Genomic DNA, 57,671 nt, shown 5'->3' with positions numbered 1-57,671 from the left:
CTCGTCGAGTGGCTAGCGCACCTGCCGTGGTGCGATGGCAAGGTGGGCATGATGGGCCTGTCCTACATGGGGTGGGCGCAGTGGTGGACAGCCACGCAGGCTCCGCCGTCGCTGAAAGCCATCGTGCCGGAGGTCGCGCCGCCGGATGCTATGTTCAATGCGCCGTATCAGAATGGCGTGCTCGTTTCCTGGATGGTGGACTGGGGCGGAGCGAATGCGGGACGTGTCGGCCAGACGATGGGGCCGGGGCCTTACGGCGGGTTTGCCTCGGAAGAGCGACGCCTCGCGGATTACATGAAGCTGCCGTACTTGAAGCTGAATGAGCTGCGTGGAGCGATGGATGCGCCGTGGTTCGAGAAGTGGATTCGCGGCAACACTTCCTCCGATCCGTATTGGCAGGGCATCGCTTATCAGAAGCCGGAAGAGTATGCGAAGATCGTCGTGCCATCGCTCGCGGCCACGGGCTGGTTTGATGCCGACTTCCCCGGCGCACCGATGAACTACCTCGCGATGAAGCAGCATGGCGCGAACGCCGATGCGCGTCGTCCGCGCATGGTGATCGGCCCTTGGCAACACATCATCAACACGAGCCGCAAGCTCGGTGCTTTCGACTACGGCGAGAAAGCGATCATCGACTGGGATGGCTACGTCTGCCGCTGGTTCGACCACTGGCTCAAAGGCATCGACAACGGCGTGATGAACGACGCGCCTGTGCACGTATTCGTCATGGGGCGCAATGAATGGCGCGCTGAGCAGGACTGGCCGCTGCCGCAGACGCGTTGGACGAAGTATTATCTGCACAGCGGCGGTCACGCGAACTCGATCAGCGGCGACGGCGTGCTGAGCACCTCACCGCCCACCGGATCGGATCACGACTCGTATGTCTATGATCCCGCCAAACCCACACGCTCGCCCTTCACCGGCGGTCACTTGGAAGACGGAGCCGCCGACACTCGGAAGTCATCCGGCGGCCCCGATGTGCTCGTCTATACGACACCACCGCTCGATGAAGAGGTCGAAGTCACCGGCCCGATCACCGCCAAGCTCTATGCCGCCACCTCCGCACGCGACACCGACTGGATGGTGCGACTCATCGACGTGCAGCCCGACGGCTTCTCCGCCATGCTATGCGAAGGCATCATGCGCGCCCGTCATCGTGATCCCGATCACGCCGGCACCTTCAATCCCTCCAAGCTCAGCCTCGTCGAGCCGAATCAAGTCTATGAATACACCATCGACTTCTGGCGGGCGACCTCGAACGCCTTTCTGAAAGGCCATCGCATCCGCGTCGAGATCTCTAGCAGCTACTTCCCCTACTACCTGCGCAACCTCAACACCGGCGCGGACAACATCGGCCTCGAAACCACGAGCGTCATCGCCATGCAAAAAGTGATCCATCATGCCGGGCAGGCATCGCACATCGTGCTGCCAGTGATTCCGCGCGCTAAACCCTGAACCAACGATGAAAACTCACTCATTCCTTGGTTCCAGCGACGGCATGCGTCGTCGCGACTTCCTCCGCGCCTCATCCCTTGCCGCGATTGCCTGCTCATCGGGTCTGAATGCGCTCGCGGCAGACGCGCCCAGCCACGTCACACTCCAAGCAGGTGATCTCATCGCCGTCATCGGCGAAAACTCCGCGCAGGGCGAGCATCGAGCGGGCTACAACGGCGTGTGGAGCCTCCGACATGCAAAGGGCACGCGCAGCATCTTCGTGCCTGCCGTCGCGGGATTGAATCTCGAGCACATCGTCACAGGCGAGCATCTGGAGGACTCAAAGACTTTCTTCGAGCCGCGCAACGCGCCAATGACGCTCACGCGACTCAGCGACACCGAGGCGGAGTTGCATCAGCCGCCGACACCGACGTTCCACGTCGAAAGCTGGACACGCTTCCAGCTCGTCGCGCCGCACTACCTCGACATGCACTTCCGCTGCCGGGCCCATCGCGACGTGTTCCTGCGAGGCTACCTCTCGTTGTTCTGGGCCAGTTACATGAACGCGCCCGCGGACAAGAGCATGTATTTCCTCGGCGGACTCGACGCGCAGAAGGACATGTGGACGCAATTCTGCACGCAGTGGCACAACGACCAGAGCACCGTGCGTCATCGCGATGACACGTTCGAGATGACCTTCCCCGAGGGCGGTCGCGACACACTTTTCAAGAGCCTCTCGCGCTTCCGCTTTGACGAACCGTTCTTCTACGGCCACTTCGACGATCTTACCTGGATCGTCATGTTCGACCGCACGGAAGGCATCCGCCTCACGCACTCACCGAGCGGCGGAGGAACCAATGCAGCGCTGAAATCCACCAATCCAGCCTGGGACTTCCAGTTCCTCATCCAGAGGCCTGAGCTGATGAAGGACTACGGCTTCAAGGTGCGAACCGCCTTGCGCCCGAAGTGCTCGCGTGATGAAATCCTCGCTGAGTTCACGAAATGGAGGGAGGCGAAATGATCTACCAATGTGCCATCGCCTTTTTATGGTTCGCAGTCGAGGCCACTGCCGCCACGCTCAAGGTTCCGGATGACTTCAAAACCATCCAGAGCGCTATCGACACCGCCAAGACAAGGGACATTGTTCTGGTGGTTGACGGAACGTATCGCGAGCCAATGAAACTCAAGCCGGGCGTGATCGTGAGAAGCGCCGGCAATGAAGACAAGGGCAAGCTCGGCCTCAAGCGAGCCGAAATGACGATTCTCGAAGGTGGCGTCGAGATGGCGGATAGGGCTGTCTTGGACGGCTTCACTGTCACCGGTGTCGGCAAATACGACGAGAAGCTCTGGCAGCATCACTTTGACACGCAGGGCAACGAGCAGTCGCACGAGCACATTGGTGCGGCAGGCGTTCCGGGCATCGCGGTGGCGGTGACGTGCGAAGTGAAGAACAACATCGTCCATCACATCGGCTGCACAGGCATCGCCATCACCGCTGGATCGCCGCGCATCATCGGCAACGTCTGCTATCACAACATGGGCGGTGGCATCGGCTCCATGAGCGACTCCACGGCCGTCATCGAGAAGAATCTCTGCTTTGAAAACTTTTACGCCGGCATCGGCTGTGATGGCGCGAGCCCGCTCATCCAGGACAACGAATGCCACACGAACATCCGTGCCGGCATCGGCATCAGCGAAGGATCGTCGCCGAAGGTCGCCGGCAATCGTTGTTTCAAAAACCGCCGCGCAGGCATCGGCATCCGCACAGGCGCGGAAACGCGCCCCGTCGTCGAGGCCAACGAATGCCGCGACAACGACATGGCGGGCATCGGCGTCGAGGAAGGTGCTCGCCCGACGCTGACGAAGAACAAGCTCACGAACAACAAACTCGTCGCCATCGGCATCAGCGGCGGCTCGGAGGCCATCATCACAGAAAACGACATCTCCCGTGAAGGCGGCGCTCCACCGATGATCGCCGTGCTGGAGAAATCGAGCGCCCGGATCGCAGGCAACAAGATTCGCGGTGGCGGTGTTGCAGGTGTTTTGGTCAAAGGCAAGGCGGCTATTTGCGACAATCATTTCATCGGCAGCGGCCCGAAGGCGAACAACGCGATCTGGGCACACGCGGGCGCGGAAGTGACGCTCAGCGGCAACAGGATCGAAGGTTGGAAACACGAGATCTCCGCCGCGAAGGACGCCAAAGTTTTCGCAGGCGAAGAGAAGCCTGCCGCACGTCCGAACATCCTCTGGCTCACCACCGAGGACATGAGCCAAAACCTCGGCTGCTACGGCGACGCGCAGGCCATCACACCACGGCTCGATGCGCTGGCGCGGGAGGCCGTGCGATTCACGAATGCGTTTGCCACCGCGCCGGTCTGCTCGCCGTCGCGTTCGTGTCTCATCACCGGGATGTTTGCCACGTCGCTCGGCACGCAGCGGCTGCGCTCGGCGTTTCCGGTGCCGGCGGAGTTCGGCCCCTTCACTGCTGAGCTGCGCGCGGCGGGCTACTACTGCTCGAATAACGTGAAGACCGACTACAATCTGCGCGACGAACCGGCTTTCATCCGCGCAGCATGGGATGACAGCTCCGTGAAAGCGCACTGGCGCAATCGCCGCGCCGGGCAGCCGTTCTTTTCCGTGGTCAATTTCATGACCACGCACCAGTCGCGCACGAGCGCGTGGCCGCACGAGCAGTTTGAAAAGGAAATCGGCTCGAAGCTGTCGCCCGTCGAGCGGCACGACCCCGCACGCATGATGCCGCCACCGTTTTATCCCGACACTGACGAATCGCACCGAGCGTGGGCGCGCTATCATGATTGCATTTCGCTCATGGACCAGCAGGCCGGCGAAATCCTAGACCAACTCGCCGCGGACGGTCTCGCAGACGACACGATCGTCTTCTTCTACTCCGATCACGGCATGGGCATGCCGCGTGGCAAGCGCTGCCTGCAAGACTCCGGCCTGCGCGTGCCTTTGCTTGTGCGTTTTCCGAAAAAATGGGCGCACCTAGATCCATCGCCACCCGGCAGCGTGAACGGCCGGCTCGTGAGCTTCGTGGATTTCGCGCCGACGGTGCTGAGCCTGTGCGGGGTGAAAGCGCCCGCGTATTTTCAAGGCAGCGCCTTCCTCGGCCCGGACGCGGCAACACCGAACGAGTTCGTCCACGGTGCTCGCGACCGCGTGGACGAGGCGTTCGATGTCTCGCGCAGTGTGCGTGATACGCGCTGGCTCTACATCCGCAATTACATGCCGCACCTATCGTGGATGCAGCCCGAGGGCTACTCGGACACCTCGACTTTTCGACAGGAATTCAAGCGCCTCGCGGCCGAGGTAAAGCTCTCGTCCGGCCCGCTCACCTACGCCGCCCCGCATCGCGCGTTGGAAGAACTCTACGACACGCAGACCGATCCCGACAATCTCCACAACCTCGCCGCCGATCCGCAGCATCGCGCCGTGCTCGAGAAGATGCGCACCGAACTGCGCCGCTGGCAGCTCTCCACGCGCTACACAGGTTTCCTCACCGAGCCGCAGATGTGGACTCACATCAAAAGCAAGGAAACAGCATGGTCCATCGCGCACGATGACGCACGCTATCCGCTCACACGCATCCTTGATGCCGCCGATGCCGTGGGCCGCGCGGATGCCGCACCGCGTCAGCGCGAATGGCTGCGCGATTCCGACGACGGAGTGCGCTACTGGGCGGCCGTCGGCTTGCACGCCCGTGACACGCTCGCCGATGTCGATCGCAAATCTCTGCGCACGGCATTGAGCGATGCTTCGCCCGTCGTCCGAATCGAAGCCGCTGCCGCGCTCGCACGGCACGGTGACGCTGCGACTGCGCTTCCAGTGCTAACCGCCGTGCTTTCCAAGGAACACCGCGAGATCGTTCTCCACGCCGCGCGCTCGCTTGAACTGCTCGGCCCCGCCGCGCAACCTGCCCACGACGCGATGCGCGCCGCTCTCGTCACGGCGCGCGTGGCTGAGAAGAGCGGCGACCCTATCGCCATGTTCATCCGTTTCAGTCTCGAAGCCGCGCTGTCACCGTGACTCGTCATCCGCCGCACCACATGAAAACCATCTCCGCCATCTTCCTTGCCGCCAGCGTTTCCGTGGCTGCCGATCCGCAGGACATCGCCTTCAACTCAACGCTGGACAGCACAGAGCAGCGCTACATCGAGCTTGTCCCGAGTGAAACGACTCCGAATCCCATCCGCGATGTCGTCATCGCCCTCCACGGCCACGGCTCTGACCGCTGGCAGTTCATCAATGCAGATCGGGGTGAGTGCAAAGGTGTGCGCGATGTGGCCGCAAAGCATGGCTTGATCGTCGTTTCGCCCGACTATCGATCCAGGACATCGTGGATGGGACCGAAGGCCGAGGCGGATGTCGTGCAGCTCGTCGCGGAGATGAAACGACGGCGCAAGATTGGGCGAGTGTTCATCGCGGGAGGTTCCATGGGCGGTACATCGGCATTGATCTTCGCCGCGCTGCATCCCGAACTGATCGCAGGCGTTTGCAGCCTGAATGGAACGGCAAATATGGTCGAGTATGCGAAGTTCCAAGACGCCATCATCGCCTCGTATGGCGGCACCAAGGTCCAAGTGCCCGACGAATACAAAAAGCGCAGCGCCGAGCTGTGGCCGGATCGTTTCGTGATGCCTGTGGCCGTCACCACGGGTGGCAAGGATGACGTGGTGCCGCCGCAGAGCGTGCTGCGGCTCATGGAGAAGCTCAAACTGGCCAAACGCAAGGTGTTGAGCATTCATCGCGAAGCTGGCGGTCATTCCACCAACTACGAGGACACCTGCGCAGCGATGGAGTTCATGCTGCGCGAGGCAGTGAGCACCAGCGCTTTGCACGAGTCGGCGAAAACGCTCAAAGCACAGATGGCGAAGCTCAAACCAGCTCATGCCGATCTGCTGGCCGATGCCGAGGTGTTTCACAAAGGCAGCGAATGTGCGCTGCGCTACGAATCCGCGTTCACCGCCAGAGATGTCGCCGCGATTGAGAAGGCGCTGTCTCGTGGCACCGAGCGCGTCACGGCTCTGGCGGCGAATCAATCGTCATGGACCACGAAGAAAGGCAAAGTCGTGCGTGGCTTTGTTTCCGCCGTCGATGGATCGACACAGCCCTACGGCGTCATCATCCCGAAGAATTACGACGGCACGAGACCCATGCGGCTCGATGTCGTGCTGCACGGCAGCTCAAAGCCCGTCGGCATGAGTGAGCTGAAGTTCATGTCACGTTTCGATGAAGGCGATGCCAACAAGCCAGGCCCTGAGGCGGATTACATCGAGCTGCATCCGCTTGGTCGCGTGGAGAATTGCTACCGATGGGCGGGCGAGACGGATGTGTTTGAGGCCATTGAGGGTGTGTGCCGAAACTACAAAATCGACCGTGACCGCATCGTGCTGCGCGGCATGTCGATGGGTGCTTCGGGCACCTGGCATCTCGGTTTGAAGCACCCGGACCGCTTTGTCGCCATCGGCCCGTATTGCGGTTATGTGGACACGCATCGCTTCTCCGAGACGCCGATTCCCGGCTTCATCAAGGTCGGCCCGCTGCCGCCACATCAAGAGATCGGCCTGCACATGCTCGACTCCGTGGACTATGCCGCGAACGCCGGAGTCGTGCCCGCCATCGCGGCCATCGGCGACAAGGACATTTTCTTCCATGCACACGTCATCATGGGCGAGTCCTTCGCCAAGGAAGGCATTCCATTTACCAATCTCATCTCGCACGGCACCGGGCACGTCATTGATCCAACGACACACGCTGAGCAGATGCGGCGTATCGGCGAACACGTCGCCAAAGGGCTCAATAACGACCCGAAGCAGCTCCGATTCGTGACCTGGACGCTCAAATACAACCGCTGCCACTGGCTGGAACTCCTCAGCCTCGGCAAACACTACGAACGCGCCGAGTTCCGCGCCAACGTGACCGATGACAGCATCGAAGTCAGCGAGGTGGGCAACATCACCCGCTTCGCTATCCATCGCCCGGTTTCTAAGATGCGCATCGCCGGTATCGAGATCGCGTTACCGCCGCACAAAGCCGATGACGTGCTCGTTTTCAGCAAAAGAGGCGATTCGTGGCAATGCGACGGCCCGCGCAGCCAAATCACCCTCACCGGCAAACGCCCCGGCCTTCAGGGGCCGATTGATGATGCCTTTGCCACGCCCTTCCTCTGCGTGCGCGGCACCGGCAAGCCTTGGAATGCCGAAGTGAACACCTGGGCCACTGCCAGCCTGAAGCGCTTCGAATACGAATGGGCGCGCTACATGCGCGGCGATCTGCCCGTGAAGAACGACACCGAAGTCACCGAGGCCGATGTGCGGGACAAGCACCTCATCCTCTTCGGCGATCCCGGCAGCAACTCATGGATCGCCAAAGCCCTGCCTAAACTGCCGGTGACGTGGACCCGCGGCGAAATCCGTCTCGGCGAACAAACGCAGTCGGCCAAAGACCACTCCCCTACTTTCATCTGTGCCAGCCCTCTCGCCAAGAATCGCTACATCGTCATCAACAGCGGCCACACCTTTCACGAGACGGAGTTTGCCGCCTTCAACTACCTGCTTTTTCCACGCCTCGGCGATTGGGCGGTGATGAACGTCAACGCCGATGAGCCTGTGATAGCGGGTTATTTTGATGAGTCTTGGATGAAGGCTGGCGTTGTCACACCGTAGAAAGAGACACCCATGCCCCGAATCCTCATCGCCGAATGCAAACAAGAAGTCTCCACCTTCAATCCGCACCTCAGTGGCTACACAGATTTTGGCATTCGACGTGGTGAAGAATTGCTGAACTACCACCGCACCGTGCGGAATGAGATTGGCGGAGCGCTCAGCGTTTTTGATTCGACACCTGGGGTCGAGTTGGTGCCGACCTACAGCGCGTTTTTTATCACCTCGGGTGGCACATTGGCAAAGGCGGACTGGAATCGGATCGCGTCGGAGTTTCTCGATTGCATCCACGCAGCACCGCCCGTCGATGGTGTGTATTTCTGCATGCATGGCGCAATGGCGAGCGAGGAGGAACTCGATCCCGAGGGCTGGCTGCTGGCAGAGATGCGGAAGATTCTTGGCGAGAACATCCCCATCGTTGTGTCACTCGATCTGCATGGCATCCTCACGGATCGCATGGCCGAGCACAGCAATGCGGTCGTGGCCTATCACACCTATCCGCACGTCGATTTCTTCGAGACGGGCCAGCGCGCAGCGAAACTGCTGCTGAAGATCGTCGCGGGCAAGGTGAAGCTGGTCATGGCCAAAGTGACCGTGCCTGCATTGGTGCGTGGCGATGAGTTGATCACGGCCAGCGGTTCAATTCGACATGCGGTGAATGCCGCGAAGTCAGTCGAGCAAGGCCCGGGTGGACTCTCGGCAGCGATGATGTGGGGCAATCCATTCACCGATGTGCCGGAACTCGCCTCATGCGCCTTCGTCGTGACCGACAACGACCCCGCGCTGGCCGAACGCGAAGCTTTGCGCATCGCTAACCTGTTCTGGGAACATCACGAGAAGATGCAGGTGCCGCTCGTGAGCTTGGCGGAGATGACGAGCATCGCGAAAGCGCACAACAGCGGAACGCTCGCTCTCGTCGATGCCGCCGACGCGACCAGCTCCGGTGCCTCGGGCGATAGCAATGCGATCCTGCGCGCATTGATAGAGTCTGGCTGCACATTGCGCACGCTGCTGCCCATCGTCGATGGACCAGCGGTCAAAATGGCCTTCGCAGCCGGCATCGGAGCAACGATCACGACGACCGTTGGAGGCACGCTTGATCCGCAGCGTTTCAAACCGCTCCAGATCACCGCGAAAGTGCGGTTGCTGTCTGACGGACGTTTCCGCAGCGAGTCCTTCGGCGAAGAATGGCTCGCTGGCCCCACGGCGGTGCTTCAGACAGACAGCTTCACGCTCGTGGTCAGCAGTCGCGCGGTGAATCTTTACGACCGCTCGTTCTTTTACGCGCACGGCCAGAATCCGGAGCGCTTCGACGCCGTGGTGGTCAAATCACCGCACTGCCAGCACCACATGTATGCTGACTGGTGCGCCCGCATGGTGAATGTGGATGCGCCCGGCTCCTCCAGTGCCAATCTGCCTTATCTCGGTCACACGCGCTGCGCGCGGCCCATGTTCCCGCTGGATGCGGAGGTCAGCTTCATTCCCAGAGCCAGAATCTATGGATAATTCCCTGCCGCAAAGTACTTCACAGAAGCCGATATCAGAAGAGGCGGATCAAGCTGCGTGTACGTTTGCCGTTATAGGAGGCATGTTGTCTGGTGCTGCCATCAAGTTTTGGCCTGACCACACAACAGTGGACGATTCTGTGGGCATATGGCCGATTTTTTGGATCTTCGCCGGTGCGGGCCTTGGCATTCTCGGATTCGTGGGAGTGATGGCACCGGCGCTCGTATTGTTACTTCGAGCACAAACTCGATTACGCCTCGGACTCATCGCTGTCGGCCTGGCTATCACTTCCATTGGCGTCGTTACTCTCACGAAATGGCAGGCTGTTCCAACGCTTGACCATGGACCTTAGCTATTCCCCTTCACAATCATCACCCATGAAAATCCGAGAAATCCGCTGCGCAGGTTTGCGCGGTGCCACACCTGAAGGCGGCTGGAGCAACGAACTCCGGCCTGAAGACTGCGTACACACGCTCATCGCCGTTCACACCGATGAAGGAGTCGTCGGACTCGGCAGTGTGTTCACGAATGACGCGCTGGTTCGTGCATCGCTAGCCGTGTTGGAGCCGCTGTATCGCGGCGAGAACGCCCTCGAACCGGAGCGCGTGAGCGAAAAGCTGCATCAGAACATGTTCTGGCTCGGTCGCGGCGGTTCCATCACGCACGCGATCAGCGGCATCGACATCGCGCTGTGGGATTTGCTCGGCAAAGCCACGGGTCAGCCCGTGGGCCGTCTGCTCGGTGGTCGGTATCGCGAACGCGTGCAGCCGTATGCCTCGCTGCTCATGGATGAGCCGGAGAAGTTGCACGATCATCTTCTCAAAGTGAAAGTGCAGGGTTTCCGCGCCTTCAAAATCGGCTGGGGGCCGTTTGGGCGACGCAATGCGGCGACGGACGAAGCCATTGTGAAAGCCGCCCGTGAAGCCGTGGGGCCGGACAACAAGCTGATGGTCGATGCCGGTGGCAGCGATGCGCATTGGACAAACGGCTACAAGTGGGCGCTCAACACCGCGAAGATGCTCGCCGATTACGATGTGCATTGGTTTGAGGAAGCGCTCACACCCGACTCGCTCGAAGACTTTGCCAAGCTACGCGAGCACTCGCCTGTGCCGATCAGCGGCGGCGAGGTGCTGACGCGACGTCAGGCTTTCCAACCCTTCCTCGAAGCACGCGCCTTTGACATCATCCAACCTGATGTGACCAAAGTCGGCGGCATCAGCGAGGAGCGCCGCATCGCCTGGATGGCGCAGGAGCACGGTGTACAGTTCATCCCGCATGGCTGGAACACCGCCGTCGGTCTCGCGGCCGATTTGCATCTCGCCTCCGCCTTCCCAGGCACCGATCTGGTCGAGTATCTCACCGGATCGCCCTTCATCGACGAAATCACCCTCGGTGGCTGGAAACTCGATGCCGATGGCATGCTGGCGATCCCAACGAAACCAGGCCTCGGCCTCGAACTCGATCCTGAAGTGGTGAAGAAATACACCGGCGGGGAGAAGCTGCTTTAGAGACCGCCGGGCACGTTGCATGGTGTTTGCTGGCTTTTAAGGCGGTAAAACGAACCTGATTCCACGCGTTTAATCTCTGCATGCTCACCCTTTTCTCCAAACAGTCCGCCAACCGCTACTGCGACGGCCTTTCGCGCCGTTCATTCCTGCGCATCGGCGGCTTGGGGCTTGGCGGCATGAGTTTTCCCGAGTTGCTGCGTGCGGAGTCGGAGCAAGGAGTCGGCAAGTCGCAGAAGGCGCTCATCCTGGTTTACCTGCCAGGCGGGCCGCCACATCAGGACATGTATGACATCAAGGTGAACGCGCCTTCAGAGGTGCGTGGACCGTTCAAGGCCATCGGCACGAACGTGGCGGGCATCCAGATCAGCGAGCACCTGCCGCGCATGGCGAAGATGGCGGATAAGTTCAGTTTCATCCGCAGCGTTGTGGGTGCGAAGGACCGGCACGAGAGCTTTCAGTGCGTGACAGGCCGCCTCAGCAACAATGCGCCTCCGGGTGGCTGGCCGGAGATCGGCAGCGTGGTGTCGAAGCTAAAAGGCGGCGCGCCCACCGTGCCCAGCTACGTGAATCTCTCGCAACAGATGAAGCACACGCCTTACAATCAGGGGCGGTCGAGTTTCCTCGGAGTGGCCCACGCGCCCTTCATGCCGCTGGAACGTGGGAAGGAAGACATGTCCCTCAATGGCGTGACGCTGGAGCGTCTGGGCGACCGCCGCGGCCTGCTCTCCGCCTTCGACAACTTCCGACGTGAGACCGATGCCTCGGGCACGATGGCGGGGATTGATGTCTTCCGGCAGCAGGCCTACGGCATTCTCACTTCATCGCGACTTGTCGATGCGCTCGATCTTTCCAAGGAGTCGCCGAAGATCCGCGAGCGCTACGGCAAAGGCACCGACAAAATTCAGGGCGATGCCGCACCTCGACTCAATGAGCAATTTCTGCTCGCCCGCCGGCTCGTCGAGGCCGGTGTGCGTGTGGTGACGCTCAGCTACAGCTTCTGGGACTGGCATGGGCAGAACTTCAAGAACGCGCAGGAGAACTTGCCCGACTTCGATCAGGCGATCACCGCGCTCGTGCAGGACTTGCATGAACGTGGCATGGACAAGGATGTGACCGTGCTCGCCTGGGGCGAATTTGGCCGCACGCCGCGCGTTAATGACAAAGGCGGGCGCGATCACTGGCCGAACGTGTCCTGCGCCTTGCTCGCCGGCGGCGGCATGCGGAATGGGCAAATCATCGGTGCCACCGACCGCCTCGGCGGCGAGGCCTCGGACCGCCCGGTGCACTTCCAGGAGATCTTTGCCACGCTTTACCACAACCTGGGCATCAATCCGCACACCAGCACGGTGTCCGACTTCTCCGGTCGCCCGCATTACCTGGTCGATAACGAATTTCAGTCGATCAAGGAGCTGGCCTAGCTCGCATGTCCCCTTTTGAAAAACACCTCACCCAAACCCGCCGCGATTTTCTCGCGACGAGTTCATGCGGACTGGGTACGCTGGCTTTGGCGTCTTTGCTGAAGCAGGACGGCTTGCTGGCGGAGGAGGCTAGCATCCCAGCGAATCCGCTTTCGACTCGCGTGGCACATTTCGCGCCGAAGGCGGAGCGCTGCATCTTCATCTTCCTCGAAGGCGGGCCTTCGCAGATGGACCTCTTTGATCCGAAGCCTCTGCTGAACAAATACGACGGTCAGCCGCTGCCCGATTCCATCGTGGGCAATGCGAAGTTCGCCTTCCTGCAAAAGGACTCTGCCACCGTGATGGGCACGAAGAGGGTCTTTAAAAAGCACGGTCAATGCGGCATGGAGATCAGCGATCTGCTGCCGCACATCGCGACGTGCGCCGATGACATCGCGTTGATCCGCTCGATGCACACGACGCAGTTCAATCACCTGCCCGGGCAGCTCATGCTGAATTGCGGCGAGTCCCGGCTAGGGCGTCCGAGCGTGGGCGCGTGGGTGACCTATGGCCTCGGCAATGCCTCGCAGGAGCTGCCGTCGTATGTCGTGATGGTCAGCAAAGGTCGTGGCCTGCCAGGGGGCAGTTCCACGTGGTCGAGCGGCTTTTTGCCATCGTCGTATGGCGGCGTGATGTTCCGCAACGGCGCGTCGCCCGTGCTGAATCTCGCCAACCCCGATGGCATCACGCCGGAGATGCAATCCGCGAGCATCCGAGCACTGAACGACCTCAATCGCCTCCAGCACAAGCATATCGGCGATCCCGAAATCGCTGCGCGCATCAACAGCTACGAGCTGGCCTTCCGCATGCAAAGCTCGGCACCGGAACTGGTTGATCTCAGTGGCGAATCGCAGGCCACGCTGGATGCGTATGGCGTGAATCGCATCGAGCCGCCGATCAAGAGCAACCTCGGCGGCATCGGCAACTACCAGACCTTCTCGCGGCACTGTTTGAATGCGCGACGCATGGTCGAGCGCGGCGTGCGCTTTGTGAACATCATTCACGCCTCGTGGGATCATCACAGCGCCCTCGATCCGCAGCTCGCGCATAATTGTCAGATGGTCGATCAGCCCATCGCCGCGCTGCTCAAGGATCTGAAACAGCGCGGCCTGCTCGACACGACGCTCGTCGTGTGGGGCAGCGAGTTCGGCCGCACCGCGCTCGGCGAGAACCGCAAGGGCTTCAAGAAGGTCACCGGACGCGATCATCATCCGTATGCCTTCAGCCTATGGATGGCCGGTGGCGGCATCAAAGGCGGCCAGGTCCATGGCGAGACGGATGACTTCGCCTGGCACGTCGCCCGCGATCCCGTGTCCATGCACGACTTCCACGCCACGATCCTGCATCTCTTCGGCCTAGATCACAACAAGCTCAGCTACCGCTTCCAAGGCCTCGACTTCCGCCTCACCGGCGTGAATCCGGCGAAGGTGGTGAAGGGGCTGATTGCATGATTTGAAGAGGAAAATGCCGTTCACGCCGCGTTTTGGACAGGTGCCAAACGCCACGTTCCAACTCTTCGCCACCTCACTTCTGCTCTGCGTCATTACGCAGGCGGCGGAGCCTGTGGCGATTGATTGGACCAAGGCACGCCAGCACTGGTCCTTCGTGCCGCCTAAGGCCCAGGCCTTGCCGAAGGTGAAGGACACCGCCTGGCCGCGTGGGCGGGTGGATCACTTCATCCTCGCGAGCATGGAGGCGAAAGAACTCACACCTTCACGGGAGGCCGATGTGCGGACTTTGATCCGCCGCGTGGCGTTTGATCTCACGGGTCTGCCGCCGACACCGGAGGAGGTGCGGGCTTTTGTGAGTGACGCGCGCCCGGATGCTTATGCGCGGCTGGTGGATGATTTGCTTGGCCGCCGGGCTTTTGGTGAACGCATGGCGAGTGTGTGGTTGAATCTCGCGCGTTATGCCGAGGATCAGGCGCACCAAGTGGGCGGCAACTCGTCGCTCAACTACCCGAACGCCTGGCGCTATCGCGACTGGGTCATCGCTGCCTTCAATGCCGATCTGCCTTACGATGCGTTCATCGAGAAGCAGCTCGCGGTTGATTTGATCGAGCCGCAAAACAAGGCGGACCACGCCGCGCTCGGCTTTCTCGGCCTCGGGCACAAGCTGTATGCGCGCAGCCGGCTCGATGTGCAGGCGGAGGAGTGGTCGGAGCAGGTGGACACCGTTTCGCAGACCTTCCTCGGCCTCACCGTGGCCTGCGCGCGCTGCCACGATCACAAATCCGACCCGATCACGGCCCGCGATTACTACGCGATGGCCGGTGTCTTCGCCTCCGTGCAGATGGTGAACCTGCGGCCCGATGGCAAGGAGGAGGACGGCAAAACATTGGCCGACAAAATGGACCCAGGCACTCTGCACGTCGTGCGCGACCTCAAGCCGCACGACCTGCCCGTCTATGATCGTGGTGATATGGAGTCTCCAGGCGTCACGGCTCCGCGTGGCTGGTTGCAGGTGCTCAGCAAGGGCGAGCCCGTGAAGTTTCAGCAAGGCAGCGGCCGTGCGGAACTGGCCCGCCAGATCACCGATCCCGCCAATCCGCTCACGGCCCGCGTGATGGTGAATCGCGTGTGGGATCTGCTCTTTGGCAAACCCCTGGCACGCACCACGAGCAACTTCGGCGCGACGGGGGACAAGCCCACGCATCCTGAACTGCTCGATGACCTTGCGATCCGTTTCATGCAAAACGGCTGGTCTTTGAAGCGCCTCATGCGCGAGCTGGTCCTGTCCGCCACCTATCGCCAGACCTCAAGGAGCGGCGCTTTTCAAGCGCCGAGGGCGGTTGCAAACCGCCCCTCCTTGGAGATCGATGAGGCGAACGATCACTTCTGGCGCATGAACCGCCGCCAACTCGGCATCGAATCGTGGCGGGATGCCATCATGGCCGCCGCTGGTACGCTCACGCTGGAAGGTGGCCCGTCACAGAGCCTCGACGCCCCCACGCATCATAAGCGCACGATCTACTCTCAGGTGAGCCGCCGCGATCTGAATAAAACGCTCATGCTCTTCGATTACCCGGATGCAAACGTCCACGCCGCACGCCGAAGCAGCAGCACCACGCCCACGCAGAAGCTCTTCGTGATGAACAGCCCCTTCATCATTGAGCAGTCGAAACGACTCGCCCAGCGCCTCCAGCAAAGCGGCAGTGATGACACATCACGCATCCGCCACGCCTATGAACTCCTCTTTGCCCGCGAACCTGAGGCAGAAGAGATCGCCATCGCCCAGGAGTTTCTGAAACAACCCGCCGAATCCAGCCTCAACGCGTGGGAGCAGCTCGCGCAGGCTCTGCTGGCCACGAACGAAATGCTTTATGTGGACTGAACACACACCAGCCCAGATGACCCGTCGCGATGTCCTCCACCGACTCTCGGCGGGCTTCGGCGCAATTGGCCTCGCGGGCATGATGGGATCGCACGCGAGTGCGGCGGTGAAGCAGCAGGTCACGCCGAAAGCGAAGCGCGTGATCTTCCTGTTCATGAACGGCGCGCCGTCGCACATCGACACGTTCGATCCGAAGCCAGCGCTGAAGAAATACGAGGGCCAGCAGCCATCGGGTAAGCTCTACCGGGCACCGAAGACCAGCGGCTTCATGTCATCGCCGCTGAAGTTCAGCAAGTGTGGTCAAAGCGGCATCGAGGTTAGCGAGAGCCTGCCAGCGCTTGGCAGCATCATTGACGATTGCTGCGTCATCCGCTCCATGCACACGAACGTGCCGAATCACGAGCCCGCGCTGCTCATGATGAACACGGGCAACATCCAGCCGATCCGCCCCTCGCTAGGCTCGTGGGTGCTGTATGGGCTTGGCAGCGAGAATGAAAACCTGCCCGGCTTCGTCGTGCTGCGGCCCACACCGAACATCGTGGTGGGACCGGCGCTGTGGAGCAATTCTTTCCTGCCCGCCGAATACCAGGCCACCGGCGTCATCACGTCCGACATGAGCGTGGACAAGCTCGTCGCCAACGTGCGCAACTCCGTGCTCGCCCCCGCGCAGCAGCGGCGGCAGATCGATTTGATTCAAAAGCTTAATCACCTCCACGCCGCGAAGCGCGAGCAGGACAGCGCGCTCGAAGGTCAGATCAAGGCCATGGAGACCGCCTACCGCATGCAAAGCGCCGCCAGCGATGCCTTCGACATCAGCTGCGAGCCCGCGAAGATGCGCGAGATGTATGGCGACACGCCCTTTGGCCGCTCCTGCCTGCTCGCGCGTCGTCTCGCCGAGTCCGGCGTGCGCTACATCAGCGTCTATTACACCAGCAGCAACAACCAGCCCTGGGACACGCACAGCGACCACTACAAGCGCCACCCCGAACTCTGCGCCGACAGCGACCGCGCCTCCGCTGCGCTCATCAGCGATCTCAAACAACGCGGTCTGCTCGATGACACGCTCGTCGTCTGGACCGGCGAGTTTGGCCGCACGCCTTACTCGCAGGAAACCGAGGACAAGAACAAGAAGGTCGATCCGATGAGGCGCGGCCGCGATCATCACCACACCGCCTTCAGCACGCTGCTCGCCGGTGGCGGCATCAAAGGCGGCCTCGCCTACGGCACCTCCGACGAACTCGGCATGAACGCCGAGGAAAACAAAGTCCACGTCCACGACCTGCACGCCACCATCCTGCACCAACTCGGCCTCGATCACGAAAAGCTCACCTACCGCTACGCCGGTCGCGACTTCCGACTCACGGATGTGTATGGCGACGTGGTGCATGACATCATCGCATGAAGCGCCTGCTCATCGCCCTTCTCCTGCTGTCGTCCTTCGCAGCAGCGGCACCACGTCCAAACATCATCGTCATTCTGGCCGATGACATGGGCTTCTCCGATCTCGGCTGCTATGGCGGCGAGATCCAAACTCCGAACCTCGACAAACTGGCCGCCGAGGGCATGCGCTTCTCGCAGTTCTACAACTGCGCTTTGTGCGGTCCGTCGCGTGCGGCGCTGATGACGGGCCTGCATCCGCATCAGGTCGGCATGACGCAGTGGACCGGACTGCTCACGAGCAACTGCGTGACGATGTTTGAGGTGCTGAAGCGTGCCGACTACACCACCTGCGCTGTCGGTCGGCTGGACATGCTCACGGCGGAGGACTGGCACGATCCGCAGAACCTCTCGCATCATGTGGATCGCTACTTTGGCACCACCGGGCATCAAGGACCGGGCAACTACTTCGCCAACACCCGCAACACCGCCTTCTACCGCGATGGAAAGCCCTACACGATCCCCGAAGGCGGCTACAAGACCGACCTCATCACCGACTTCACCGTCGAGTTCCTCCGGCAGCGTGATCAATCAAGACCCTTCCTGCTCTACATTGCTCACTACGCGCCGCACTGGCCGCTGCATGCCAAGGAGGCCGACATCGCGAAGTATCGGAAGCTCTACCGCGATCTCGGTTGGGATGCCGCGCGTGAGCAACGTCTGAAGCGTCTCGTTAAAAGCGGCATCCTGCCTGCCGGCACGAAACTCTCACCGCGCGAAGCTCGTGCAGCCGCATGGAGCGAAGCTGAACATCTCGACTGGGAAGCGGAGCGCATGGCCGTCTTTGCCGCACAGATCGACTGCCTCGATCAAAGCGTGGGCCGCGTGATGGAGGCCGTGCGTGGCACCAACACGCTCGTCTTCTTCCTCAGCGACAACGGTGCTTCTGACAAGGCTGTCGGTCAGCTCGACAAACCGGGCCAAACCTGGCGTGCCGACGGCAAACGAACCCGCGTGGGCAACAAGCCTGACATCATGCCCGGTCCAGGCGACACCTTCGTCACCGCCGGTCCCGCGTGGGCGAATGTTTCCAACGCCCCCTTCCGCCTGCACAAGCAGTCGAATCACGAAGGTGGTATTTCCTCTCCACTCATTGCCTGGTGGCCGGGAGTCGTGCCTGCGGGCAAAATCAGCCCCGAGGTCAGCCACATCACCGACATCACCGCGACCGTCTTCGATGTCGCCGGTCAGACTTATCCCACGACTTTTGACAATCGCGTCGTGACACCTCTCGCCGGCAAATCACTGCTACCAGTGCTCAAAGGCGGCACACGAGCCGGTCACGAATCCCTCTGCTGGGCCACCTCCGGCTGCAAAGCTGTGCGCATGGGCGACTGGAAGCTCGTCGCACTCCCAGGCAAGCCCTGGGAGCTCTACGATCTCAAGACTGATCGCACAGAACTCCATGATCTCGCCAGCCAGCAGTCCGAGCGCGTCGCCGCGATGGCGAAGGTGTTTGAGGCGTGGCAGAAGAAGTAGGCGAAGGCGAAGAAACTTCACCGCTTCGCACGTTGGTCTGCCTTCCCATGATGCGCCCGCTTCTTTTCTGCCTTCTCACCTCTTCGTTGTCAGCCGCCGACTGGCCCACCTATCGTGGTGATGCCTCACGCAGTGGTTACTCGGCGGAGACGATCCCGAACCAGCTTCGGCAGCGCTGGGAGTTTCGTTTGCCCGCCGCAACGAAGCCCGCATGGCCGACTTCGGACCGCATGGAGTATGATCTGGCGTTTCAGCCGATCATTGTGGGAGATCTCGTGCTCTTCGGCAGTTCGGCGGATGATCAGGTGTATGCGCTGGATGCGATGACCGGGCGCATTCGCTGGCGCTTTTTCAGCGAGGGGCCGGTTCGCTTCGCGCCGGCGGCGTGGAAGGACCGTGTGTTTGCGGCGAGTGATGACGGGCATCTCTACGCGCTCGCGTTGAGCGATGGCAAGGTGCTCTGGAAGCACCGCGCCGGCCCGGGCCCGCAGCGCGTGCTGGGAAATGAACGCATGATCTCGCACTGGCCGGCTCGCGGTGGTCCGGTGGTGGTAGATGACAAGGTGTATTACTCAGGGGGCATCTGGCCGAGTGATGGTGTCTTTCTTCACGCGCTGGACGCGGCCACGGGCAAGCCCGTCTGGCACAACAGCGAGACCGGCGGCCTTCACATGGCGCAACCACACGGTGGAGCCGAGGCGGACAGCGGTGTGGCACCGCAGGGTTACCTGCTGGCCACGGGCACGTCTTTAATAGTGCCCACCGGCCGCGCGGTGCCGGCGGTGTTCGAACGAGGCGATGGCAAACTGCGCTACTACCACCTGCAAAAGAACCAGCAGCGTGGCGGCACGCGCACGGTGCTCACGGAATCGAGCTTCCTCAATGCGGGCTGCCTTTTTGATGTGAAGACGGGAGACATGACCTCGCAGCTCGGCATGGGCTCGGCAGTGGCGATTCCCGGCGGCGTGGTGCGCGCGGAGGGGCGCTCGCTGGCGACCTATCGCTGGAAGGACGTGGAAAAGATCGACCGCAAAGGCACCGCATCCATCGTGCGCACGCTCGTGCAGGACAAGCTTACGCCGTTCGAAAAAGAAGTGCTGGAGTTCATCATCACCGGTCCCGAAGCCGTGATCGGCTTTGACGGGCAGATCAGCGCCATCGACTACAACGGCCAGCGTACGGAATGGTGGAAGCAAAAGGTCGAAGGCCGCGTGCTTGGCCTCGCCGCAGGCAACGGCCGCGTCGTCGCCACCACGGACAAGGGCGTCGTCTATTTCTTCGATGGCAATCCCGCGCCGCTGCCTGTGCCCGCGTCTCCTGCGGCAGTGGAGAAGCTGGATGACAAAGCCGTCGCGGAGGCGAAGGCCATTCTCGATGCCGCTGCGATCAAAGGCGGCTATGCGGTGCTGCTTGGAGCCGGGCGCGGTGATCTGGCGCTGGCGCTCGCTCAGCAGTCGGACCTGAACATCGCGGTGGTGGAGCCGAACAAGAAACTCGCGGCTGATGCGCGGCTGCGGATCGCAAACGCGGGATTGTATGGCACGCGCATCAGTGTTCACGTCGCGCCGCTGGATGCCACGCAGTTTCCCAAACAGTTCGCGAATCTCATCGTTGCCCCGCAAGATGCGAAGCTCGCTAGCAGCAAGGCGGTGCAGGCTGAGATGCGCCGCATCCGCCGGCCTTACAGCGGTCTCATTTGCCATCGCGACAGTTTGAAGCTCGAAAAAGCCAGCGCTCCGACGGGTGCTGGAAGCTGGACACATCAGAACGGCAGTGCCGCGAACACGCTCTGCTCCGATGACGAACTCGTGAAGGGCAAGCTCTCCATGTTCTGGTTCCGCGATGTCGAGTTCGAGGTCGCCAACCGCCACGGGCAAGGCCCTGCTCCGCTCATTTCGCAGGGGTACATGGTCACCAGCGGGGTGAACGGCCTCTGCTGCCTCGACGCCTACAACGGGCGCAAGCTGTGGGAGTTCGACGTGAAGAACCTGCTCATCGACTTCGACGGCATCCACCACGACGTCGGCATTGGCGACACCGGCGGGCCGTTCTGCATCGGCGGCGACTCCGTTTATGTCAAAAGCGGTACGCGCTGCCTGCGCATCGAACTCGCCACCGGCAAGCTCGTGCGCGAATTCGCCACGCCCGTCGCGGCCGATGCCGCGAATCGGAACTGGGGCTACCTCGCCTTTGAAAACGGCCTGCTCTTTGGCTCCGTCGAAAACGCCGCGCACAACGTCAGTCCGCGCTACCAGCTCACGAATCTGCGCACAGAGTCTGTGCTGTTCTTCGCCATGGACCCCGCCACCGGCGCGGTGAAATGGAAATATGAACCCAAGGGCTCCATCCGCCACAACAGCGTCGCCATCGCCGGCGAGCGCGTTTATTTGATCGACCGCCCCATCGTCGAGGCGGACCGCGTCACCAATCCCAAACGCGAAGGCAAGGCCGCGCCGAAGCTCACGCACAGCCAGGTGCCTTCGGGCACCTTGATCGCGCTCGACTCCGCCACCGGCAAAATCTTGTGGGAAAACAAAGACGACATCTGGGGCACGCAGGTCGCCGTCAGCGCGAAGCACGGCGTGCTGCTCATGAACTACAAGGCCGTGCGGCATAACTTCTTCGAGCTGCCCTCTGAGGTTGGCGGACGCCTCGCGGGCTTCGACATCGCCACCGGGAAGCGTTTGTGGGATCAGGACGGCAAGTATCAAACCCGTCCGCTCATCAACGACGCCACGATCTATGCTCAAGGCGGCGCGTGGGACCTCAAAACCGGCTCGCCAGTCGAATGGGAGTTTCAGCGCTCTTATGGCTGCGGTCAGATCGCAGCCAGCAAGAACCTCATGCTCTTCCGCAGCGCCACGCTCGGCTACGTCGATCTCACCCGCAAGGCCGGCACCGAAAACTACGGCGGCATCCGCCCCAGTTGCTGGATCAATGCCATCCCCGCCTCCGGCCTCGTCCTGGTGCCGGACGGCTCATCGAAATGCCATTGCAGCTACCAGATGCGGGCTTGGTTTGCCTTGCAGGGTGAGTAAAATGTTATTTACAATTCGCCAAAATTGGCGAATTAATATCAAATAAACCATCTAATCGCCATTATTGGCGATTAGAACACATTCTAACTAATTCGCCATTATTGACGAATTAGTTGAAAATATGCATTTTATTCGCCATTTTTGGCGAAATATGATCTCGCCAACAAAGCTAACAGATGAGGCTTTTCTCAAGAGCTTCGGCCAACGGCTAGCCATGGTGCGCTTGGAGCGCGAATGGACGCAGCAGAAACTCGCTAAGGAAGCTAAAGTGGCCAAGCGCCGCGTGGAGCGCTTGGAGGCAGGAGAGGTGACGGCAAATCTTGCTGGTTTCGTGAGAGTCCTGCGAGCTCTTGGTTTACTCGAGAAACTTGATTTGCTTATGCCGGAGGTCAGTCCAGGCCCCATGGAACAACTGCGAATGCATGGGAAGAAACGTCAGCGTGCATCTTCCAAAAAGAACCAGGATGCCAAACCTACAGCATGGCAATGGGGGGATGAGTCATGATTGCAGAAGTCAAACTTTGGGGACGTGTCATTGGGGCTGTGGCATTGGGCGAGCATCGTGAAATAGGGGAGTTTCAGTATGATTCTGAATTTGCTGCCAGCGGTATACAGGTTGCTCCTCTGATGATGCCTTTGAGCAAGAAAGTGTATGGCTTTCCCCAATTGCCGGGGGAAACGTTTCATGGATTGCCCGGGTTGCTTGCTGATTCGCTGCCGGACAAGTTCGGCAATGCCTTGATCAATGCTTGGCTGGCCACGCAGGGACGCACGCCCCAAAGCTTTAATGCCGTCGAGCGGCTTTGCTACACCGGCACGCGCGGCATGGGAGCCTTGGAATTCTCGCCAGTGCTCGGCCCTCGGCCACGCAAGGCGCATAGGATCGAGATTGATTCGCTTGTGAAGCTGGCCTCCGAGGTTTTGCAGAACCGGCTCGGTTTGGAGGGCAGTTTTGCTGACAGTAAACGCGAGCAGGCACTCAACGACATTCTGCGGGTCGGCACCTCCGCAGGCGGTGCGCGGGCAAAGGCGGTGATCGCCTGGAACCGCGAGACCAACGAGGTGCGTTCCGGCCAAATTGAGGCCAGTGACGGCTTCGAGTACTGGCTGCTGAAATTCGACGGCGTGAGCGGCAACAAGGACAAGGAACTCGAGGATCCGAAAGGTTTCGGTGCTATCGAATACGCCTATTACCTCATGGCAAAGGCGGCAGGCATCAGCATGAGCGAAAGCCGGCTGCTGGAGGAAAATGGCCGCCGCCACTTCATGACGCGACGCTTTGACCGCAACGCCACCGGCAAAAAAATCCACATGCAGTCACTCGGTGCCATGGCGCATCTCGACTTCAATCAAGCCGGAGCGCACGCCTACGAGCAGGCCATGCTGGTCATTCACCAGCTCGAAATGCCAGCGGAAAGCGCCGAGGAGCAATTCCGTCGCATGCTCTTCAACATCGTCGCCCGCAACCAGGACGATCATGTGAAGAACATCGCCTTCCTCATGGACAAAAAGGGCCACTGGAGTCTCTCGCCCGCATTTGATGTCGCCTACAGCCACAATCCATCGGGCGAGTGGACCGCCAGTCATCAAATGACCGTGAATGGCAAACGCGATGGCTTCACCAAGGCCGACTTCAAAGCCTGTGAAAAGAGTTCCATGTTGAAACGCGGACGTGCGGCGCTGCTGCTGGAGGAAGTGGTCGAGGCAGTGAAACGTTGGCCTGAATTTGCCATTCGTGCGGGAGTATCGGATAAATGGACATCGCAGATTCAAAACAGTTTCAGACTCGAAATTCCCGTAGGACCATAAGACTATGAATGATAATGTAGGTAATCACATTTACGACATCTGGGGCACGCAGATCGCCGCCAGCAAGAACCTCATGCTCTTCCGCAGCGCCACGCTCGGCTACGTCGATCTCACCCGCAAGGCCGGCACCGAAAACTACGGCGGCATCCGCCCCAGTTGCTGGATCAACGCCATCCCCGCCTCCGGCCTCGTCCTGGTGCCGGACGGCTCATCGAAATGCCATTGCAGCTACCAGATGCGGGCCTGGTTTGCCTTGCAGGGTGAGTGAGAACTCCGCCATGACCTTGACCAATCATCAGCGCGGCTTCATCGGCCTGACCCGCCATCGCGGCCTCCGGGTGGTTGCGTTGATGGCGCTCCTTGGAAATGCAGCTCATGCCTGTCAGGTGCCGGTCTTTCGTTACGCGCTCGAACGCTGGGAGCCCGCGCCTTATTCACTGATCATCACGCCGGGCAGGGGAGGGTTGAGCGCCGGTGAACAAGAGATCGTCGAACATCTGCGGCATCCGAAGACTCCGGCGAATCTGGAGATCGAGATCAAACCGCCCGCCGAAAAATCATCGCTGGCTTTGCATAGCCCGCTCAAGCGCAACGATGATGCGCACCAGCCGATCTGGCAGTCGGACCTGACCCAGGCGAATGCCCTCGCGCTTCTGGATTCTCCGGCCCGGGCTGAGTTGAGAAGGCGGTTGCTTGGCGGACAGACCGCCGTCTGGGTGCTGCTGGAGTCTGGTGATGCGGCCAAAGACGCGGCCGCCTTCGCCACGCTCGGGGAGTCGATGAAGGCCGCCCAGGAACGATTGAAACTGCCCGAGGGCGTCATCACTCAGGACGAGGCGAACGATCCGACCAAGCGTCGCGAGAACGCCGATGTGCTGCAATCCGATCTGCCGCTGAAGATTGAGTTTTCCACGATGCGTGTGAGCCGGCAGAATGCGGAGGAGGCGACGCTGATCGCCATGCTGATGCATGCCGAGCCGGATCTGGGTGATTATGACAAGGAACCGATGGTGTTTCCAGTGTTCGGTCGTGGACGGGCGCTGGAACCGCTGATCGGCAAGGGCATTCACGCGGACAACCTGCTTGAAACTGCGGCTTACCTCTGCGGCGCATGCTCCTGCGAGATCAAGGAGCAGAATCCAGGCATCGACTTGCTCATGGCCGCAGATTGGACACCCGTGGCGAGCAAGGAAGTGATCGAAACGGTGGTGATCACCGGCGCGGACACCGCGAGCAAGGACGATGAGTCCCGGCGGTTGTTGGGGATGATCGTCGTGGCCGGCATGGTGGCCTTGCTGCTCAAAGGCTGGCTGATCGCACGCTGGTTTTCCCGCCGGAAGCGACGGTCTTAAACGGACTACGCGTCGAGTTCGGTGTCACGCATTGTGTTGAACCGCGTAAGGGGCGGGTTTGACCGGCGTTTGGGCATCATGCGCCACTTTTTGATCGCCTTGCTTGCTTCATCTTCATTTTCTGCCGAGCCGCTCGTTTTTGTCACCGCCTTCGCCTCTGGCGACAAAGCGGGCATTCACGCCTTCACCTTCGATTCGGAGAAAGGCGCGCTCAAGCCGCTGCATCGAACGACGAACATCCAGAACCCGTTTTTCATCGCCGTGTCGCCGGACAAGCGATTCCTCTACGCCATCGACGCGGAGAAGTTCGGCGGTGATGAGGACGAAAACGTGGCCGCCTTTGCCCTCGAAGGCCGCACTGGCCGACTGAAGCGCCTGAATCATCAATCCGCACGCGGCACGGCCTCCTGCTACCTCGATGTCGATGCCACGGGCAAGTCCGTGCTCGTCGCGAATTACAGCAGCGGCAGCGTCGCCTCGCTGCCGGTGAAGAGCGACGGCTCGCTCGGCGAGGCGGCCTCGTTTTTCCAGCACAGCGGCTCCAGTGCCGATCCGCAGCGGCAGAAAGGCCCGAACGCGCACTGTTTTGTCATCAGCCCGGACAACAAGCACGCCCTCGCTGCTGATCTCGGCATTGACAAGATCATGATCTACACGCTCGATGCCGCGACGGCAAAACTCGCTCCCAACGACGCCCAGCCCTTCGCCAAACTCACGCCCGGCAGCGGCCCTCGACATCTTACCTTCCATCCGAACGGCAAGCTCGTGTATGCCATCAATGAACTCGCCAACGCGATCACCGTTTTCGACTGGAGCGCCGCAGACGGCACACTGAAGGAGAAACAAACCATCGCCACGCTACCTGCCGACTTCACCGGCAAGAGTTACACCGCCGATCTGAAGATCACCCCGGACGGAAAATATCTCTACGGCACCAATCGCGGCCACGACAGCCTCGCCAGCTACCGCATCGCCGACGATGGCACACTCACACTGCTCGCCATCCAACCCAGCGGCGGCAAGGGGCCTCAGAACCTGCTTGTGACGCCAGACGGGAAGTGGCTGCTGTGCGCGAACATGCCGGGGAACAATGTCGTGGTGTTCAAGATCGAAGCCGCGAGCGGCGCGATCACTGCGCATGGTGAGCCAGTCGAGGTGCCGATGGCCTCGTGCATCCGCTGGGTACAGTAGCCATCTCGCTCCGCGAGATGAGAAGAGCGCATGACAAATTCAAACACGAGCCGAACATCGATCCCGATTCGTGTCAGCGGGAGCGATGAGCTCATCTCGGCGGAGCGAGATGGCTACTTTACTGTCGCACCTCCCACGCAGGCGGCAGATCCTTCGACTCCGGCCCATAGGTCTGCGACACGACGAAGCCACTCGCCTGCGAAGTATAAAAGATGCGCCCATTGCTCACCACAGCGCCCAAGCACTCGCGCGAATCAATTGCGGGGCCGGTGGAGACGAGTTTGCCGTCCTGGCTGAGGTCGATCATGTCCATGTTCGCGCCGAGCACATACGGCTCGCTCATGGTAAAGCGGCAGCAGGCGTAGTTGGTGAGAATGCTGAAGGTCACCTTGCCGGTCTCGCGGTCGAATATGTTGCCTTTGCCGCGCAGGGCGTTGGAGAACATGAAGCGCTCGCCTACGCTCACGACATTGAGCGCAGAGGTCACGGCGTCGGACTTCCAGACGAGCTTGCCGGTGTTCGCATCGAGACACCAGACGAAGCGGTCGTCGGTGCCTTGCTGCGCACGGTTGAAGCCGCCGATGTAGAGCTTTCCATCTCGGGCGCTGAGCGTGCATTTGGCGGTGACGTAGTAGTCGTTGGTCTGCCAAAGGATGTTCCCGGTCTTGGGGTCGATGCAGCAGGTGAGGCCGTTGTTTTTCACGGGAAGTCCGCGCCGGGCGCGCTGATCGGCGTCGTAACCGAAGAAGACGCTGTAGTAGAGCTTGCCGTCGAGAATGCAGATGCCGCAGTCGTTGCCGCCGCGACCCTGGTCATAAAAATCCTTCTCCCACACGACCTTGCCCGTTTCCAAATCCCAGGCCCACACGCGAGGGTGATGATTCTTCGGATAATACGGATTGTCATTCGAGTAGATGAAGCTCATCACCTCGCTGCCGTCTTTTGGGACGACGGGCTCACCGCCAAAAGTGTAGGGCTTCTCGCTGCCCTGCGGCGCATAATCGCCGGAACCGCTCGCATAGATCGCGATCTTGCCCGCGACCACCGGTGGGAACTGCCGGCTCCAGCTTGGGCTGCCGGTGAAGGGGGCTTCCCACAGCATGTTGCCCGTCGCGGCATCGAGACAGCGCACAAACGACTTCTTCATGCCTGCCTGCGGAATGAGAAGCTTCCCGTCGATGTAGAGCGGTGAGGTGAAGCTCAAATACACATCCGGCCACCAGCGCCGCCACAGCAGACGGCCGGTGTCCTGCTCACACGCGATGATCTGGCCCTCGGCGGTGTGCGTGTAGAGCCGTCCGCCGCCACAGACCGGCAGATGCTTCACCGTGCCTTCCAGGCGCCGCGCCCAGCGCATGCGCAGCGGCGGCTTGAGGTCCTGGTTGTTCGAGTTCTGGCCTGCGAAGTTGCCGTAGTTCGTGTACCAGTCGTATTTCGCGTCGGCGAGCTTGCCGGTGAGCGGGGAGCGGATCGTGGGAATGCTGTTCGGTGCTCTCCGCACGAGTTCAGCTTTGAGCATCGGATTGAGACGATAAAGACGCCCATCTTCCGACCCAACAAACACGATTCCATCGGCAATGGCTGCCGGAGCAGTGATCGCACCATCGCTGAGGACATGCTCACGAGTCTTTCCACCGTCCAAGGGTGCGAAATGAAGCTTGCCGTTTAAATCTCCAAAGATCGCATGCCTCTTCGTGATCACAGGCGGCGCAATGGCACCCGCGCCGCTGAGCGGTTTCGACTCCTTCGTGCTCATGTCATGCCGGATCAATCCACGCCCGCTCTCCGGCTTCACGCGAAACACCTCGCTCCCGCGAATCGCCACCGGCGAAAAGCTCAGCAGGCCGTCCATGCGGATGTTGGTGTCGGTGCCTGCGACGAAGTCGCCGGTTTTCAGCGTGTCGCCATTGAGGCGCATGATGTCCACGCGGCCTGCGTTGTCGCGGCGGTGCCATTGCACATAGACATTGCCCTCGTCATCGGCGCTCTGGCCGAAGGTGGCCGGGTATTCTTTGCCGGACCACTCGGGGATCTCACCCGTGGCCTTCAGCTTCGGCGCGGCACCCGTGTCTTCGAGGAAGAGCGTTCTGCCACCGGCGGGAACAACGACGACGTTGCCTTTGATGAGGCAGATGTCACGCGAGCACACAAAATGGTCCTTCCAGTTCACGCGACCGTCGCTGGAGGTGGGTTTGGTGCCGGGTTTGAGTGTCGCTAGCATGCGTTTCTCGCAAAACGCGGCCCAGGACTCGCCGCTCCAGCGATTGCCATCAAAGCCGACGACTTCCTTCACAAAATCCCACTTCCACTGCTGCTGGCCTTCAAACGTGAGCGCCAGCACCTGTGCGCCGAGTGTGGCGACATACACGCGGTCCTTCGCCACGACCGGCGTGCTGAAGATCGGCTCGCCGCAGTCGATCTCCTTCACCACCGCGCCCGTCTCGCGATCCAGCACATAGTAAAGGCCCGCCGTGGTGCCGAAGTGCAGGTGTTTGCCCGCGATGGCCGGTGAGGAGACGTTGTTCACGTTTTGCTTGCCGCCCTTGCTTTGAAAGCGCCAGACCTCCTTCAGCGTCGCTGTGTCGAAACAAGCCGCGCAGCCCGAGCCATCGACGACATACACCTTGCCACCCGCGACCACGGGCGAGGTGTAGATGCCATCCGTCATCGCCACCGCGCCTTGCAGGCCGAGTTTTCCGACATCCAGGTCGATCTGGGCCGCGTTGCCGCTGTGCGCGGCGTTGAACATGAACTGCGGCCAGTCTTCAGCGAGAGCGGCGGTGGCGAAAAAGAGGAGGGCGAGGCGAAGCATGCCTGCTAATACGAGCGCCACGCGTGTTCCTCGCAGCGGCGGACACATGCGCAGATCAGAGGGGTGCCAAAAGACCCGGATCGACCGCTTCAAGCGGCTCACCGAAGAAGAGAGCGCCAAAATCATCGCCATACGGCAGTTTTTCAGTCGGTGGCCAGAAGGCGCGGTTGCGGATGGCGGTGATGACGCCCTCGGCACAGGCACGGGCGCTGTCGAGAAGCGGACCGTCGAGACCGGACCATTCGTCGAGACCGATCTCAGGCTTTGTCTTGCTGAGCGTGACATGCGCGGTGGTGATTTTTTCGCCAGGAAAGCGGCGCTCCATCGCCAGACGGTAAAGCGGCAGTTGCAGATCGACCCAGCGCGATGCAGTGCCGTCGCCGCCCGTCACCAGCGACCACGCGGGATGGCTCTCCGGATCCTCGCCGCGCTTCAGCGGCGTGAGGTGGTAGTTCTCGACCGTCTTGCGCATCTTTTTCTGCACGTCGAAGGCGGAGCGGGTTTTGAAATCGATCAAGCGCACGCCGAGCTGCGCGTGACGCTCCACGCGGTCCACGGTGCCGTTGATGGTCATGCCAGCGAGCGTCCACGGATCATCCTCCGGGCTGATGCGCGTCTCGGCGGCGACGATCTGCCAGCCTTGCAGCCGTTGTTCCGCTTCCTTTTCCGCCCACCAGCCGAGGCGTTGCCTCGCGGACTCGCGTTGAATGGTCACGGGCACGGTGAGACGCGCGCCGTAGATGCCGTGCAGGCGGCGGTCGAGGATGGCGTGAAACGCGGCGCGGATTTTTTGCGGGTCGGTCAAAACGATCGCATCGGGGTCTTGCGCGAAGGTTTCCAGCACGCCGTGTAGCAAGCTGCCGAACTCCATCGCGTCCATCTCCGTGCGCGTGGCGTCGATCTCGCTCATGCGCAGGCCGTGGCGCAGGTAAAAGCGGAACGGGCATTGCAGGTAGTCGCGGAACTGCGTGACGCGCAGCTTGTGGAAGACGCTGTTGTCATCCGGCAGCGGCTGCGGGCGCAGACGCCAGGCGAGCTGCCACGGCATGGGATCGGCGCGGCGCGGCGGCTTGTTGAAGAAATGCAGCGTGCGTGCGGGCAGGTCGGCGTCGGCGCATTGAAACAACAGGCGCGAGGGGCGCAGCGGCTCCTCCGCCGAGCCGGTGCGGCCGAAGATGAAATCGACGCGCCCGCCGTTGTGACGACGCGACTCGATGAGCGTGGTCATGAGGCAGGCGTCGCGGGCGAAGCGTGTGTCGTTATTCCGCAGGCCGAGAGCCCGCCTTGCGGAGTCAGGCAGGAAGGTGTGGCCGATGATGGCCTCGGGTGCCTTGCCGTCGTTCATGCCGGTGATGATGAGATGCGGCGCGTCCTCCCAGAGCAACTCCAGCCAGCCTTGCAGGTCGATGTCACACGCCTGGCGTTCGGGATAGAAAATTTGATCTCCCAGCGCGAGCAGCAGCAGCTCCAGGCGATGCGCGGGATCGAGTCCGCCGGGAAACAGATGCGCCGCAGGTCCGTCGAGCGTGTCGAGCACCTCGCTTACTTGATCCGCGATGGCGGCGAAGACCGCGTCCTGCGGATTTTCACTGCGGAAGCGACGCGCGGCGAAGACATCGCCGAGGAATTCGGTGAGCGCGGCGCCGAAGTCCGGTGCGGAGAGGGATTTGAGCACGCTGTCGATCCACATGAGGCCCGCAGGCACGGCGCTCGTTTTTTTCGGATCGCTGAAGACACGCGGGGCTAGTTCGAGCGCGTCATCGAGCGTGTCTGGTAGCGATGTGACTGCGAGTGTGTCGAGATTATCAAGAAGCTGCTTCAAGGAAGGCTTCGCGCCTGATTGATCCTCGACTCGGCGGCGGATCGTCTCCGCCACATCGGGACAGCGGATGAATTCCGCCACGGCTCGGAACGAACGTGTCGCCGCGAGCTGTGAAACGATGCGCAGCAGGTGAAACACGCCATGCGTGCCCATGCGACGGCCTGCGGGGTCAAACGCGCCGATCTCACGCGCGGCGAGCGCCTTTTCCAGCGGCGCGGTGATTTCTACATCAGCCACGCCGATGGCCGCGACTGCGCCGGGTTCGTCGTAAGATGCGAGCAACTCGACCGCGGCCTCTGCCTGCTCGGCAGGTGTGCCGCCTTGATGAATCGTCGTCTCGGGCGTCGGGATGTCGATGGGGCGCGTGAGCCATGTCTCGGCCACGGGACGGCCCCAGAGATCGAAAGCATCTCGATGCGTTGCCTCCGGCGCGTAAACAAGCACTTCGACGGGCAAAAGTCGGGACCAGTGTTGCAGCGCTTCCACGGCCAGCGATGAAGGATCGAGCACACCGGCCATCACCACGCGTGTGATGCCCGCGGGTGGCTTGCCAAACGCAGCGGCTCGACGGCGCGTGGCCTGCCAGTCGGAGAAGCCACGTTCCTCTGTCGCGATCACGCAATGGCGCTCGATGCTGGCCAGATCACGCCAGCGCTCCGGCTCCATCTCAGAATGTTCCAACAAGCGGGCCACATCGGCGAGACTGAGACCTTTTTCATTCAGCGTCTCGCGCACTTCGAGCAGGTCGCCCGCTGATTTCAGCGCCCAGGTGAAGCCACGCTCGACGGGATCGACCGGGAACACGTTGCGATGCGCGTTCAAGTCGATGCGCAGCAGCTCCGCCGCCCAGATGAGCCGTGTTTCCAGCGAACCGGCGGGTTTCATCTCCGGCGCATGCTCGGGCGAGGTGAGGAAATCCGGCGTCACCACGCGTGGTGGCAGCACGGCGGCGTTTTTTTTCGCCGCATGCACAGCCAGCGCCTCGCGCAGCCTGCGGCTGGCGTTGCGTGTCGGAACGATGATCAGCCAGTCGCTCAAATCGAGCGCGCCCGTGCCGCTCCAGCCTGCCGCGACATGTTCCACCACTGCACGCACCAACGGACGATCCCAGCCGAGAAAACGCCGCGTCGCCGAGGACAGCGAGGCCGCGAAAAGATCGGCTGCGCTCTCATCGGCGGAGGTAGGACGCGTTTGGCGTGGCATGCCCGAGAAGTGCGGCGGGAGACGCTTAGCGTCAACGTGGCAGCTCTGAAATTGACGCGAGTTCTCCGCTCCCCGCGCAATGTGGGCCGCGAATCCGCGTTTCCTGCGCTCTCATGCAAACCCGCCGCCACTTTCTCCAAACCGCTGCGTTCGGTGCCATCGCCGCGCCGAACATCCTTCGCGCTCAAAACACAAAACAAAAAATCCGCGTCGCCTGCGTCGGCATTGGCAACATGGGCACCGGCGCGGTCAAAGGCTCGCTCAAAGAGGAGATCGTCGCGTTTTGCGATGTCGATTGGCGTGACACAGACAAGCGCAGCGCCGGTGCCATCGCCAAGGAGCATCCGAACGTGCCGAAGTTCACCGACTTCCGCGAGATGCTCGACAAGAAGGGCAACGAGATCGACGCCGTGCTCATCTCCACGCCGGATCACACCCACTTCGCCGCCGCCATGGCCGCGATGCAGGCGAAGAAGCACGTCTTTGTGCAGAAGCCGCTCGCCCACAACATCTGGCAGGTGCGCACGCTGCACAAGGCCGCGCAGAAATACGGCGTGCAGACCGTCATGGGCAATCAAGGCCACTGCTGGGAAGGCATCCGCCTCGTCAAAGAATGGTTCGAGGCCGGTGTGCTCGGCGAGGTGAAGGAAGTGCATTGCTGGACCGATCGTCCGTTTGGCCACGCCGGATTCCTCGATCCGCAGCCGGTGGTCGCACCGGCATCCGAACCGCTGCCTGAAGGCGTGAACTGGGATCTCTGGCAAGGGCCGGTGGCCACGCGTGACTACTCTTCGCAATTTCTACCGCAGCGCTGGCGCGGCTGGTGGGACTACGGTTGCGGCGGGCTCGGCGACATCGGCTGCCATTGCCTCGACGCGCCGTTTTGGGCCTTGCAACTCGGCATGCCGGAGAAGGTCGAAGTCGTCAAACAAGAGCCCGGCACCCTGAAAACCTACACCGCGCCTCGTTCGCACATCATCTTCCATTTTGCCGCGCGTGGTGCTTTGCCACCCGTGCAGATTCACTGGTATGAAGGCGGTTTGCAGCCCGAGCGCCTCGCTGGCATGGACAAGCCGCTGCCGACCAACGGCATGATCATGAAGGGCAGCAAAGAAACGCTCTTCTCCGACGGCATGCGCGTGCAAAGCCCGCAACTCTGGCCCCGCGAGCGCATGACGCCGCTCATCGACATCTTGCGCCGCAAGCCACTGCCACGCTCCAAAACCGCCGACCCCATCGGCGAGCTCTTCGAGGCCATCCGCGGCGAAATCCCGCACGCAGGCTCCAACTTCGACTACGCGTGCCCATTGACCGAACTCGTCAACGTCGGCGTCCTCGCCATCCGCAGCGGCAAAACCATCGAATGGGACGCCGCCGCCATGAAAGTCAAAAACGCCCCCGAATTCGACACCTGGATCAAAGAACCCGTCCGCGACGGCTGGAGCTACGGCGAAGACCTTTGGAAAGCATGAGGTCGCTCATCCTTTCCTCACTCCTCATGTTGGTTTCGTCCTTATCGGCGAAGCCGAACATCTTGTTCATCGCCATCGACGATCTCGCGAACGACTGCACACACACACCGCACATCGACCGACTCTCAGCCAGCGGCGTGCGCTTTGACCGCGCCTACAATCAAATCCCGCTCTGCAATCCCAGCCGCGCCTCCGTGCTCACCGGCCGCCGGCCCGATGCCACGCAGGTCTATGACCTCGACCGCCATTTCCGTGACGCTTTGCCCGATGTCGTCACGCTGCCGCAGCTCTTCCGTCAAAACGGCTGGTTCACTGCCCGCGTCGGCAAAATCTACCACTACGATGTCCCCAACGGCATCGGCACCGACGGCCTCGACGACAAACCCTCGTGGCAGCTCGTCGTGAATCCGAAAGGTCGCGATGTCACCGACGAAAAGCTCATCACCAATCCCACACCGCAAAAACCCGTCAGCGCCGCGCTGAGTTGGCTCGCTGCCGACGGTAACGACGAGGAACAAACCGACGGCATGATCGCCACCGAGGCCATCCAGCTTCTCGAAAAGCATCGCGACGAGCCTTTCTTCCTCGGCGTCGGCTTCTTCCGACCACACACGCCTTTCGTCGCGCCGAAGAAATACTTCGACCTGCATCCGCTCGACTCCATCCGCCTCCCCGAAGCCCCCGCCGACGACCGCAGTGACATCCCCGCAGCCGCTTTCGCCCACAACAACCCCACACCGCACTACGGCCTCGACGACCTCACCTGCCGCCAAGCCCTGCAGGCCTACCGCGCCAGCGTTTCCTTCGTCGATGCCCAGATCGGCCGCGTGCTCGATGCGCTTGATCGACTCCAACTCACCGACAACACCATCGTCGTCCTTTGGAGCGATCACGGCTATCACCTCGGCGAGCATCTCGGCATCTGGCAAAAGCGCACTCTCTTTGAACAAAGCGCCCGCGCCCCGCTCATCATCCGCGCCCCCGCCGCCAAAGGAAACGGCCACGCCTGCCCGCGCATCGTCGAGTTCATCGACATCTACCCCACCCTCGCCGACCTCGCCTCACTCACACCTCCCCAACTCGACGGAAAGAGCCTGCTCCCTCTTTTGAATGATCCCACCCAAACCTGGGACAGCATCGCCATCACCCAAATCCTCCGCCCCGCCGATGACCGCCTCCCCACTCAAATCATGGGCCGCACCCTCCGCACCGAACGCTGGCGCTACACCGAGTGGAACGAAGGCGCAAACGGCCTCGAACTCTACGATCATGAAAAAGACCCGCTCGAGTTCCGCAATCTCGCCCGCATGCCCTCCGCCGAGGCTTCAAAAGTCATGAAGGCCTTCCACGCTCGATTCAGCAACCTCGCCCGAGGACTATCACCGTCATCGCCCGTGAAACCGAAGCGTTTGTGAAAACGGTCCACTCAGTCTTCAAATCACCCACGACCCATGAATGAAATCGGATGGCAAGGAAGTTCCTATCCACCCCCCCCCATCTTCACATCGCCCATTCTTCACCATGAACATATCCAATTCAGACACCACCTCCTGCAACCAAGAGTGGGCCAAAAACGTCCTCTTCTTTGAATACGGCAGCGCGGCCAATCCACGGATGCCAAAGATCGGCATCGACGTGTTTCCGCCCTCTCTGCATCAGATCGCAGAGACTAAAGTCATCCCGCTGGATCTGGCGCAACAGCTTCAAACTAGCTATCCAGCCACCGGGCCCAATCTTCTGGCGAATTTCATTCACATCGCGGCTGGAGAGGCGCTCTCCACCAGCACGCATGCTAGCAGCCAAGTGTTTTATGTCATTCGAGGCTCTGGCTTCAGCCTGATCCAAGGGAGCAGGCTCGAATGGAAAATGGGCGATTTCATTGCCATCCCAAGCACAGGCGAAATCAAGCATCAGGCCAGCGAGGACACGGCGTTTTACTGGGTGCATGACCAGCCGCTGATGGACTTCCTGGGTGTCCGGCCTAGCAAAGAGCGTTTTCGTCCGCTGTTTTTCTCCCGCGAACAACTCGACGCCGAACTGGAAAAAGTCCGGCAAGCCAACGAGGGCAAGGACAAGAACCGCAACGGCATTCTGCTGGCCAATCCTGACTGCCCGCAGACCAAGACGCTGACTCATACCATGTGGTCCCTGTATAACCTGCTGCCCGCAAAGAGCCGACAAAAGGCGCACCGGCATAGCTCCATCGCCATGGATTACGCCGTGAGGGCGACCGAGGGCGTCTATACGATGATCGGCCCTGATCTCGACAGCGATGGCAACATCATCAATCCCATCCGTGCCAACTGGGTGGCGGGAGGAGCCTTTGTCACGCCGCCGGGCTGGTGGCACTCTCACCACAACGAGAGCGACGAAGACGCCATCGTGCTGCCCGTTCAAGATGCCGGACTGCAAACCTACATGCAGACCCTCGATATCAGATTCGCCCACGGTTATTAAAGGAGCGGAATCCTAAACGCCGCTGACCACATGCGCCGCCTCTTGCTCTTCCTTTCGGTATTCGTCCTTTCGCATTTGCCTCGCTTCGCTCGCCCTTTGGGCAGCATTGGCTTCGCCTTAATGCTGGCTGTCTCGGCTTCGCCTCGGCTGTCATTCGCGGCGAAGCCGCCCAACATCCTCTGGCTTATCGGCGAGAATCTGAGTCACGATCTCGGCTGTTACGGGGCCAAGAATGTCCACACGCCAAATCTCGACCAGCTCGCCGCGCGTGGCGTGCGCTACACGCGGGTGTTTTCGACGAATCCGGCCTGTGCGCCGAGTCGCTCGGCGTTTTTCACCGGGATGTATCAGACCACGACGGACACGCACCCGATGCGCTCGCATCGCAGTGATGACTTTCGTCTTCCCGCAGGCGTGCGCCCCGTGACGCAGCGCCTGCGCGATGCGGGCTTCTTCACGGCCAATATCAAGACCGCCAACGGCGAAAGCGTGGGCACGGGCAAGCTCGACCTCAACTTCGTCAACGAAGGCTCCATTTACGATGAGAACTCACAGGCCTGGAGCACGCTGAAGTCGCGACAGCCCTTTTTTGCCGTCGTGAACGCCGAGGAAAACGAATACGACATCTACGACCGCAAAAGCGCAGAGAAGGATCGCGTGAAGTGGGTCGGCGAGGACATCCACGTGAAGCATGCCACGCCGGAAAACGTCACGCCGCCGCCTTACTACGCGGATCATCCGGTCGTGCGGCAGGAGTGGGCACGCTACCTGAACTCCGTCTCCGGCATGGATCTGCGCTTTGGCAAAGTGCTCGCCCAGCTGCGCGCCGATGGATTGGAGGACGACACCATCATCATTTTCTTCGGCGACAACGGCCGCCTGGAGCCACGCGGCATTCATTGGTGCTATGACAACGGCCTGCGAGTGCCCATGATCATCCAGTGGCCGAAGAATCATCCCGCGCCGCCGCAGTGGAAGCCAGGCAGCGTCGATGACCGCATCCTCAGCCTCATCGACGTCACCGCCACCACGCTCGCCCTCGCTGGCATCCCGCGTCCGCCGCTCATGCAAGGTCGCGTCTTCCTCGGCGATCAGGCAGAGGCACCTCGCCGCTTCGCCTTCGCCGCACGCGACCGCATTGACGAGGCCGTGCAGCGCATCCGCAGCGTGCATGACGAGCACTTTCACTACGTCCGCACCTTCACCACCGGCCCCACCTTTGCCTCGCTGAACCGCTACAAAGAAAAATGCTTCCCCATCCAGCCGCTCATGCGCCAACTGCACACCGAAGGCAAGCTCACCGGCCCGCCACTCGCCCTCATGCAGCACCACGGCCCCTGCGAGGAGCTTTTCGACACACAGGCCGATCCGCACGAGATCCACGACCTCTCGCAATCCACGCATCCCGAGCACCGCGAGGCCCTCACCCGACTCCGCGCCGCCCTCGACACCTGGGTCACCGAAACCGGCGACCGAGGTGCCATCCCCGAGCCGCCGGAGATCATCGTCCCCTTTGAAAAAGAGATGCATGACTGGTTCGGCACGCCTGTGTGGGTGAATCAACGGTGACCGCGAAACGGCACGATAAATGCCCGCATCGCCCTCGTTGAGTCAGTCCCCCATGCTTCGTTTCCTGTTTCTTATCGCGCTTTTCTGCGGCTCAACCTTTGCTGCCGTCCCGGTCGCTGCCTTTCTCGAAGGGCACTGCGTCGAATGCCATGATGCGGATGTGAAGAAAGGCGGGCTCGATCTTTCATCGCTATCCTTCGAGGCGAAGAATCCAGTCTGGATCAAAGTCTTCGAGCGCGTGCGCGATGGCGAGATGCCACCGCAGAAGAAGCCGCAGCCGGAAAAGAACGAAAAAGACCTCTTCCTTGCGGCTTTGAACGAACCGCTGCTCGAAGCCGACCAAGCTGACATCGCCGCGAATGGGCGTGTGCGCAGCCGCAGGCTCACGCGGGTCGAGTATGAGCACACGCTGCACGATTTGCTCGGCATCGACATCCCGCTTAAAACCTTGCTGCCGGAGGATCGTGCCTCGCACGGCTTTGAAACGGTCGCGGATGGTCAGCAGCTCTCGCATCATCAACTCGCCCGCTACCTCGACGTGGCCGATCTGGCTCTCGATGATGCATTCGACCGCGCGATGAAAGGCGATGTGGCTTACGCGAAGCATCACACGCCCGAGATGCTCATCAAAAACCGCGGTGGCAACTATCGCGGCCCCGATTTGAAAAACGGCGAGAGCATCACCTGGCCCATCGGCCTGCAATTCTTTGGCCGCACGCCGACATGGGCTCCGGCCAGCGGATGGTATCGCATCACGCTGCGCGGCGTGCGCGGTATCAATCCCACTGACGATGGCGCGGTTTGGGGCACACTGCGCTCGGGCTATTGCGAATCCAACGCGCCGTTGCTCTACATGATCGGCCTCGTTGAAGCCACGGCGACTCCGCGCGACATGACCTTCGAGGCCTGGATCGAGGAAAACCATCGCTTGGAGCTGCGGCCGAACGACGGCACGCACAAACGTGCTCCCACCGGCGCGAAAGGCGGCAACGTGAGCTTTTTGGGACGCAATCTTGAAAAAGAAGGCTATCCCGGGATCGCGCATCGAGGCATCGACATCGAACGCATCTATCCCATCGCGAATGCCGAGGGCGTGCGGAAGAAGCTTTTTGGCGGTGACGGCCTGGAGGCCCTCAAAGCCGAAAACATCGACAAACTCGTCCATCGCTTCGCCACGCGTGCGTTTCGCCGACCGGTCTCCGAGTCACAAAGTGCCCCGTATCGCCAAATTGGCGCCAAATCGCTCCAAGAAGGCGATTCGGTGCTCGAAGCCCTCCGCGCGGCCTACCGCGCCATCTTGTGCTCGCCCCGCTTTTTGACCTTCATCGAGGCTCCGGGGCCACTCGATGATCATGCGATCGCTTCGCGGCTCAGTTTTGCGCTTTGGTGCTCCATGCCCGATCAAGAGTTGCTCGAACTCGCCAATCAAAACAAGCTCCGCGACCCTCAAACCCTCGCGCAGCAGGTCGAACGGCTGCTTTCGCACTCCAAAGCCAAACGCTTCATCGCCTCGTTCACCGATCAGTGGCTCAAGCTCAATCAAATCGACTTCACCACGCCCGACACGCGTTTGTTCCGCGACTTCGATCCCGTGGTGCAGGAATCCATGCTGCAAGAGACACGCACCTACTTCACCGAGCTGCTGCGTCGCGATTTGAGCATCACGAGCCTCATCGACTCCGACTTCGCCTTCCTGAACGGCCGTCTTGCGCGGCACTACAAGGCCGATCTCGCGCTGCAAAGCGGCGAAGGCCTCCAAAAAGTGTCGCTGAAGCCCGAAGCCAAACGCGGCGGCCTCGTCACACAGGGCGCGATCCTCAAAGTGACCGCCGATGGCACCAGCACCTCGCCGGTGGTGCGTGGTGTGTTTGTTAATGAACGCATCCTCGGCAATCACATCCCGCCGCCACCACCGGGCATTCCCGCAATCGAACCGGACATCCGCGGCGCGACAAGCATCCGCGACCAGCTCGACAAGCATCGCAACAACGAAAGCTGCGCGAGTTGCCATCAAACCATCGACCCACCCGGTTTCGCGCTCGAAAATTATGATCCCGTCGGCATCTGGCGCAAAGGCTACGGCAAGGACGGCAAAGGCGCGAAGATCGATCCCTCGGGCCGCACCCCCGAAGGCGCGACCTTCACCGACCTCGCCACCTGGCAGCAAATCTACACGCAACAGCCCCAGCAACTCGCCCGCGGCTTCGCCACCCACTTCCTCACCTACGCCACCGGTGCTCCACCTCGTTTCAGCGATGAAGCCGCACTCGACGACATCGCCAAGAAAGCCACCAACGTCCGCTCCATCATCCGCGAGGTGGTTTTGAGCGACATTTTCCGAACCAAGTAACGTTTCACCGCATCATGAGCACTTTCACCTTTCAAAAGCACCTCTCCCGTCGCGCGATGCTGCGCGGTGCGGGCATCACGCTCGGGCTTCCCTTGCTCGAAGCGATGACTCCGGCCTTTTCGGCGGTGAAGGAGACAAAGCGGGCAAAGCGCTTTGTGGGCATGAGTTTGGCGTTGGGGCTGCACAATCCGAATTTGGTGCCGGAAGGCTCGGGACGCGGCTACAAGCCTTCGCGCTACCTCGCGGGCATTCAGGATCTGCGGGAGGATTTCACGGTGGTGTCGGGTTCATCGCATCCGGGCGTCACGGGAGGTCACACGGCGGAGGGAAGCATCTTTTCGGCTTGTCCGAACGCGCGAGGCTCGACGACGCGGAACACGATTTCGCTCGATCAGCTCATGGCAAAGCATCTGGGGCACGAAACGCGGTTTCCATCGCTCGTTTTGAATACGAACTCGCAGACGAGCCCGAGCTACACGGAGAACGGCTCGATGATTCCGGCGGAAAACAGCGCGATGAAGCTCTTCACGCGACTTTTTGTCGATGACACACCCGCGGAGCAGGAACGGCAGGCCGAACTCATCCGCAGCGGGCGCAGCGTGATGGATGTGGTCGGCGCGGAGGCAAAGTCGCTTCAGCGCGAGCTCGGGTCCGGTGATCGCGACAAGCTCGACGCGTGGTTCACGAGCGTGCGTGAGCTGGAGCAGCGCCTCGCCGCGAACGAGGCCTGGACGCACAAACCGAAGCCGAAGGTTAAGCTCGCCCCGCCGCGCCAGATCCCGCGTGACAACGAAGTGGCCGTGGAGCGCATCTATCTCGACATCGTTCACATGGCGCTGGCCACGGACAGCACGCGTTTCATCACGCTGCATGTCACCGGCAATAATGTGCAGGGCATCGAAGGCGTCGAAGAAAGCTACCACAACCTCAGCCATCACGGCATGGACGAGGAAAAGCTCGCGCAGCTCGCCCTCGTCGAGCAGGGCGTGATCCACGAGTGGGCCGCTTTTCTGCGGAAGCTGAAGACCGACAGGCTGCTGGATGAAACGATGGTATTGCTGACCTCGAATCTCGGCAATGCCTCGGCGCACGATAATAAGAACATGCCGGTGCTCTTCGCTGGTGGTGGCTTCAAGCATGGTCAGCACCTCGCCTTTGACCAGAAAGACAACTACCCGCTGCCGAATCTGTATTTGAGTGCTCTGCAACGTCTCGGTCTTGAAGAAGAGCGGTTCGCCACAGGGCAAAAGACGATGAGCGGCCTGGAGGTTGCGTGACGAGACTCGGTAAGCAGCGCTGTCACCCAGGAGAATTCGGAGACAAAAAGTTGGATGCATGGCCTAGCCTCTGGATAGAGTTGTAGCTCGTCTTTTTGAAACAGTATCGCATGCCGCGCCCAGCCCTATTGTCACCCTTCAAAGCCCTCGGACCAGGACTTGTCCTCGCGGCGGCGGGCATTGGCGCGGGAGATGTGATCACGGCGACGGTGACGGGTGCGCAGTTTGGCACGAGGTTGGCTTGGGCGTTGCTGGCATGTGTGGTGTTGAAGTGGGTGCTGAATGAGGGGCTGGCGCGGTGGCAGCTCGCCACCGGAACCACATTGATCGAGGCTTGCATGCAGCGGCTGCCGCGCTGGGTGAGCTTGTCTTTCTTTTTGTATTTGCTGGTGTGGACGTTTTTCGTCGGTGCCTCACTGACCAATGCCTGCGGCCTGGCCGGGCACAGCTTGTTCCCGCAATGGCCGGTGTGGGCCTGGGGAGCGCTGCATTCGGTGGTGGCGGTGGCGCTGGTGTGGGTGGGGAAGTTTGAACTGTTCGAGCGGGTAATGAAACTGCTCGTCGGTGTGATGGTGATCACCGTGCTGATCTGTGCCGTTTTGGTTAAACCCAACGTCGCCGAGTTGCTACGGCACATTTCCTGGCCTGTGCTGCCACCGGACTCTGGCAAGGCGGTGCTCAGCATCTTTGGCGGCATCGGCGGCAGCATGACGATGCTCTGCTACGGCTACTGGATCCGTGAGAACAAGTGGAGCGGGGCCGGGCATCAGCGCATGGTGCGGGCGGATCTGCTGCTGGCGTATGGTGTCACATTGATCTTTGCGGTCGCATTGACCATCGTCGCCGCCGGCTGCAATGCGGCCGTCATCAATGGCAGCGGCATGGCGCTGGAGGTTGCGGCACGCCTGGAGGCCGCGCTTGGGCCTGCGGGACGCTGGGCCTTTCTCCTGGGTTTTTGGTGCGCGGTTTTCGCCTCCATGCTCGGTGTCTGGCAAGGAGTGCCGTATTTTTTTGCCGACTTCATGGCGCAGCGTGCGGCTACTCCCACGGATGGGGAGGAGGATTTGAAAATGACACGCGCCTACCGTGGCTACCTGTTGTTTCTGGCCGGTCCGCCGCTGGCGCTGCTGCTCGCGGGCAGGCCGGTGGCGATGGTGGTTCTTTTCACCGTCATCGGCGCGTTTTTTATGCCTTTTCTCGCCCTGCTTCTTCTCTATCTAAACAACCGCCGAGACTGGGTCGGCGGGCTGCGGAATGGTCCCGTGCGCAACTTGGCGCTCGTCGTTTCGCTGCTGTTGTTTGGATGGATCGCTATCACAGAACTTAAACTCATTTTCTCATCATGAACTCATGCATCATCGTCGGCGGCGGCATTGTTGGCCTCGCGACAGCTCTGAAACTTCTCGAACGTCATCCGGGTGCCAAACTCACGCTGTTGGAAAAAGAAGCGGGCGTGGCGCGGCATCAGAGCACACACAACTCGGGCGTGCTGCACTGCGGCCTCTATTACAAGCCGGGATCTCTCAAGGCGAAGCTCGCCGTCACAGGCATTCGTGAAATGGTGGCTTTTTGCCGCGCCCATGACATCCCGCACGAGATCTGCGGCAAGCTCGTGGTCGCCACACGTGAGGATGAACTGCCGCGCCTAGATGAGCTGCTGCGGCGTGGCGCGGCAAACGGTCTCACCGGTCTGCGCCGCATTGAGCCGGATGAAATGAAGCGTATCGAGCCTCATGCAGCGGGTCTTGCTGCCGCGCATGTGCCTGAGGAGGGCATCGTCGATTACCGGGCTGTTTGCGATACGATGGCGGCCGAGATTCAAAAGCGGGGTGGCACCATTCTGACCAGTGCACCAGCCATGAAGCTGCGCCGCCATGGCGACGAGTGGATCGCCGAAACGCCACAGGGCGAGGCGCGTGGCCAGTGGCTGGTCAACACCGCCGGTTTGCACTGCGACCGCGTTAGCGAGCTGGCTGGCGAGAAACGTGAGGTGCGCATTGTGCCTTTCCGTGGCGAGTACTACCAGCTCAGCGAGGACGCGCAGCATCTCTGCCGTCACCTCATTTATCCAGTGCCTGATCCTGCGTTCCCGTTCCTGGGGGTGCATTTTACACGCATGATTGGTGGTGGGGTCGAGGCAGGGCCGAATGCGGTGCTTGCCTTTGCCCGTGAAGGCTACCGCCTGCGCGACATTGATCTTCATGATCTCGCTGACGCACTCACGTTCCCGGGCCTGTGGCGTTTCTTGAAGCGCTATCCCTCCATGGCCTTCACCGAGCTGGCGCAATCTTTTAGCCGTGAGCGCTTCTGCCACTCCCTCCAACGCCTCGTCCCCGACGTGCAGCCGCAGCATCTCGCTCCAGGTGGGGCAGGGGTGCGCGCCCAGGCCATGACACCGCAGGGCGATCTTGTGCAGGACTTCCACATCGTTGCCCGCGACCACGCCCTCCACATTCTCAATGCGCCCAGCCCAGGTGCCACGGCCTCGCTCGCCATCGGTGGTCACATCGCGGCGATGATTTGAGCGGCCGCGTGCTTTTTGTGTCCAGCCATCCTCATGAACTTACGCACACTCACCGGCTTGGCGTTCTGCCTGTTGAAACTTCCCAGTCTGGCAGCGCCGGACGTGGACGTCTTGAAAAAATTGGGAGCGAAAATCGTGGAGACCGATGGAGTCGTCACGCAGGTGCAAGTGAAGTGTGATGCTTTCACCGAGGCTGACTTCCGCACGCTGGGCAGCTTCACCTCAATCAAAGACCTCACGATCAGCGGCAAAACAATCACGGATGAGACGATCGCGCTGCTTGCCGGACTCACGGAGCTCGAACGGCTCAGCAGCGACGGCATCCAGCTCACGGACGCGGGTTACAAGCACTTTGCGGCGTTTCAGAAGCTCAAATCGCTGTCGTTCTTCCATCCGGCGTTTCGCTCGGAGCAGTTCACGGGCAGCGGGTTGGTGCATTTGAAGGCCTTGCCGAAACTGGAGAAGCTCACTTTTGCCGGATCGACGGCGGGTGATGCCGCGCTGGAGGCCATCGGGCAGCTCACGCAGCTCAGGGAATTCCGCACTTGGCACACGGCGCAGACGCAGGCGGGCAATGCTCATCTGGTGAAGCTGACGAACCTCACCGGCCTGCGCATCGGTCAGCGGCTGCCGAGCTGGGGCAAGGACTCGCCGATCAGTTTTGATGAATCGACGATGGAGACGGTGGCGAAGATCAAGACGCTGGAATCCCTCGAACTCACCGAGGCGCGGCTCAGCGCGAAGATCATCCCGCATCTGAAAGCGTTGCCAAAGCTGACCAGGCTCAAAATCGAGACCGTGGACATTTCTGCTGCCGATGTGGAGGCGATCAAGGCGGCGCTGCCGGGCTGCAAAGTGGAGCACAAGTCCATGAGCGAGTCCGAGAAAGAATCGTTGCTGGTGAAAAAGCTCCGTCTTTGACCATGAAAGCCTTTTTTCTCGCGCTGGTGGTTGTGGCTGGTGCCCATGCGGAAACCCAAACAGACATCGAGTATGCCAGGGTCGGGGAGCTGGCTTTGAAGCTCGATCTGCATCGTCCGCAGGTGGCGAACCCTCCTCTGATTGTCTATGTGCATGGCGGAGCGTGGCGAGCGGGTTCGAAATCGGATGTGCCAATTGCCGCGTTGCTGGATCATGGCTTTGCCATTGCCAGTGTGAACTACCGGCTTTCGACGCAGGCGGTGTTTCCGGCGCAGATTCATGACATCAGGGCGGCGATCCGGTTCCTGCGGGCCAAAGCGCCCGAATTCCGGCTCAACACGGAAAAAATCGCCATCATTGGCTCCTCGGCGGGCGGGCATCTTGCGGCGTTGGTGGGCGTGACGAACGGCCACAAGGTGTTGGAGGGGCGAATCGGCGATCATCTCGATCAAAGCAGCCGGGTGGATGCTATCGTGAGTTTGTACGGGGCGTCGAATTTGCAGTCGATCCTCGCTCAAAGCACGGAATTCGGCCTCACGGTGCGAATTCCCGCGCTGAAACTGCTCTTGGGAGACGTGCCGGAGAAAAAGCCCGAATTGGCGAAACTGGCGAGTCCCGTGGCACATTTGGACAAAAGCGATCCGCCACTGCTGCTGATCCATGGCGACGCTGATCCCCAGATGCCGCATGAGCAGTCACGGGAATTTGCCAGCGCTTACGAGGCGCTGAAGTTGCGGGCAAAACTCGTCACCCTGCCGGGCAGCAGGCACGGCGGGGAGGGATTTTATGATGATGAGCGCAGCAGGCTGGTGGCCGCCTTTCTTAACGAGGCACTGAGGTAAAAACGGCGCTTTTTTAAGTCCTGGAAACCACCCAGCGTGGCACACAGCCCTCGTGGGCCTGGGTCACCGTGGCGGCAAAGTCCGCCAGGTAGCCGAAGGGATGGGTGACGGGCAGAATCGTGAGCGGACGGGCATCGAGATCGGCTTTGACCTCAATGGTGCCAGCGAGGAGGTCGAACTCGATCGTGTCACCATCCTGCACACGGGCGATGGGGCCACCAACGGCGGCCTCGGGGCTGCAATGCACGCCGACCGCGCCGCCGGAGACGCCGGAGACGCGCGTGTCCGAAAGAAGAGCCACTTTGCCGTAAAGCTCAGGTACGGCGAGCGCGGCGCTAGCAACATGCATCTCCGGCATGCCAAGGCCGACGGGCCCACAGCCACGGATGACGACGATGTGACCGGGGCGGATGCGTCCGGCGGCGGCGGCATCGGAGACGCCCTTTGAGTCGTTGAAGCAGATGGCGGTGCCTTCAAAGCGCGGTTCGTCGAGGGAGGAAACTTTGAAGACCATGCCATGAGGGGCGATGTTGCCAAAGCAGATCTGGATGTCCGCATATTCTTTGAACGGAGCTTCGAGCGGGGCAATCAGGTCGTTCGGGAAGGGGACAGGCGCCGCGTCGGCGAGATTTTCGGCCAAGGTTTGGCCTGTGACGGTGATGCACGAGCCGTCGAGCAGTCCGGTGGCGAAAAGGTGCTTCAAGAGCATCGTGGTGCCGCCAAGTCGGTGCAGGTCGTTCATGGTGCCGCGTCCACGCGGGGCGAAATTGCAGAGGACAGGCGTTTTGCGGCAGATGGCCTGCACATCACGCAGCGTGAAGTCCACGCCAGCCTCACGCGCGACGGCGAGGATGTGCAGCACGCCGTTGGTGGAGCCGCCGACGGCCGCGATGGCTGTCATGGCGTTGGTGAGCGACGCCTTAGTGATGATGTCGCGAGGGCGGATATTTTTTTCGAGCAGATTGCGCACGGCCTGGCCGACGCGGAGGCATTCGCTGCGTTTTCCGGCCTCAATGGCGGGCATGGAGGAGGTGTCGGGCAGGCTGAGACCCATCGCTTCGAGCGCGATACCCCAGGTATTGAAGGAAGCTGCGATGCCGCAGCCACCCGCGCCAGGGCAGGCGGTGCGGATGATCTGCTCCGACTCCTCGTAGCTCATGGTGCCCTGCTTTTCCTTCGCAGCGGCGTCGTACACGTCAAGGATGCTCGTGGAATGGCCTTTGTGACAGCCTGGCATGATGCTGCCGCCGTTGACGATGAGGCCGGGATAATTGGTGCGAGCCAGCGCCATGGCAAAGGCGGGGCCGTTTTTGTCGCAATGATGCAGGCCGATGATGGCGTCGTAGCAATGGGAGGTGCAAACCATCTCCGTGCCGTTGGCCATGAGGTTGCGTGAGCAGAGCGAGGCCGCGCCGCCGATGTTGCCCTGCGTGATGTTGTCACTCACTGGGGAGACCCCGAAGGGGAAACCGATGAGACCGGCGTCAGAGCAACCTTGAGCGATGAGCTTGGCGAGTTCGTGGGCGTGGACGTTGCAAATATTGCCATCCAGGAGCGGCGTGCCGATGCCAATTTGAGCCTTGTCGAAATCCTCCGGCTTGAAGCCGAGGCCCCAGAAGAAGGCGTTGACGCCACGCTGCCAGCCGTGGGTGAGATTGCGGGAGTTCCAGTTGAGAGGGTGTTTTTCAGCCATGGGATTCCCAGGCTAGCTGAGGCGGCGCGTCAGGGCAAAAAAAAAGCTCCCGGCCAGCGAACTGACCGGGAGCAAAGAACCTTTGGAAGGTTAAGCAGGTCATGAGACCCGCCGTAGATTAGAAGGCGAGGCTGAGCTTCACACCGCCAAACACTTCGTAGTGAGTGGTGGCATTGAGCTGAGTGCGCGCATCCAAGGACTGATTCATCGCGATGTATGGAGTCAGTGTGGCGATCTTGGTGAGCTTCACAGGAGCAGCGAGGCTGTAAAGGATATGGGTGAATCCGCTGGTGGTGCCAAGAGGACCGCCATTGTTCGCCACGATAGGGTTAGGGGTGAAGGCTGAGTTGTTACCAGTGTAGTAATCATTGCCATAGCCAGTGGTGATGGAAGGCACGAGGCTCAGCCAATCAGTGATGGCGATGGTGTAGTCAGCACCGAGCTGGGCATAGGAACCACCGACTTTGAAGTCGTAGTAGTAGCCAGCGTAGATGTTGGCAGCGCCAAGCGGGATGGCGACGGTGAAGCCGATTTCGCCTGCGCCTTTGATGCCGAACTCATTGTTGGCGTTTCCATTATTGACACCAGTGAAGCTACCAGCGTAGGAATCCGGATAGAAGTAGTGCAAGTACTGCACGCCAAACTTCGCGAATCCTGCGTCGTAGGTCAGGGAGGTCAGGAGATCGATCTCGGAGTAGTCAAAAGCGTTGGTGCTACGGGTTCCAGCAGCAGGCTGGCCAGCATTACCAAAGCTATTGAACGGAGTCTCCACCGTGGAGATGTAGGTGGCACCGATGCCCCAGGTCAGGCTGCCTGCGCCATCTTCACCAGAACCCGAGATCAGCGGGATGGCGAGGTTGAGGGAGGACCAGACGATGTTGTCGGCGAACCACAGACCACGGTAGTAGTAGCGGCTGTCGTAACCGACGTCGAGTGTGGCTCCGATGGAGTCAAACAGGGAGGAGGGTTCTGGTTCCACGGGAACCGGGGCTTTGGCGGGAGCGGTGCCGGCAGAGGCGTTCAGCGCTGCACAGGCAGCAAGAACGGTCACCGACTTCGCAACGAGGGATGTCATGCTTTTAGGCTTCATGTGTTGGTCGAGTTTGGTTTTGTTGGTGTTGAGGCGCTGTATTTCCGGAAGGAAAGCCAGCATACGAACAATCACAAAGCAGGTGCCGTGCCATGTTGTGGGCGTTGTTGAATAGAGCTCCTGTGGGCATCTCCTATCCTTTTCACCCACTTCGAGAAGGCGCGCGCGCAGTCGCTCCATTGCTTAAGGGTGCATGCTCCATCATAACTGCCGTGTTTGAATCCGTAATGGCAGTGCGTTCCAGCGTCTTGATGGAATCCGGGCATAAAAAAACCCCCCGGCATTGCTGCCGGGAGGTCAACCAAAGTGGTTTAAGTCGTTCAGAGAACGATTAGAAGCGGACGCTGAGGGTCACGCCGCCGAAGAGCACGCTCTTGTAGGCAGTGTCAGGAGCGCCTGCGGTGCGGGCGGCGCCGCCCAGGTTTTCCGTGGCACCCAGAGGAAGATTGCCAGCAACATACGGCGTCAGAGTCGCACGGCTGTTAAGCTTGATTGGGAGCTGAAGGCCCGTGGTGATAGCGGTCCAGCCGGTGATGTTGTTCAGACCACCCCAGGAGCCACCTGCAACGCCGCCGTTACGAGCGAACTGCCAGTTCAGGTTGTGACCATAGCCAACGTTGGCGAAGGGAACAAGGCTGATGGAGTCGGTGATGGCGATCGTGGTGCTCGCGTTGAAGTCGAAGTACCAGGAGTCGTTAATATGGTCGTAATTCGCGCTGGAGGCGATGTCGATCGGGCCGAGGGCTGTGGCAAGGCCAAGGCTGACTTCCCCACCATCGTTCATAGGGGCATTGCGGTTGAGGCTGCCAGCATTGCGATAGTAGGTGTAGCCCAGGCTCACAGTGGCAGGACCGAAGTCGTGCGCGATACCAGCGCCGAGCTGAAGGCGCTGGAAGGAGGCATCAGCGCCACCATTTGGCATGAAGCTGTCCTGATCACCCATGAAGGTGCCGAACTGAGCTTTCCAATCGAGGGAAGTGTTGCCTGCGCCGTCTTCGTTAGCGCCGCCGATCAGAAGGATGGAACCTTCGACTGCGGAACGAACCCAATGTTGTCCCATGTTAAGGCCACGCCAGATGTAGTTGGTGTCGTAGCCGAGGGAGGCGGTGATACCGAGATCGTCATTCTCCGGAGCTGGAGCGATCGGGTTTTTAGGGGCGGGGGCGGTTCCGGCCACAACGGGAGTGGCGGCCAGTGCCAAGAACCCCAGCGTTTTCAGCAATGCATTCAATTTCATAGTCTGATTTTGGTTGGTATTAGGTTGGTTGGTTTGAGGTCGGACACTCGCATGGATTACCCCGTCGCATAAGCGCTGGGACAAAGTACGTGAGCCGTTCAGATGTGAAAATAGCAGGGGCCGTAACTGCTGGAAAGCATTTTTTTGCGTTTTTAACAGATTTACGAGGGGGGCGGCATGGAATCAGCTTTTGCACTGAATTTCATTCCGCAGCTTAACTCCCAGCTTGGCGGCCCGATCTTGAGGAGGAAAGGAGTTGCTCAAGAGTTTATTTTTCTGGCCGCGTTTTAGTTTGCTGGCTCACTTTCATTTCCAGAATGGTGGGTCTGGCGTTCGACAAAAATAAAGGACCACCGTCACCGGTGGTCCCGTCGGAATCCATGCCTGCCCTGTCAACAAGGGTCGCAGTCTGCAGGCCGAACGCCGCAGTTTAGGCGACGTTCGGTCAATTCTTCCATGATCAGGGCAGTGGGAACCGCTGATTCGCGGCACTTACCTCTTTACGGATTTCTGCCAGCACGGCGTCGTTTTCACGATTGGTGAGGGCCCGGTCGATCCAGGCGGCGATTTGGGTCATTTCCGCTTCTTTCATGCCACGGGTCGTCACGGCAGGAGTGCCGACGCGGATGCCGCCGCCGAGGGTGATCTTCTCGGTGTCGAAGGGGATACCGTTTTTGTTCACGGTGATCGCGGCCTTGTCGAGTGTCTCACTGGCGACTTTGCCGTTGAGGCCTTTCGGACGCAGATCGACGAGCATGAGATGGTTGTCCGTGCCGCCACTGACGATGCGGTAGCCGAGCGCAGCGAGCGCGGCGGCGAGAGCCTGGGCGTTTTTCACGACCTGGGCGGTGTAATCCTTGAAGTCAGGCTTGAGGCATTCGCCAAAGCAGACGGCCTTCGCGGCGATGACGTGCATGAGCGGGCCGCCCTGCACGCCGGGGAAGACCTGGCTGTTGATCTTTTTGGCCAGTTCCTCGTTGTTGGTGAGGATGATGCCTCCACGCGGGCCACGGAGGGACTTGTGCGTCGTGCTGGTCACGAAGTCGGCGTATTCCATCGGCGAGGGATGCGCTCCACCGGCGACGAGGCCGGCGATGTGGGCCATATCGACGAAAAGATACGCGCCGACGCTCTTGGCGATCTCGCTCATCTTTTTGAAGTCGATGATGCGAGGATAGGCTGAGGCACCGGCGGTGATCATCTTCGGCTTCTCGCGCAGGGCGACTTCGGCGAGTTCTTCGTAGTTGATGCGTTCGTCGGTCTGGCTGACGCCGTATTGGCAGAAATGGTAGAAGCGGCCGGAGAAATTGGCGGGATTGCCGTGCGTGAGGTGGCCACCGTGGGCGAGGTTCATGCCGAGCACCTTGTCTCCGTGGTGGAGCACGCTGAAATAGACCGCCGCATTGGCCTGTGAGCCGGAATGCGGCTGCACATTGGCGAATTTCGCCCCGAAAAGTTCGCAAGCGCGGTCGATGGCGAGCTGCTCGACTTTATCGACCTCCTCACAGCCACCATACCAGCGTTTGCCCGGATAACCTTCGGCATACTTGTTTGTCAGGCAACTGCCTTGCGCGGCCATGACAGCCTTGCTGGTGAAGTTTTCGCTGGCGATGAGCTCGATGTGGTCTTGCTGACGCTGCTGCTCGCCGCGGATGATGTCGGCGACGGCGGGATCGGAGGTGGCGAGGATGCTGAGGGGGTGGGCTTGGGTGTTCATTTTATCGACTCTGCGACCGTGGCGGCCACCGGCGAAGGGAGTCTTCAACCAGGTGTCAACGATCTCCTTGGCGGTGGTTTCGGGGGTGGTTTTGCCGGCGAGGCAGAGAATGTTGGAGGCGTTGTGCTCGCGTGTGATAGCGGCGGTGACGGCGTCATGCACGAGGCTGGCCTGGATGCCCGCGTGGCGGTTCGCGGCGATGCTCATGCCGATGCCCGTGGTGCAGACGAGGATGCCCGCATCCGCCCGGCCATCCAACACACGGGCGCTGACCAGCTCCGCGAAGTCGGGGTAGTCCACTGAGGCACCATCCTGCGTGCCCAGATCCGCCACCGCATACCCACCGGCCTGCAAATGCGCCACGACGGCGTTTTTCAGGGCAAGGCCACCGTGATCGGAGCCGATGGCGAGGGAATGTGGGAGAGACGGGGAGGACATGAGAGGCGGGTCAATGGGTCAAGGTGGGCAGCAGGTCAAGCCTCGGGCTCTCTCCAGGTTTGATCGACATAGGCGAGCAGGCTCGGGAGCATTTTCTCCAAATCGGCCAGGGTCTCGTCATACGCGGCACGCCCCTGGCCAAAGGGGTCTGAAACATCGCGTCCGCGCAGGCTGTCATCGGCGGCGAACTCTGAGACGAGATAGACCTTGTCGGCATGGCTGGGGAATTCCTCCTCAATGACCGCCTGGTGGTTCACGGACATCGCGAAGACGTGAGTGGCGGCTTCTAGCATGGCTTGGTCGAGCATGCGGCTTTGAAAGTTGGAGAGATCAATGCCGCGCTCCTTCAAAATGGCCGTGGTATGCTTGCTGGCAGCCATTCCGGGAGCCGCGGCCACGCCCGCGCTGGCGACCTGGTAATCAGAGCGTGCTTTGACCAGTTCGCGAAACAACGCTTCCGCCATCGGGCTGCGGCAGGTGTTGCCAGTGCAGACAAAGAGAACGCTTTTCAAGGTGCGGTGCGGGTTTGATTCAACCCCGCCGGGGCGGCGGGACGGCAGTGTGTCGCGACGCCCCGGTTTGTCAAAGGAGTAGCCAAAATGTGCGCCGCAGGTGTTTTCATGGAACATCGGACTTGCCAAGGGGGGCGCTCATGGCGTTTGCTTCCCTTAGTTCATTATCAATCGCTCAATCCCGGATGGCGGAACGCTATAAAATCTACGAAAAGCTCGGCGCTGGCGGCGTCGGGGCCGTCTTCCGTGCCTATGACAGCCAGCTCAAGCGCTGGGTGGCGGTGAAGCGGCTCATGACCGCCTCCGAGGCGGCCAAGGACAAAAACATCGCCGTCGAGCTGCGCCGGGAGGCGGACGCGCTCGCCTCGCTGCGCAACCCGAACATTGTGACCATATTTGACGTGGCCAGCGATGAGGAGGGGTTGTTCATGGTGATGGAGTTGCTACAGGGCGAGGACTTGGCGGATGTCGTCGCCCGCGGGCCGCTGCCCTACGATGATTTTAAGGAACTGGCCTCGCAGACGCTGGAGGCCCTGCTCGCCGCGCACCAGCACCACATTCTCCACCGGGACATCAAGCCGGAGAACATCAAGGTTGAGCGTTTGCCCGGCGGGCGTTTGCAGTCGAAGGTCATCGACTTTGGTCTGGCCCGTGCCGGCCTTGGTGCTCGCAAGCAGACCGAGGATCAGGAAGGGACGGTCATGGGCTCCATTTACTACATGGCGCCCGAACAGCTCACGCGTGAGCCAGTGGATGAGCGCACGGACCTCTACTCGCTGGGCTGCGTGTTTTACGAGGCGTTGTCTGGCAAAAAAGCCTTCGATGCCGAGTCGATGGCCGAGGTGATCGACAAGCACATCAATCATGACGTGGTTGCGCTGCATATCATTGCCCCGCATGTGCCTCAGTGGCTGGGAGCCTGGTGCGCCCGTCTGATGGCGCAGAAGCCCGACGACCGGCCTGCCAACGCGCAGCAGGCGATTGAGGAGTTTCGCGCCTGGGAAAAGATGCCCACGATGGTGCCCTATGGACCATGGATGGGCATGTACGCCCCTCCTCCCATGTTCATGCCACCCGGCACGGGCACGGTGCCGCTCAGCGGGTATTATCCGCCTCAGCAGGACGCGCCTCCGGCTGCTGTTTATGCTGAGCCGGTGGTGGAGGCGGTGCCTGTGGAAATCATACCTGAAGGACGGGCGGTCATTGAAACGGCTGCCATCACGGCTCCATTGGCTCCCGCGCCACGTCGTCCCGGCACCGGTCGTGCCACAGCTCAGTCGCGGCAGCCTTCCTCTGTGGCGAATGTGGCCGTGGGCAGACCCTCGGAAAATACAGGTGCGCCTCCTTTCAAAAAGATCGCCCTCATCGGCGGTGGTGTGGTTCTGCTCGTCGTCGTAGGCTGGATTTTTCTGGGCAGATCTGGAAGCTCCAAAAGTGGCGGTAGTGGCTCCGTGCTGTCTTCCATCGGTTTGTCATCCTCTCCGCCCAAGGTGAGTTTCCAACTTCCTCAGGACCGGTCATTTCCGCCGGTGGACCGTGGCATCGCACTTTTTTATGTCGGGAACACTGGAATCTTGACCAATCGTCAGGCCGGAGGCAAGCCTGCCCCGGCCAATGTCGGCGAGCCGGTGATCGAATGGCATGACATCTCTGAGCGTGGAGGTGACAACATCCTGCGTGCCTTTGACAAAAACGCAGACCACGCTCCGAAACGCATCAACTGGCCCGAAGCCGCCTCTGGAGGCACGCCAAGGGCAGGACGCGTCGTGCTCGACTTCAGGCCGCGCAACGGCAAGCCCTGCGCTCTCGTGCTAGATGCCCCTGGCAAGGAGCAGCAAAACATGCCGTTTGGTGGCACCGCAACTCCTGGTAGTGACAAAGGACTGACCATTGTCACGGCTTTCCAAGCCGAGACTGCGCGGCTGCCAACCCGCTTGTTCACCTTGGAAAACGGCGAGGGTGCCAGCGTGTCCCTGCGTGTTGACCAGAAGAAAAACATCATCGCCGAAGTGAGGCGACAGGGTGGGGGAGTAACGCTGACCTCCACCGGGGTTAATGCCACGATCGCCAGCCTCGCTCTACTTACTTGGAATGCAGGCACTGGCGCGGTGGAACTTCGCGCGCGGGACTCGGAGGGCAGGGCCTACATTTCCACGGGGGGGAAGCTGAAAGTGCCGGAGGCTCCTTTGGATCAGCTCTCCATTGGCCGCGTTAAGGACAGCAAAGGGGCAAACGCAGGCGCCCAGGATCAGTTTAGCGGCTACATGGCCGAATTCTTCGTGTACTCCGCCGCTTTGAAACCTGATCAGTTGCAGCTCATCGATGGCCGCGTGCGGGATTATTACTTCGTTCCCGCCGCGCCGCCGCCGCTCAACCAAAGACTTAGAACCAAGCTGGCCATGGTCGAGCCTCGAAGCACCTGGAAGTTGAGCGCCAGTCATAAAAAAGAGGACTGCGTGAAAACCACCGATGGAAACACCGGTTCTCGCTGGACCACCAATGCCGTCATGAAGGGGGGCGAATGGTTTACCGTCGAACTCCCAGTTGAGACGGATATCGCAGGTCTCGCGCTCGACAGCCAAGGCAGTCCTCAGGATTACGCACGGCAGCTCAAGATCGAGCTTTCCACCAATGGCACACAGTGGGGTGCCCCGGTCATGCAAGGAAACGGCGCCGCGCTGGCTGAGATCATTTTTAAAGCACCTCAGAAGACCCGTTTCGTGCGTATCACCCAGACTGGAAGTTCTGGAAACTTTTGGGGCATCAATGAACTGGTGCTCTTCAAGAAATAACTTCGTCGGCGCTCATCGTGTCACGCAGGGCGTCATGCAGAATGGTCGTTAAAGCGTTTGTTAGCCCCTCGGGTGCGGCCACCACCGCATGATAGATGCCAGAACTCGTTTCACATGGGATCACTGTCAGCACATGGCCGGAGGAGAGCGTTTGCCTGACCACTGACGGCTTTCCGCAGGCTGACTCGGCGCTTGCGCGGGTCGCCGCGCCCCAGGCCATCATGGTGGAAAGCACCAGCCCTGCCTTGGCCTCGCCTCCCCAAAGCACCTCACCATCATCACTCATCACCAGCACATGACCTCCGTTTTCGTGCAAAACCTGCCGCGCCCAGGCGGAGAACGCCGCCAGGCGTTCATTGAGGGAGCCGCGAGAAATCTCATAGGCAGGCATGGATGGACGTGCGGCTGGTTCTGCCAGGGCTTCCAAATGCAAAGCGGAGCCGACCACGCTTTCCACCGCCGATTCGGAGTCTAAAGCAGCCTGTGCAGGCTCGTTCACTCGGACCAGGATGCCCGCTTCAGTTGCCCGCTGGCGTATCGCCCGGAGTTTATCGCGAATCCGGCTCAGTGGCAGTGCGGCGGCACTGTTGTGCAGCGGCTTTTCATGATATTCCGCCTCATCGGTTTTCACATCCTCATCTGCGTCAGGTGCCTCCGGCGGCACAGGGTGTGACAGGGGGGCAGCCACCGCCTCATCCATGAAGCCCGGCAGTGTTGGGATCTCCAACATTCTCATTGGCTCTGCGTCCGCACAGGCTTCTTCCGGTGGCGCGATCTGAGCCAGCAACGATTGCAGATGGTTGGCGTCAATCCAGGAGACTTGCATGGCCGTGCTCCGGTTCGCGTTCTTTGACCAGACCCGTGCGTTGCTCCAGTTCAGCGGCGATTTGGTCAAAAATCAGCGCTTCTGGCGGTGGATTGCGTTTTGTCAGCGCCACCGGCACGCCTAGCGCGCTCGCTTCCAGAAACGAGGTCAGGCGCGGGATGCTCTGCGGGAACATCAGATTGGACGGCAGCATTTCGCGCAGTTCACGCGCCACTTTCAGGCTCATTTCGTTGTCCTGCATCACCATCGTCAGTAAAATGCCCGCGACACGCACTCCCGCGCCTTCGGCGCGGAAACGCGCCAGCGTCTCCAGCAGGTGTGGTATGCTGCGGATGGCCAGTGGCTCCGCCTGCTGCGGCAGGATCACGAAATCGCAGGCCTTCACTACCGCTTCCGTCGTGCTGCTCATGCCGGCGGCCGTGTCCATCAGCACAATGTCCGCGCCGCGCAGTTCCGCGCCGCGCAGCAGGTCCGCCAGTCGCGCCGGCACTTCATGCAGAGGCCAGCCCTGGCGCGCGCAGTTGTCGTACTGTCCAGCGGGCACGATTTCCAGCTCCGGCAGCCGAGTTGGCACCACGATCTTGTTCAAATCCCCGCCGCGGACCAGAAACTCATGGAATCCCTCCCGCGCCTTCGCGCTCTTCGCCAGGGAAAGGCCCACGCCGCCCTGCGGGTCCGTGTCAATCAACAGCACCCGCCACCCACGCCTTGCCAGAGAATAGGCGAGGTTGATGCACAGCGTGGTTTTCCCCACGCCTCCTTTTTGACTGGCCGTTGCAATTGCGATCACGCTCCGAGGCTAGCAGCGCGAAAACGCTCTGCATCGTTAAAAAACACCGTGGTGACAAAAAATGCTGATTATAGCACGAGCGAACGCATGACTTCACGGCAGCACCAACTGAGTGCCTTCAAGAGCCTGCTTTTTATACCGGACACCGTTGTAGATGTATTCGACGGTGAGAAGGTTCTTTTCCGTGGTCTGAGACTGCACCACGGCCACTCCGACAGTTACCCCGTTGACCTGTGTGACACTTGCACTGTTCCCTTGTGGCGTGGTCGTCCCAATGGTGGTGGCCTCTGCGTTGGTGGCGGTGGCACCAATGCCAACAGTTGTAGTTACGTCTCCTTGGGCTTTCGCGGCATCACTCAACGAATCAGATACCAGAATGGAAACAGGCGCGCTGATGACCGTGGTAGGTATGAGCTTTGAGAGCCTGTTTTTCACGTTGCGAGGCAGGTTGCCGGGCAGCGTGTAACGGGCGCTGACAAGCTCGATAATCCCTGGCTGAAAGACTCCAACTATGCCTGTAGGTGCAGCGCTCGTTGTGGAGGCCGGTGCAGTTTCGGGTGTAGAACTAGCACCTCCGGGTGCATTAATTCCCGGAGGCGTCATCACCACAGCCTCGTTTGTGGAAGGGCGGCGGGCCAGAACAGCGAGTGCCTCTGCAAGATTCACATCACGTGTTTTTTGATCCAGATTTTGTCCATTCATCATGCCACCCGCCAGATTGGCTAGGCACCAATCCCTTAGCACGATTGCCTGCCGACAGACTTCAATGGATTGATGGCTCAGCTCAGCGGTGCGAATTGCCTCTTTCTCCTGCCTTTGATACACCGCCGCCGCGTAGCCCTCAGCCTTGCGCTGCATTGCTGCGGCCTGCTCCGCCTCTGGATTGGCCTCCCCGTATTTGGAACGAACTTCGGGCGGGAGCGCTGACAGCGGAATCGTCGCAAATCCATCCGCATGCATAATGCGGATTTCCGTGGGTGACTTTTTCATCACCTTCACCTGCTTGAAGACTTTTCCATCAATTGTGGTCAATTCGGGAAATTGATCCTGAGCCAGCGTAAGAGTTGAAACCACACCGCCCAGAGCGAAAACTAAAAATG

Annotated in this window: 38 protein-coding genes (1 of these 38 running past the window's edge); 28 read left to right on the top strand and 10 right to left on the bottom strand. The window is 60.8% G+C overall.

Going from position 1 to position 57,671, the window contains the following annotated elements; translation table 11 throughout:
* From ACILSI_RS13780 to ACILSI_RS13700, 17 genes are all read left to right on the top strand, one after another.
* On the top strand, window positions 1-1,455 hold the 3' portion of the coding sequence (locus tag ACILSI_RS13780) for a CocE/NonD family hydrolase (RefSeq protein ID WP_395722466.1). 366 nt of this gene lie to the left of the window's left edge; 1,455 of the gene's 1,821 nt are visible here — the last part of the coding sequence; its start codon lies off the left edge, out of view; the stop codon is at window positions 1,453-1,455.
* Window positions 1,456-1,462: 7 nt separating this feature from the next.
* Window positions 1,463-2,455 (top strand): hypothetical protein, encoded by a 993-nt coding sequence (locus ACILSI_RS13775; protein ID WP_395722465.1) that lies wholly within the window; start codon window positions 1,463-1,465, stop codon window positions 2,453-2,455.
* On the top strand, window positions 2,452-5,481 hold the full coding sequence (locus ACILSI_RS13770) for a sulfatase-like hydrolase/transferase (RefSeq protein WP_395722464.1): 3,030 nt from the start codon (window positions 2,452-2,454) through the stop codon (window positions 5,479-5,481). Before ACILSI_RS13775 ends, ACILSI_RS13770 begins: the two co-directional genes overlap by 4 nt.
* A 20-nt stretch (window positions 5,482-5,501) precedes the next feature.
* On the top strand, window positions 5,502-8,120 hold the full coding sequence (locus ACILSI_RS13765; RefSeq protein ID WP_395722463.1) for a prolyl oligopeptidase family serine peptidase: 2,619 nt from the start codon (window positions 5,502-5,504) through the stop codon (window positions 8,118-8,120).
* 12 nt (window positions 8,121-8,132) lie between these two features.
* A complete protein-coding gene (locus ACILSI_RS13760; protein WP_395722462.1) occupies window positions 8,133-9,623 on the top strand; it encodes a M81 family metallopeptidase in 1,491 nt (496 codons plus the stop codon).
* A gap of 377 nt (window positions 9,624-10,000) precedes the next feature.
* Window positions 10,001-11,131, top strand: a complete 1,131-nt coding sequence (locus ACILSI_RS13755) for a mandelate racemase/muconate lactonizing enzyme family protein (RefSeq protein ID WP_395722461.1) — start codon at window positions 10,001-10,003, stop codon at window positions 11,129-11,131.
* 80 nt (window positions 11,132-11,211) lie between these two features.
* A complete protein-coding gene (locus ACILSI_RS13750) occupies window positions 11,212-12,549 on the top strand; it encodes a DUF1501 domain-containing protein (protein ID WP_395722460.1) in 1,338 nt (445 codons plus the stop codon).
* 5 nt (window positions 12,550-12,554) lie between these two features.
* Window positions 12,555-14,039 carry a DUF1501 domain-containing protein gene (locus tag ACILSI_RS13745; RefSeq protein WP_395722459.1) on the top strand — a complete coding sequence of 495 codons (1,485 nt, stop codon included), beginning with the start codon at window positions 12,555-12,557 and terminating at the stop codon, window positions 14,037-14,039.
* A 13-nt stretch (window positions 14,040-14,052) separates the two neighbouring features.
* Window positions 14,053-15,921, top strand: a complete 1,869-nt coding sequence (locus tag ACILSI_RS13740) for a DUF1549 and DUF1553 domain-containing protein (RefSeq protein ID WP_395722458.1) — start codon at window positions 14,053-14,055, stop codon at window positions 15,919-15,921.
* Window positions 15,922-15,937: 16 nt separating this feature from the next.
* A complete protein-coding gene (locus ACILSI_RS13735; RefSeq protein WP_395722457.1) occupies window positions 15,938-17,323 on the top strand; it encodes a DUF1501 domain-containing protein in 1,386 nt (461 codons plus the stop codon).
* Window positions 17,320-18,837, top strand: coding sequence for an arylsulfatase (locus ACILSI_RS13730; protein ID WP_395722456.1), 1,518 nt, complete (start codon window positions 17,320-17,322; stop codon window positions 18,835-18,837). The genes ACILSI_RS13735 and ACILSI_RS13730 overlap by 4 nt, the downstream gene beginning before the upstream one ends.
* A gap of 47 nt (window positions 18,838-18,884) precedes the next feature.
* Complete coding sequence (locus ACILSI_RS13725; protein ID WP_395722455.1) at window positions 18,885-21,875, top strand: PQQ-binding-like beta-propeller repeat protein; 2,991 nt, start codon at window positions 18,885-18,887, stop codon at window positions 21,873-21,875.
* Between the two features lie 121 nt (window positions 21,876-21,996).
* Window positions 21,997-22,380 (top strand): helix-turn-helix domain-containing protein, encoded by a 384-nt coding sequence (locus tag ACILSI_RS13720; protein ID WP_395722454.1) that lies wholly within the window; start codon window positions 21,997-21,999, stop codon window positions 22,378-22,380.
* Entirely contained in the window at window positions 22,377-23,684 is a 1,308-nt protein-coding gene (locus tag ACILSI_RS13715) for a type II toxin-antitoxin system HipA family toxin (protein ID WP_395722453.1), read from the top strand. Before ACILSI_RS13720 ends, ACILSI_RS13715 begins: the two co-directional genes overlap by 4 nt.
* Window positions 23,685-23,688: 4 nt before the next feature.
* On the top strand, window positions 23,689-23,952 hold the full coding sequence (locus ACILSI_RS13710; protein ID WP_395722452.1) for a hypothetical protein: 264 nt from the start codon (window positions 23,689-23,691) through the stop codon (window positions 23,950-23,952).
* A 10-nt stretch (window positions 23,953-23,962) separates the two neighbouring features.
* A complete protein-coding gene (locus ACILSI_RS13705; RefSeq protein ID WP_395722451.1) occupies window positions 23,963-25,036 on the top strand; it encodes a hypothetical protein in 1,074 nt (357 codons plus the stop codon).
* Window positions 25,037-25,114: 78 nt separating this feature from the next.
* Window positions 25,115-26,227: a lactonase family protein gene (locus ACILSI_RS13700; protein ID WP_395722450.1), complete on the top strand. Its 1,113-nt coding sequence runs from the start codon at window positions 25,115-25,117 to the stop codon at window positions 26,225-26,227.
* A gap of 118 nt (window positions 26,228-26,345) precedes the next feature.
* On the opposite strand, the gene ACILSI_RS13695 is transcribed toward ACILSI_RS13700, so the two are convergent.
* Both ACILSI_RS13695 and ACILSI_RS13690 read right to left on the bottom strand, forming a co-directional pair.
* Window positions 26,346-29,039 carry a PQQ-binding-like beta-propeller repeat protein gene (locus tag ACILSI_RS13695; RefSeq protein WP_395722449.1) on the bottom strand — a complete coding sequence of 898 codons (2,694 nt, stop codon included), beginning with the start codon at window positions 29,037-29,039 and terminating at the stop codon, window positions 26,346-26,348.
* Between the two features lie 55 nt (window positions 29,040-29,094).
* Window positions 29,095-32,064, bottom strand: a complete 2,970-nt coding sequence (locus tag ACILSI_RS13690; protein WP_395722448.1) for a PD-(D/E)XK nuclease family protein — start codon at window positions 32,062-32,064, stop codon at window positions 29,095-29,097.
* Between the two features lie 113 nt (window positions 32,065-32,177).
* On the opposite strand from ACILSI_RS13690, the gene ACILSI_RS13685 reads away from it, so the two are divergent.
* The 10 genes from ACILSI_RS13685 to ACILSI_RS13640 all read left to right on the top strand — a co-directional run bounded on the left by ACILSI_RS13685 (window position 32,178) and on the right by ACILSI_RS13640 (window position 45,476).
* Window positions 32,178-33,536 carry a Gfo/Idh/MocA family oxidoreductase gene (locus ACILSI_RS13685; protein WP_395722447.1) on the top strand — a complete coding sequence of 453 codons (1,359 nt, stop codon included), beginning with the start codon at window positions 32,178-32,180 and terminating at the stop codon, window positions 33,534-33,536.
* On the top strand, window positions 33,533-34,951 hold the full coding sequence (locus ACILSI_RS13680; protein ID WP_395722446.1) for a sulfatase: 1,419 nt from the start codon (window positions 33,533-33,535) through the stop codon (window positions 34,949-34,951). The genes ACILSI_RS13685 and ACILSI_RS13680 overlap by 4 nt, the downstream gene beginning before the upstream one ends.
* A gap of 106 nt (window positions 34,952-35,057) precedes the next feature.
* Window positions 35,058-35,993, top strand: coding sequence for a hypothetical protein (locus tag ACILSI_RS13675; RefSeq protein WP_395722445.1), 936 nt, complete (start codon window positions 35,058-35,060; stop codon window positions 35,991-35,993).
* A gap of 120 nt (window positions 35,994-36,113) precedes the next feature.
* The gene (locus ACILSI_RS13670) at window positions 36,114-37,562 is read left to right on the top strand and encodes a sulfatase (protein WP_395722444.1); all 1,449 of its coding nucleotides are present in this window, start codon (window positions 36,114-36,116) and stop codon (window positions 37,560-37,562) included.
* 52 nt (window positions 37,563-37,614) lie between these two features.
* Complete coding sequence (locus ACILSI_RS13665) at window positions 37,615-39,912, top strand: DUF1592 domain-containing protein (protein WP_395722443.1); 2,298 nt, start codon at window positions 37,615-37,617, stop codon at window positions 39,910-39,912.
* A 14-nt stretch (window positions 39,913-39,926) separates the two neighbouring features.
* Window positions 39,927-41,189 (top strand): DUF1552 domain-containing protein, encoded by a 1,263-nt coding sequence (locus ACILSI_RS13660; protein WP_395722442.1) that lies wholly within the window; start codon window positions 39,927-39,929, stop codon window positions 41,187-41,189.
* A 110-nt stretch (window positions 41,190-41,299) separates the two neighbouring features.
* Entirely contained in the window at window positions 41,300-42,535 is a 1,236-nt protein-coding gene (locus ACILSI_RS13655) for an Nramp family divalent metal transporter (protein WP_395722441.1), read from the top strand.
* The gene (gene lhgO, locus ACILSI_RS13650) at window positions 42,532-43,713 is read left to right on the top strand and encodes an L-2-hydroxyglutarate oxidase (RefSeq protein WP_395722440.1); all 1,182 of its coding nucleotides are present in this window, start codon (window positions 42,532-42,534) and stop codon (window positions 43,711-43,713) included. Before ACILSI_RS13655 ends, lhgO begins: the two co-directional genes overlap by 4 nt.
* Before the next feature lie 33 nt (window positions 43,714-43,746).
* Window positions 43,747-44,634: a hypothetical protein gene (locus tag ACILSI_RS13645; RefSeq protein WP_395722439.1), complete on the top strand. Its 888-nt coding sequence runs from the start codon at window positions 43,747-43,749 to the stop codon at window positions 44,632-44,634.
* Between the two features lie 2 nt (window positions 44,635-44,636).
* Window positions 44,637-45,476, top strand: a complete 840-nt coding sequence (locus tag ACILSI_RS13640) for an alpha/beta fold hydrolase (protein WP_395722438.1) — start codon at window positions 44,637-44,639, stop codon at window positions 45,474-45,476.
* A gap of 13 nt (window positions 45,477-45,489) precedes the next feature.
* Here the strand turns inward: ACILSI_RS13640 and ACILSI_RS13635 are convergent, their stop codons facing one another.
* The 5 genes from ACILSI_RS13635 to ACILSI_RS13615 all read right to left on the bottom strand — a co-directional run bounded on the left by ACILSI_RS13635 (window position 45,490) and on the right by ACILSI_RS13615 (window position 52,280).
* The gene (locus ACILSI_RS13635; protein WP_395722437.1) at window positions 45,490-47,169 is read right to left on the bottom strand and encodes a dihydroxy-acid dehydratase; all 1,680 of its coding nucleotides are present in this window, start codon (window positions 47,167-47,169) and stop codon (window positions 45,490-45,492) included.
* Window positions 47,170-47,287: 118 nt separating this feature from the next.
* Window positions 47,288-48,244, bottom strand: a complete 957-nt coding sequence (locus tag ACILSI_RS13630; protein WP_395722436.1) for a hypothetical protein — start codon at window positions 48,242-48,244, stop codon at window positions 47,288-47,290.
* 346 nt (window positions 48,245-48,590) lie between these two features.
* Entirely contained in the window at window positions 48,591-49,496 is a 906-nt protein-coding gene (locus ACILSI_RS13625; protein ID WP_395722435.1) for a hypothetical protein, read from the bottom strand.
* 460 nt (window positions 49,497-49,956) lie between these two features.
* Window positions 49,957-51,651: a ribose 5-phosphate isomerase B gene (gene rpiB / locus ACILSI_RS13620; protein ID WP_395722434.1), complete on the bottom strand. Its 1,695-nt coding sequence runs from the start codon at window positions 51,649-51,651 to the stop codon at window positions 49,957-49,959.
* A gap of 35 nt (window positions 51,652-51,686) precedes the next feature.
* Window positions 51,687-52,280 (bottom strand): low molecular weight protein arginine phosphatase, encoded by a 594-nt coding sequence (locus ACILSI_RS13615; RefSeq protein WP_395722433.1) that lies wholly within the window; start codon window positions 52,278-52,280, stop codon window positions 51,687-51,689.
* Window positions 52,281-52,348: 68 nt separating this feature from the next.
* On the opposite strand from ACILSI_RS13615, the gene ACILSI_RS13610 reads away from it, so the two are divergent.
* Window positions 52,349-54,955, top strand: coding sequence for a protein kinase domain-containing protein (locus tag ACILSI_RS13610; RefSeq protein ID WP_395722432.1), 2,607 nt, complete (start codon window positions 52,349-52,351; stop codon window positions 54,953-54,955).
* Here ACILSI_RS13610 and ACILSI_RS13605 read toward each other — a convergent pair.
* From ACILSI_RS13605 to ACILSI_RS13595, 3 genes are all read right to left on the bottom strand, one after another.
* On the bottom strand, window positions 54,945-55,781 hold the full coding sequence (locus ACILSI_RS13605) for a hypothetical protein (protein WP_395722431.1): 837 nt from the start codon (window positions 55,779-55,781) through the stop codon (window positions 54,945-54,947). The two genes, ACILSI_RS13610 and ACILSI_RS13605, sit on opposite strands and share 11 nt — an antisense overlap.
* Window positions 55,762-56,571 carry a ParA family protein gene (locus ACILSI_RS13600; protein WP_395722430.1) on the bottom strand — a complete coding sequence of 270 codons (810 nt, stop codon included), beginning with the start codon at window positions 56,569-56,571 and terminating at the stop codon, window positions 55,762-55,764. The genes ACILSI_RS13605 and ACILSI_RS13600 overlap by 20 nt, the downstream gene beginning before the upstream one ends.
* Before the next feature lie 93 nt (window positions 56,572-56,664).
* A partial coding sequence (locus ACILSI_RS13595; RefSeq protein WP_395722429.1) for a hypothetical protein occupies window positions 56,665-57,671 on the bottom strand: 1,007 nt, incomplete at its 5' end.

It is taken from the genome of Prosthecobacter sp. (genome assembly GCF_044232965.1).
Classification (GTDB): Bacteria; Verrucomicrobiota; Verrucomicrobiia; order Verrucomicrobiales; family Verrucomicrobiaceae; genus Prosthecobacter.
Note: the sequence above shows the minus strand (reverse complement) of the source record. Positions and strands in the feature narration are given on the sequence as shown.

Bases quoted from the DNA above. Each gene is read 5' to 3' on its own strand.
- ACILSI_RS13775 (WP_395722465.1), top strand. From the start codon at position 1,463: ATGAAAACTCACTCATTCCTTGGTTCCAGCGACGGCATGCGTCGTCGC.
- ACILSI_RS13770 (WP_395722464.1), top strand. From the start codon at position 2,452: ATGATCTACCAATGTGCCATCGCCTTTTTATGGTTCGCAGTCGAGGCC.
- ACILSI_RS13765 (WP_395722463.1), top strand. From the start codon at position 5,502: ATGAAAACCATCTCCGCCATCTTCCTTGCCGCCAGCGTTTCCGTGGCT.
- ACILSI_RS13760 (WP_395722462.1), top strand. From the start codon at position 8,133: ATGCCCCGAATCCTCATCGCCGAATGCAAACAAGAAGTCTCCACCTTC.
- ACILSI_RS13755 (WP_395722461.1), top strand. From the start codon at position 10,001: ATGAAAATCCGAGAAATCCGCTGCGCAGGTTTGCGCGGTGCCACACCT.
- ACILSI_RS13750 (WP_395722460.1), top strand. From the start codon at position 11,212: ATGCTCACCCTTTTCTCCAAACAGTCCGCCAACCGCTACTGCGACGGC.
- ACILSI_RS13745 (WP_395722459.1), top strand. From the start codon at position 12,555: ATGTCCCCTTTTGAAAAACACCTCACCCAAACCCGCCGCGATTTTCTC.
- ACILSI_RS13740 (WP_395722458.1), top strand. From the start codon at position 14,053: ATGCCGTTCACGCCGCGTTTTGGACAGGTGCCAAACGCCACGTTCCAA.
- ACILSI_RS13735 (WP_395722457.1), top strand. From the start codon at position 15,938: ATGACCCGTCGCGATGTCCTCCACCGACTCTCGGCGGGCTTCGGCGCA.
- ACILSI_RS13730 (WP_395722456.1), top strand. From the start codon at position 17,320: ATGAAGCGCCTGCTCATCGCCCTTCTCCTGCTGTCGTCCTTCGCAGCA.
- ACILSI_RS13725 (WP_395722455.1), top strand. From the start codon at position 18,885: ATGATGCGCCCGCTTCTTTTCTGCCTTCTCACCTCTTCGTTGTCAGCC.
- ACILSI_RS13720 (WP_395722454.1), top strand. From the start codon at position 21,997: ATGCATTTTATTCGCCATTTTTGGCGAAATATGATCTCGCCAACAAAG.
- ACILSI_RS13715 (WP_395722453.1), top strand. From the start codon at position 22,377: ATGATTGCAGAAGTCAAACTTTGGGGACGTGTCATTGGGGCTGTGGCA.
- ACILSI_RS13710 (WP_395722452.1), top strand. From the start codon at position 23,689: ATGAATGATAATGTAGGTAATCACATTTACGACATCTGGGGCACGCAG.
- ACILSI_RS13705 (WP_395722451.1), top strand. From the start codon at position 23,963: ATGACCTTGACCAATCATCAGCGCGGCTTCATCGGCCTGACCCGCCAT.
- ACILSI_RS13700 (WP_395722450.1), top strand. From the start codon at position 25,115: ATGCGCCACTTTTTGATCGCCTTGCTTGCTTCATCTTCATTTTCTGCC.
- ACILSI_RS13695 (WP_395722449.1), bottom strand. From the start codon at position 29,039: ATGCTTCGCCTCGCCCTCCTCTTTTTCGCCACCGCCGCTCTCGCTGAA.
- ACILSI_RS13690 (WP_395722448.1), bottom strand. From the start codon at position 32,064: ATGCCACGCCAAACGCGTCCTACCTCCGCCGATGAGAGCGCAGCCGAT.
- ACILSI_RS13685 (WP_395722447.1), top strand. From the start codon at position 32,178: ATGCAAACCCGCCGCCACTTTCTCCAAACCGCTGCGTTCGGTGCCATC.
- ACILSI_RS13680 (WP_395722446.1), top strand. From the start codon at position 33,533: ATGAGGTCGCTCATCCTTTCCTCACTCCTCATGTTGGTTTCGTCCTTA.
- ACILSI_RS13675 (WP_395722445.1), top strand. From the start codon at position 35,058: ATGAACATATCCAATTCAGACACCACCTCCTGCAACCAAGAGTGGGCC.
- ACILSI_RS13670 (WP_395722444.1), top strand. From the start codon at position 36,114: ATGCTGGCTGTCTCGGCTTCGCCTCGGCTGTCATTCGCGGCGAAGCCG.
- ACILSI_RS13665 (WP_395722443.1), top strand. From the start codon at position 37,615: ATGCTTCGTTTCCTGTTTCTTATCGCGCTTTTCTGCGGCTCAACCTTT.
- ACILSI_RS13660 (WP_395722442.1), top strand. From the start codon at position 39,927: ATGAGCACTTTCACCTTTCAAAAGCACCTCTCCCGTCGCGCGATGCTG.
- ACILSI_RS13655 (WP_395722441.1), top strand. From the start codon at position 41,300: ATGCCGCGCCCAGCCCTATTGTCACCCTTCAAAGCCCTCGGACCAGGA.
- lhgO (WP_395722440.1), top strand. From the start codon at position 42,532: ATGAACTCATGCATCATCGTCGGCGGCGGCATTGTTGGCCTCGCGACA.
- ACILSI_RS13645 (WP_395722439.1), top strand. From the start codon at position 43,747: ATGAACTTACGCACACTCACCGGCTTGGCGTTCTGCCTGTTGAAACTT.
- ACILSI_RS13640 (WP_395722438.1), top strand. From the start codon at position 44,637: ATGAAAGCCTTTTTTCTCGCGCTGGTGGTTGTGGCTGGTGCCCATGCG.
- ACILSI_RS13635 (WP_395722437.1), bottom strand. From the start codon at position 47,169: ATGGCTGAAAAACACCCTCTCAACTGGAACTCCCGCAATCTCACCCAC.
- ACILSI_RS13630 (WP_395722436.1), bottom strand. From the start codon at position 48,244: ATGACATCCCTCGTTGCGAAGTCGGTGACCGTTCTTGCTGCCTGTGCA.
- ACILSI_RS13625 (WP_395722435.1), bottom strand. From the start codon at position 49,496: ATGAAATTGAATGCATTGCTGAAAACGCTGGGGTTCTTGGCACTGGCC.
- rpiB (WP_395722434.1), bottom strand. From the start codon at position 51,651: ATGTCCTCCCCGTCTCTCCCACATTCCCTCGCCATCGGCTCCGATCAC.
- ACILSI_RS13615 (WP_395722433.1), bottom strand. From the start codon at position 52,280: ATGTTCCATGAAAACACCTGCGGCGCACATTTTGGCTACTCCTTTGAC.
- ACILSI_RS13610 (WP_395722432.1), top strand. From the start codon at position 52,349: ATGGCGGAACGCTATAAAATCTACGAAAAGCTCGGCGCTGGCGGCGTC.
- ACILSI_RS13605 (WP_395722431.1), bottom strand. From the start codon at position 55,781: ATGCAAGTCTCCTGGATTGACGCCAACCATCTGCAATCGTTGCTGGCT.